Source organism: Streptomyces sp. NPDC051664, from assembly GCF_044453545.1.
Taxonomy (GTDB): Bacteria; Actinomycetota; Actinomycetes; order Streptomycetales; family Streptomycetaceae; genus Streptomyces.
Map to the genome: position 1 here is coordinate 20,754 of NZ_JBITCU010000023.1, position 56,551 is coordinate 77,304.

The window sequence follows — 56,551 nt, forward strand, 5'->3', positions numbered from 1 at the left end:
CACCCCACCCCCCCCCGCCCCCCCCCGGGGGCCCCCCCCCCCGCGGCCCCCCCCCCGCCGCCCCCCCCCCCCGCCCCCCCCCCCCCCCCCCCCCCCCCCCCCCCGTCGGTGCCGATCGGTACCGTGCGGGGGCTGTGCCGCCGACCCAAGGTCGAGGTGGCCACGGAGTTGTGCACCGTGAAGGCGATGGTGCCGGGCAGGTAGCGGTCCTCGGACCACTCCACCGGCACTCCGGCCGGGTCGGTGGTGCGGCGCCTCTCGCGCAGCAGCACCTGCCCGACCGGGCAGTCCAGGAGTCGGGCGTCGTCCGCGTCGGCCCACGTGAGGTCGATGGTGTGGTCGGCGTCGGTGAAAAGCACCCCTTGCATGACGAGGGCTTCGGTGTGCGAGACGGTGTCAGGCGGCAGTTCGGCCACCAGGGCGCCCACCCTGGCCGGGTAGATCGACCGTTCGACCATGACCGGCTCTCCCGACAAGGTCCGCAGGCGCAGCACCAGATATACCTCCGCCCCTGCCTCCAGGCCCAGTTGCTCTGCATCGAGGGGCTCGGCCGGCCGTCGCACCACGCGATCGACCCGGCCGCCCGGCGTCTCGCCGGTGGAGCGGGCCCAGTTGGTGAAGCTGAGCAGCTCCGAGAAACTCTGTGCCCGCGGGCCACCGAGCACCGTACGCCGCGTTCCGCGCCGCGAGGTGACCAGGCCGTCCGTGCGCAACACGGCCAGCGCGTGCCGGACCGTTCCCCGGGAGACGTTGTAGCGCTCGGCGAGTGTTCCCTCCGGCGGTAGCTTCGAACCGGCGGCGTACTCGCCCGCGATGATCGCCTCGCGTAGTTCGGCGGCGACCCTGCGGTAGCGAAGATCTCTGTCCGGGGTGCCGTGCTCCTCCTGCACCATGTCTCCTGGGCCGCTGCTGTGTCGTGAGGCCTTCTGGCCGAACATCACCAGACCCTACCGGCCACGCCACCCGGCCGAGCGGCCAGGTGGCGCGGCCGCTTCCCTGTCCACCGCGGCCCCGGGGCAGGGGCGTGTCGCGAAGAGTGTGGGCCGGGGACGGGACCGGGTCGGCACTGCGGTCGCCACCTGGTCCCGCCCCGCTTCACACGGTGTGGACGGTTCCCGCGTAACGCTGGGCGAAGCGGGTGCCGGTGCCTGCGGTGACGGTGACGTCGTACCGCCCGTCGTCAGTGGGCCACGTCATCCGGGAGTGGCCGCCCGCACGGACCCAGACGGTCTGCTCATTGCCGGCGAAGTCGTTCGGCGTGATCGTGAAGGCCACCTCGGTGCCGCCGTCGTTGCGCAGGTCCAGTTCGATCGAGGCATCCTTGGACCGTCCGGCGTGCCGCAGTGACGCCCGGACCGACGGAACTGCCACGTCGTCCTGTCCCTCGCGGAGGACGGTGCCCGAGAAACGGCGGACGAAGCCGTCGGCACCGTGCACGGACAAGTCGTAGCGGCCGTCGGTCGCCGTGGCGTCCCACACGTAGGTACGGGACGAGCGCGGTGGGACCGTGAACGGCGTGCCGACGAACGGCAGGGCGATGTTCGGCAGCACGGTGAAGTGGAAGCCGACGCTGCCCTCGTTGGTCATCGTGCAGGTGACCTTGCCGGTGGCCCGGTCGACCGACACATCGGCCCACGGCCGGTACGGCAACGATCGGTGCGGTCGCTTTCCCTTCTCCTGCGCGGGCACGGTCGGCTCGGTGGGCACCTTGACCGCGGGCAGGTTCTTGTTGGCGTCGGCCTTGGCCATGAGCGCGACCGTGTCCGGCAGGACGGGGATGGTGTAGTCGGGCCGGGTGAAGTCGAAGCAGGTGGTGAGATCGCCGCAGACGGTGCGTCGCCACTCGGAGATGTTGGGCTCCTGCACACCGGTGACACGTTCGAGGAAGCGCAGCACCGAGGTGTGGTCGAACACCTGGGAGTTGACCCAGCCGCCGCGCGACCACGGCGACACGGCCCACAGGGGTACCCGGCTGCCCAGGCCCAGTGCCTTGCCGCTCGCGAACTCGTCCTTCGTGCCCGGCTCGGGGAACGGCGGGATCACGTGGTCGAAGTACCCGTCGTTCTCGTCGTACATCAACAGGAAGACGGTGTGCTCCCACACATCCGGATTGGCGAAGAGCGACTGCAGGGCCGTGTTCACCCAGTGGGCGCCGTAGTCGGGGCTGGCATCAGGGTGCTCGCAGAACAGGTAGGGCGCCACAAGCCAGGAGACCGTGGGCAGGGTGCCGTCCTTGCAGTGCTTGTCGAAGGCGGTCAGGTCGAACTTCGTCATCGCGTTGATATAACGCGGGTCGTCCTTGGGGAAGGCATGGAACTGCTTGAAGTACGACAGCGCGTTGTCGTCGTAGTCGCCGTACCGGTCGTCGGTGCCGTCCGGATTGTGGTAGACGCGCCAGCTGACGCCGGCCTCCTCCAGCCGCTCGGCGTACGTCGTCCAGTCCGCCACCGGATTGCCCGTGACCACCGAGTTGTCGGTGAACGGGCCGGTGGTGCCGTCGGTGCCGGGTCCGGCGGTGCCGGACCAGAGGTAGAGGCGGTTGGGGTCGGTGGGCCCGTTCAGCGAGCAGAAGTAGCCGTCGCAGACCGTGAAGGCATCGGCCAGCGCGTACTGGTACGGGATGTCCTCGCGGTTGAAGTAGCCCATCGTCCGCTCACCCTTGGCCGCGACCCACTTGTCCATGGCGCCGCCGTCGACGGCGGTGTGGCCGGTCTCCCAGTCGTGCGGCAGACCGCCCGCGTTCTGCGCGTTGTACTTGGTGGTGTCCATCCGGAAGGGAAGCAGGTGGCCATCGGCGCGTCCGCGGTGCGGCTGACGGAAGACCGAGTCGCCGTTGGGGAAGGCGAGCGCCTGGCGGTCGTCGACGCCCCGCACGCCGCTCAGCGTGCCGAAGTAGTGGTCGAAGCTGCGGTTCTCCTGCATCAGGACGACGACGTGCTTGACGTCCTTGATGCTTCCGTGCCGGTTGTGGTTCTCGGAGGCTATGGCCGTGCCGGGGAGTCCGGCCGCGGCCGCTCCGGCTGCTGCGGTGCCGATGAAGGCGCGGCGGCTGATCTCAGTCATGGGGAAAGGAAGTCCTTAGGATCGTTCGGGGTCAGCCGCGGGCGGACAGGGAGAAGGTCACGACGGCCGAAGCGTGGTCGGAGGGCCAGCCGTTGGGGGCGGTGTCCGACACCGGCGCGGGCCACCCGGTGAAGAGGGTGTGCGCCTCGACCACCTTGAGCGGTCCCGTGCACTGGACCTGGTCGATCCGGTCCTGTGGTTCCGCGCTGCCGTCGTCGCGCCGCGGGCGCACGGGGGACCAGGTGTTGCCGGGTGCCTTCGCCGGGTTGGAGTTGTGGTCGCGGAAGGCGTCGGTCAGACCTGCCTTCTCCAGGGCCTCCGTGACGGGCCAGCGGACGCGGCCCACCCCTCCGTGCGCGGGGGACGTCCGGCTCGTCCAGTCGAGGTGGGACGGTGAGGCAAGGCCGGCCGCGAGCACGACGGGGACGTCGGAGGCGATGTCCCGCCGCATTGCGGCCACCAGTGCCTGCACTTGCCGGTAGCGGAGAGTCTGCTTCTCCGCCGCCTCGACCTGCGCGGCGCTGCGGCCGGCCAGTACGGCGTACGGCCCGTACTCGGCGTCGTCCAGTTGGGCCGTCCACAGCCGCACCGTGCGCTTGCCGGGCAGCCGCACGGTCGCGGCGGCGGCGGGCACGGCTGCGGTGGGGGCGACGAGGTCGGCGAGAGGGTAGCGGCTGACGATGCCGAGGCCGTCGTCGGCCTGGTACGCCTGCCAGCCGAGAGCTCGGGCGAGGTCTCGGGCGCCGGTGCCGCCGCTCTCCTGGAGCGCGACGAGGTCGAGGCCCTGGGTGAGTACCAGCCGTACTTGCTTCTCCAGGAATCCGTCGATGTGCGAGCCGGCGTCCCAGAGGTTCAGTGTGGCGACCTTGATCCGCAGGCGGTCCTTGGAGGAGCGCACCGGCACCTGGACGGTGATGGTGTCTCGGCCCGCCGCGCTGTCGGTGACGGACACCACCACGCGGCCCGGCGACTTGGACCGGAAGGACGGCGCCTTGCCGCTGATGGCGCCGTCAGCGGTCACCGAGAGCCACCTGTCCCCGGAGACACGCTGGAACGAGGGGGTGCCCGCGGCGTTGCCCTCCGGCCGGATCCACAGGCCGCCCAGGCTCACCGAGAAGTCTGTGCCCGCTGTCTGCGGGGCGGTTGTGAGGGCGTCCACCACTGCATGCGGCCGCGGAATGACCGGGCGGGGGGTGAAGGTGAACGGATCTGTCCGGGCCAGGATGTCGTACCCGTCCTTGGCCAGCAGATAGGCGGTGTAGGGGCCGCCGTTCAGGCCGGAGGTGTCGAGGGTGACGTCGCCGGAGGCAGCGGGCGTGTACTCCCAGACGAGGGAGCCGCCGTTGCCCGGCCGACGGTCACCGTCGTAGATGCCGACCCAGTTCTGCGGGTGGGGTGCGGCGGTCGCCCAGTGGAAGGTGGCCTGGTCACCCTCGTACAGGGTGGCCGGCGCCTTGAGCACGAGCGAGTCGACGAGCGGCTCGCCGGTGAAGGTGAACGGATCTGTCTGGGCCAGGATGTCGTACCCGTCCTTGGCCAACAGGTAGGCGGTGTAGGGTCCGTCGCTCAGGCCGGAGGTGTTGAGGGTCGCGTTCCCGGAGGCGCCGGGGACGTATGCCCACACGAGCGAGCCGACGCCGCTGGACGGCTTGCGGTCGCTTTTGCAGACGCCGATCCAGTTGGTCGGGTCGGGGGCGTCCGTCGACCAGTTGAAGGTCAGCTTGTCCCCCCGTCGCGGGGGCGTGGTGGAGCTGATCGCGATGGCGTTACCGGATGCGGCGACACCTGGGAGGGGTGACACGGTTCTGGGTCCTCTCCGCCCGAGTACCGCCGTGGCGGCACCCGGGTGAACCAAGTTGTCTAGATAACTTCTCTCCAGCAAGCCGTTCCACAGCGACGAGCACATGAACGACCGGTTGCCTTGGCCCGGTAGACAGACAGACATCTCGCTCGCCACGGCAACGAGCAGGTCACGGCGCCCGTCAGCAGCAGCGGGCTTCTCCCGTCCGTCGTGGAGGCCTCCGAGTCCACCGCGTCCTTCCGCGCGAGCCTGTCGCTCTGCTCACGGGCACCGGGGTGGAGGTCCCGCCGTGCGGCGTCCCCGGGCTGAAGCGCCGGGCGCTTGTCACCGAGGGTTTCCCCGGGTGTCCTCGGCGCGTGGTGTGCGCGCCCTCGCACGGGTCTGGGATGTGGTTGGCGGCGCGTGAAAGGACGCGCGCCGCCAGAACACAAGAACGTCAGGAGTGGTATGTCAGACATCGCCGATAAGCCGCGTCGCAGTGCGAGCCGGGTGAAGCAGGCCGCATGGCGAGGGGCCGCACTCGGGGCCGCCCTCACTTTGGTTGCTCTCGTCCCTCCGGCCGTTGCGAACGCGGGGGCCGCCGACTCGGGTCGGCCCGTCGCCTCCGGCTCCGGCGGAATCGAGTGGACGACAGCGAGTGTGGCGCCCGGCGTCCAGGTCCGCGCCGGAGTTCTTCGGAACGCCGGCGCCGCCGCGGTATGGACGGTCACCGTGCAGGCGCCTGCTGTCAACCGCCTGACGGGCGCGGCCACATGGGCCCCGCTCGGTGACAGGGCCTGGGCCGACTCCACCGCCGGGCGCCTGCGCGAAGCCGGGTTCGAACCGCGCCTGGAACAGGTGCTGTGGGACGAGTACGCCGACACCCCGCGTGGCACGATGGGTTGGCAGGTCAGGGTCGGCCGGTATGCCACCCAGGACCAGGCGGGCACCACGAACTCGGCCGTGTCGGCTGCCGGGTTCCGTACGTCCGTCGAATGGACCGGCTACGACGGCCGGCAGGCGGCCGACGCGGAGAACATTCACGTCGCCGTTCTGGACCCGGCGCGTCTTCGCGGGACGATCGCGGTCAGCGACGGCGGCAACGTGGCCGACCGGGAGAAGACCTCGGCGGTGGCCGCCCGACTCGGTTCACTGATCGGCGTCAACGGCGGCTTCTTCATCACGTCGGACTCCGACGGCGTCCAGGGTACGGTGGCCGGCCTGTCCGCCGTGCACGGCAGGCTCGAATCGATGGCGGTCGGTTCCCGTGCCGCGCTGATCCTGGGCGACGGGGGTCGGCGGCCGCGGATCGCCGACCTGTCCACCACTGTCACCGTACGGGCAGGAGCGGCAACGTACGGGGTGCAGGGAATCAACCGGGTGCCGGGCAAGGTCCGCAACTGCGGCCGCCCCGGTGCCGCCCCCACCGACCAGCCCCGCCACGACACCACGTGCACCCTGGCGGACGACCTCGTGAAGTTCACCCCCGCGTTCCGCGCTCCGCTCCCCACGGGCCCGGGCGTCCAGACGGTCCTCGACAAGCACGGCACCGTGGTCTCCACAGGTGGCCGTGGTGGTGTCGCGCCGGAGCACGGTTCGGTCCTGCAGGGCACCGGGGCAGCCGGGAACTGGCTCACAGATCACGCGCGCGTCGGCAAGCGGCTGTCGCTGCGTGAGATCGTCCGGGACTCCTCGGGGCGGCAGGTCAGGCTCGGTCCCGATGACAGCATCGTCAGTGCGGCTCCCACCCTCGTCGAGGACAGCCGCATCCACATCGATGCCGCCACCGAAGGCACGCTCGACCCGCAGGACCTGTCGTTCGGATTCGCCTGGTCCAACGTTCGCCAGCCCCGTACCCTGGCCGGCATCGACGGGCGGGGACGGCTGCTGCTGGTCACGGTGGACGGGCGGCAGCCGGGAGTGAGCGAGGGCTTCACGCTGGGCGAGGCCGCGCGCTTCATGCGGTCGCTGGGCGCGGTGCAGGCTCTCAACCTCGACGGAGGCGGGTCCTCCGCGATGGCGGTAAAGGGCTCCCTCGTCAACGTCACCTCGGACGCCACGGGTGAACGCGCCGTCGGCGACACGATTCAGGTCCTGCCGGGGCGCCGTACCTCCTGACGCCGGCGGATCATCGGAGGCGGCGACCCGCCCGGCAGCCGTGCCGGAGCGTGTCTCCTGGGCCGCCGCCCCCGGGCTCGGGCTCCGGTCAGGCCGCCTCCATGCCTGCGGCCCCGCAACGGGGCGATGCCTCGCGCCCCGTACGGACCGTCTGCGATCGCGCCCACCGGATTCGTTCGCGAGGCTGGGCTGAGCCGAGTCCGTACGTACGTCCCCAGGAGCAGGCATGCAGCAGGACAAGCACCCTTCCTACCGTCCCGTCGTCTTCCGCGACCGCTCCGCGGGCTACGCCTTCCTGACCCGGTCCACCGCGTCCAGCGACCAGACCATCGACTGGGACGACGGCAACACCTACCCCGTCATCGACGTGGAGATCTCCGCCGAGAGCCACCCCTTCTTCACGGGCAAGGCGCGGGTCGTCGACACCGAGGGGCAGGTCGCGAAGTTCGAGCGGCGGTACGGGGAGGAGGGGAGCAAGGACGCTTCCTGACCCACCACCGCTCGGAGCCCCCGTATGCCCTTCGGGCGTGTCGGGGGGACTCCGGCCATCGCACCTCTTGACCCTGCGGCCACGAGGTACGGCCGGCGCAAGGCTCCTGGATCGTACGAACGCCACCGAACTCGGCCGAGCCGCGCCGCCGGTCCGGCCCATCGCCGCGGGTGGCACCTACCGGACCAGATCCGGGCCGGGGCGCAACCGTCACCGTGGCCGTGGACGGCGTCGAGGTCCTCACCGCCACCGTGTCGCGCACGGCGGAACCGCTGTCGGGCTCATTGCGACCGGTGGCGCGGCCGTCTTCCAGGACGTCAGGGCCCGCACCCCGCAGACATACAACACGGACACCTACCGGACCGTGTACCGCCGTGAACCTCGACTCGAACCTGAGGACGGCCCGGCTGTTCCGCAAGGACGACGGTCGGACGACCGTACTCGCCGAAGTGCCCCTCCTGATCCGCACCGGGGTGCCCCTTCCGCTGCGTCTGTGGGTCCGCGGCGGGCGCATCGAGACGTTCATGGACGGCCGTCCGGTCATCGATGTGACCGACACCCGCTATGCACACGGCAGGATCGGGCTCAAGGTGTTCGGAGGCCGCACCGCCTACCAGGGCACTTTCGTTCGCGCACCCTAGGAGATCCCACCCTCATGCTCGACAGACTCGACCTGCTGGTCATCGGTGAATGCGTCGCCGACATCGTCCGGCTGCCGGGTGCGGCCGATCAGGTCCACCCGGGCGGCAGCCCGGCCAATGTCGCGTACGGTCTGGCCCGGCTCGGGCGCAGCGCCACCCTGCTCACCCAACTCGGCCCGGACGACAACGGGCGGCTGATCAGGGACCATCTGGCCACCGCCGGGGTCGAGGTCCGCACGGACGGTGCCACGGCGCCCACCCCGTCCGCCGCCGTGACCCTGGACGGCGCCGGCCGGGCCGCGTACATCTTCGCGATCACCTGGACGCTGGACCCGGTCTCCCTGGACCGGCCGCCGCACCATGTGCACACGGGTTCCATCGCCTCGGTGATGGACCCTGGCAACGCGACAGTCCTGGGTGCGGTCGAGTCACTGCGGGCGGGCGCGACGGTCAGCTACGACCCCAATGTGCGCCCCGAGTTGATGGGGGACCACGATGCAGCTGTGCGCAAGGTCGAGCGCTGTGTCGCACTCAGCGATGTGGTCAAAGCCAGTGACGAGGACCTGGAGTGGTTGTATCCGGGCCACGAGCCGGAGCAGGTTGCCGAGCGGTGGCGCGCCACCGGCCCGGCCGTTGTCCTCGTCACCCGAGGGGGCGACGGCGCGCTGGCCGTGTTCCCGGGCGGACACGTGACGGTCGACGCCCTTCCCACCGACGTCGTCGACACGGTGGGGGCGGGCGACGCCTTCATGTCGGGCACGCTGCACGCGCTCGCCTCGCGAGGGCTGCTCGGCGCGGGCGGCCGGGAGCGGCTGCGTTCGCTGGACCGGGACACCGTGACCGGTGTCCTGCGCCACGCGGCGGCCTCGGCCGCTGTGACCGTCGCACGGGCGGGCGCCAACCCGCCGGACGAGGCGGAGTTGGCAGAGGCGCTCACCCGCTTCTGAACAGGGTCCCGACATGACGGTGCCACCGCCCCCCCCGCGGGAACGGTGGCACCGTCATGTCCTGCCCTCAGCGAGGGTCACCCGACCGGGATGGCCCGGGGGAGCGCCGAGTCGACGGTGTTGCCGTGCCGGTCCTCGGCCGTCACACGGAGGCCCAGGAAGCCGCCCTTCACCAGCGCCGAGTGCGGCGCGAGGAATCGGTACTCGCCTTCGTGGGTACGGAGGACCAGGACCTGCTTCCAGGTCACGCCGTTGTCGGCGGTGACCCAGGCGCGGACCTTGCGCAGGCCGTCCGCCACGCCCGTGACATCGGCCTTCACCAGGAGCGGCAGACCGGCCCGTGCCTGGTTCAGGTTGTTCAGCGGAGCGTCGAACGACACATTGAGCAACTTCACCGGGGTCGCCGTGTCACCCGTGCCACCTGCGGTGAAGGTCCACTTCGAGCTTGCCTCGCCGCCCATCGGGAAGATCCCGGCGGAGGTGAAGGAACGGCTCAGCTCGTAGGAAGCCTTGTCGGCGTCCGTGAATGTCTTGTCGATCAACGAGCCCTGGTCGGCGACCAGGGCGCCGTTGCGGTACAGCCGCGTCGTCGCCTGGAAGCGCTGCGGGAAATTGAAGTCGGAGAACTCGCCGACGAGCCCCTTCGGGTCGACGTTGTCGTCGAGCTTCAGCTGGAGCCGGGCGCCCGTGGCCTGTCCCGAAGCGCCGGCCGAGAACGGTCCGGTGAACCAGGTGTCATGAGTCGAGCTGCCCGGCTCGTAGGTGAACTGGCGTGGTTCGTAGTCCATTTCCACGCCGCTCCGGTGACGGTAGGTGAACCGCAGCCACGTCCTGTCCTCGGCCTGGATGTACTCCGTGCGCTCCCGGGGGACGGTCAGGTAGGACGGTGACGACACATTGAGGCCGTTGAGCCCGGTCCCGTAGACGCTGCTCCCCTCCTGGTAGCGGAGCTTCTCGTTCATGCCCCTGTACGTCATGCGGACCTTGGCGAACCTCTTGACCTCGCCGCGCGTCAGCCGTCGTTCCGGGTTGTCGCTGACATCGTCCTGGGCGTAGGCCGCGTCGTAGAGGGTGGAGGTGTCGCCCACGGTGGTGTCGCTGTCGGCGTCGGCGAGGCGCCAGCGCTCGTTGAACGCGACCTTGCCGAGGTGGGCTTCCGTAGTCGGCGTGATCCACAGTGCGTCGCGCGGGAAGGCTCCGTAGGCGCCGCCGGCCACCATGCTGTGCCGGATGCCGAACTGACCGTCGTCCGTGGTGCGGGTCAGGTTGCCCGCCATGAACTCGGGCCTGGTGTCCTTGCCCTCCATGGACGCGGTCCAACGGCGGGCCTTGCGGGCATCGAAGACGATCTCGTTCGATCCGGCCTTCAGGTCGGCGCTGACGATCGCGATCTGCGGGACCCCGTCGGTGATCATTCTGATCATCGCCAGACCCATGTAACGGCCCTCGGGCACCCGCAGGTCCCGGGTGCCCTCCGCGCGCACCTCCGCGTTCATCGCCGCGCCGTTGTCGGCGTTGAGGAGGGAGATCTGGGCAGGTGCGGGCTTGCCCGCGCGGTCGAGCGTGGTGACCTTGACGGTCTGCGCGCGGTCGAGCAGGAGTGGGATGCGCAGCGCCTGGCCGCCGCCCGCCGGGTCCGCGGTCAGGGAGCCGCTGTACGTGCCGGTCGGCGTGCCCGCCGTGTCGACGGTCAGCGTGACATCGGTGGACTCACCGGCGCCCAGCATGACGGTGGACGCCGACAGCTTGAGCAGGCCGGCGGGCGGGGTCGAACCCGTGGCGGCCAGCGTGCCCGTGAGGCTCAGGGTCACGGAGGCGTCGCCCGTGTTGGTGAGCTTCACGGTTCGGGTCGCGGTGCCGTCCGAGACGTCCAGGCGGCCGAAGTCCACGGCGCCGGTGTCCGCCACGACGGACTGCTTCAGCGCGGCCGGAAGGTTCACCACACCCGTGCCGACGTCGTACACCGACTGGCTGCTCTGCGGTGCGGTCGCGGTGCCCATCAGCGTGTGCTTCAACTGGTCCGGGGTCCAGTCGGGGTGTTGCTGGGCCAGCAGCGCCGCGGCGCCCGTGATGTGCGGGGCGGCCATTGACGTACCGCTCAGGGCCGTGTAAGCCGGGTCGGCCTGCACCGTGCCGATGTTGGTGCCCGTGGCCCGCGCGGCGACGACGTTGACGCCGGGGGCGGCGATCTCGGGCTTCACCGTGCCGTTGAAGGAAGGGCCACGGCTGGAGAACGAGGCGGTGCCGCCCGCGAAGTCCACCGCGGCGACCGACAGCGCGTGCGGGGCGATGGACGGGGCCGACACGGTGCTGACATTCGGACCGTTGTTGCCCGCCGACACCACGAACAGCGTGCCGGACGAGGTGGCCAGCGCTTCGAGGGACTGGGTGACCGGGTCCTGGCCGTTCGTCGGACCGCTGCCCAGCGACATGTTGACGACCTTCGCGCCCTGCGCGACGGCCCACTCCATGCCGGCGATGACCGACGAGTCCGAACCGGAGCCGTCGTCACCGAGCACCTTGCCGACTATCAGGTCGGCATCCGGCGCGACACCCGAGCGTATCCCCGGCGCGCCCGCACCGCTGCCTGCCACGGTCGCCGCGACGTGGGTGCCGTGGCCGACCTTGTCGAGGGTGTTCCCGCTGCCGGAGAAGTCCTTTGTCTCACTGATCCGGCCCGCGAGGTCGGCGTGCGTCTGGTCGACGCCGGTGTCCAGGACGGCGACCTTGACGCCCTTGCCGGTGCGGCCGGACTGCCAGGCGCTGTCCGCGCCGATCTGGGTGAGGTTGCGGTCCAGTGCGTCGGCGTGCACCTTGCCGTCCAGCCAGATGCCGGCGACGCCGTTCAACGCGCCCTTGGTGTCGAGCGCTTCACCGACCTCGTCCGCGTCGTCCTTGTCCAGGACCGCCGTGCTGGCCTTCAGCGCGTGGAAGTCCCGCTTGGCAGGGAGCAGTCCGTCGCTGGAGAGCGCCTCGGGGCGGGCCGCGCCGGTCCGGCGCACGATCAGCGGCAGCGAGTCGACGTGGGAGTCGTCGTAGCCGTCGCGGATCAGACCGTCGACGTTGAACAGCTGCGGGTCGAGCAGGGAGCCGACCTTGCCGATCACGTCGGTCGGGTAGAAGTATGCGTCGCCGTCGATGTCCGTACGGGCGAGCATCGTGCCGGGGGTCGAATCGGCGGCGGGCACCGCGCTGTACGACTTCTTGCCGTCCGTGGTGGTGACGGTGACCCGGTCACCGGTGATCAGGGTGACCGTGCGACTCGACGTGGTGCCGAACGTGGAGGCGGCCGGCTCCGATGCGGGCCCGGCGGCGGCCGACGGCACGACCGCGGGCGAGCACAGGGCGGCGACGGTGATCGCCGCCACAAGTCTGGCGCGGGCAAGGGGTCTCATGAGGACTCCGGCTTCTGGAAGGGGGACGGATGCGGCATGCCCGGCGCGGGAGGCGGCGGCAGCTTGATGCGGTACGCGCTCTGCTCGCCGGTCTCCTCGTCGGTGAGCAGAGTGGAGCCGGTCAGCCGGCACCAACCGCGGAGCGACGAGCGGACCCGAGGATTGGCACTGTGCAGTTCCAGCACGCTGCCTACCGGCAGCTCGCGGCAGCGCCGTTCCAGCAGGTCGAGGATGCGTTCCCAAGGTTCGCCGCCCGCGTCGACGACGGCACGGACCGAGTCGTCCGGAACCGACGCGTCGGACGACGCGGGGGACGAGGCAGCACACATGGGTATTTCTTCCTCGGCAGGGAGAGCACGGGGCACGCACACCCCGGGGTTCCGGGGTCGACCAGGACCGTAGGGAAGCCCCGTTACCCGCGAATTACCGCTGCTACGACATGGTCGGCGGCTGCGCGGCCCGGGCGGCGGCGAGTTCCTCCGTCAGCCTGCGCATGCCATCGAGTACCTGCGGGTCACGCGCCAGAGACACCGCGTCGGCGCACTCGCGCAGCGCCGTATCCGCCTGCGCCAGCCGACCGCAGCGCAGTTCGACCTCGGCGAGCCCCATCAGCGCGTACGGCAACACCCACGACGTACCGAGCGAACGGGCCAGCCGGACCGCGGCGTTGGCGAGCGCCGTCGCCCGCTGATGATTGCCCACGAGGAGTTCGGCACCCGCCAGGTTGCTCTGGTCGAAGGCGAGCACCGTGGGGTCACCGGTGCGGCGGGCGACCGACACGGCACGCCGGGCACAGTCCCGTGCGGCCTCCGACCTGCCTTCCTCGCGGGCCAGTTCACCCACCACGGACAGTGCGCTGGAGAGCAGCGCGGCGTCTCCGGTCCGCTCGGCCGTCCGCAGTGCCTCCTCGGCCGCCTCGCGGCTCTCGCGTACCTGCCCGGAGACCAGCAGAGAGGCGGCACGGATCGTGAACAGCCGGGACAGCAACGGATCACGGCCCGCGTCGGGCAGCCGCGCCGTCTCCTGCTCGGCGCGGCGCAGGGCGGACACCGTCTCTTCGAATTGTCCGGCGTAGAAGCTGAGTGCACCGATGGCGAGGTGCAGCCCGGCTCGGTCGACCACCGGTGACCGCCTCGGCGCCGGTGCCGCACGGAGTACTGCGAGACCTTCGAGCGGGCGACCGGCCCGGCCGAGCACCTCGGCCAGGGAAACCGCGGCCCGCAGTGCACCGATGGGATCGGCGGCCGACGCCAGATCCCGCAACGCGCGGCGCAGCACCTCTTCGGCCTCCGGGTAGCGGGCCGCGCGGCGCAGCACCTGGCCCCAGGCCAGCCGCGCATCGGCGGCCCCGGCCCCGTCCAGCGCATCCAGATGGGCCACCAGTTCCCGGTAGTAGTCGCAGGCGCTGTCATTGGCGTACAGGGCGGCCGCCCGGTCGGCGGCGGCCCGCAGGAAGACCGGCGCACGGGCGTCGTCCGACACCGTCAAATGGAAGGCGATGGTGTCGACGGCGTCGGGACGCAGACGCAGCACCGCGTCCGCGTAGGCCCGGTGGAGCCGTCGACGCGCGGCCCGGCTCAGCTGCTCGGCACAGGCCAGGCGCACCAGGGGGTGCCGGAATGCATAGCCGAGGGCGGGCCGGCCGCCCAGGACGACGTCCCGTTCCTCGACGATGCCCGAACCGGCGGCCGCGTCGAGCGCCGCCGTGACCTCGCGGCCGTCCAAGGGTGGGTGCAGACCGGCGGTGGTGACGGCCTCCAGTTCGGCGAGCGACACCGCGGTTCCGCCGGCGAGCGACAGGGCAGCCAGTGTGCGCCGGGCGTCCGCGGGCAGCCGGGCCAGTCGGCCCGCGACCAGCCGGCGGACGCTGTCCGGAACGGCATCGCTGTTCGGTTCGGCGGTGGTGCGCTGCCGCGGTCCCATGCGCTCCAGATCCGCCTCCGGACTGCTGGTGAGTTCGAGGGCGAACAGCGGGTTCCCGAGAGAGAGCTGGAAGATGCGTGAGGCCGTGCGACGGTCCTCGGCGCGCCCGCCGAGCCCGGCCGCCGCCGCGGCGAGACCGGCGCAGTCCGCGCGGCTCAGACGGAGCAGATCGACCTCCACCGCCATCCGCTGCCGCAGGATCGCGTCGAGCACCTGCCGCCGTGCGTCGTTCGGGTCCGGACTGTCGTCGCGGCAGGTGGCGATGAACCGCCACCGTCTGGCCTGCGTGGTCCGCACGAGGTGATGCAGCAGGCTCAGCGAACCCGGGTCGGCGGCGTGCAGATCGTCGAGCACGACGAGGACCGGTCGGGATGCTGCGAGATCGGTGAGGAATCCGGCGACGGCCCGGAACAGCCGGGCGCGCTCCTCCTCCGGGCTCGCCGCGGCAGGCGGACCGCCGCCCAGGGAGGGCAACAGGGCAGCCAGCCCGATGTGTTCGGCGCTCACCCGGGAGCGTTCAGCGGCGCTGCACCCGGCCAGGTGACCGTCGAGCGATTCCGCGAACACCCCGTACGGGGTCTGCCCCTCGGCCTCGTGGCTCGTACCCCACAGCACGCACACACCCTGTGCTGCCGCCCGCCGGGCCGCCTCCGCTACCAGCCGGGTCTTTCCGATGCCCGCCTCACCGCGCACCACGACGAGCGGAGTGTCCCCGTCCGCCGCCGACGTGTGCTGGGCGAGGAGCGCCAGCGGACGTTCACGGCCGAACAGGGGGAGCCGTTCCGGGCGGCGGATCGCGGGTGGCAGCGGCGCGGGGTCCGGAGGGATCCGGGAGAGCGTCGGGGTGCCGAGGGCATCGAGCGCCGCCAGGGCCGTACGGTGCATGGTCTCCAGCTCCGCACCGGGACGCACCCCCAGCTCGTCGGCGAGCGCCTCACGGCAGGCGTGGTACTGGCGAATGGCCTGACGCGGCCGGCCCATGTCGCACCAGATGCGGGCCAGTTGCAGATGCAGGGCCTCGTCGGCGGGGAAGCGGTCCACCGCGTCCCGCAGCACTCCCACGGCTTCGTCGGTGCGGCCGTCGTCCAGCAGCCGTCCGGCGAGGGCCGGGACGAGCTGTTCGCGCAGGACCTCGATACGGCGACGGGGTTCACCGGCCCAATCCGCGTAGCGGTCCTCGGGCAGCAACTCCATCCGAAGCGAACTCAGTGCGGCGCCGAGTGCATCGGCCTCCCCCGCGGCGAGCGCGGTGCGCGCGATCTTCTCCACCTCGTCGGCATCGACCCGTACCCGGTCCGTGGCCAGAAACAGCAGATCGCCCTCCGCCACCAGGTAGGAGGACGGAACGCGGGGAGCCAGCTCCGGCTCCAGTGCGCGGCGTGCGGCGTGCAGGGTGACCCGGAGATTGCGTACCGCAGTATCCATCGGGGCGTCCGGCCACAGCAGGTCCATCACTTCCTCGCGGTGGCGACGCAGACCCGGAGCCACCGCGAGCAGCTTCACCAGGGTCTGCGCGGTGCTGCGCCGCCACCTGCGCGGGATCTCAACCCCGTCGTCACGTACGGCCGCGAACCCTCCGAGGAGGTGCAGGGACAGCCGAGGAGCGCGCGGGGGTTCGGCGGGTCCTGTCATGGCGCACACCTTCAACGGTCAACGGTCGCTGCACGACCGGTGTGTACCGGCTTGCCGTTACTGAGGCGTTACTGCGAACCCGACCGAGTTGATGACCTGGTTCCGAACACCCGTGAAGCCCGCGAGTCCGACGCGGACCGTGCCGGGCAAGGGAGGGAATGCGGTGTTCGAAGCGGGCCGCCCTCGGCGAGCGCCAGGGCCTTGAGCAGCCGCCGCGCACTCGGCCGGGACCACCGCTCGGCCGGGAGCTCGTCGCCGCCGCACTCCAGCCGGAATCCGCCGAGCACGCGGATGGTGACGTCTTCCACCGTTGACGGGGCCACCGGAGTCCCTCCGTGCGCCGGACCATGACGTCGGTGCACGGTAGGAAGCCCGCATCACCCGGTCATTACCCGTGCGCCTGCCCGTGCGGTGCAGGGAGCAGATGCGGTGTGCTGTCGTCGTCGAGGAACTCCACGACCGCGAGGGCGAAGAGCGCCGCGACGGCGATCCATACGGTGACCATCGCCGTCGGCCGGTCCCACACGATCAGCACAACGGCGGCCACCACGACGACCGTCCAGTTCAGCGGGTCCTTCGCTCGGTGCACCCAGGCGCCGACCGGACCGCCGGTGATCCCGGCCGCGTCGCGTACGGCGCCGATGCCGCCGTTCCACATGGCCTTGACCCGGGTGGCGGCGCGACCCTCGCCGGAGAGCCAGGCGGCGAGAGCCACCACCACGCCCAGTGTGATCACCATCCGGATCCCGGCGCGGAGGTAGCCGACCAAGGCATCGAAAATCGAACCGGCCGCCGACTGCGACACCGACGCCGGGAGGCTGTCCAGGTAGAACGCCCGGAACACCCACAACGCCACGCCGAGCACCGCGGCGCCCACCGCGACCGCGAGGGCCGCGGTGACCAGTGCGCGGCGTCGGCGCACGGCGAGCAGCACCCCCCCGGCGGCGAGTACGAGGGTCAGCAACGGCAGCCAGAAACCGACGATCTGCAGCAGCCGGAACCCCTTCTTGGCCTTGCCGATCGCATCGGACGTCAGCACGGTGAAGTCGGTATGGATCTCGGGGATCTTCGCGGCGATCGTCAGCCCGTGGTCGACCAGGAGCTGCTTCACCCGGTCGATCACCGGGGCGAGATCGATGACGACCGTGTCGTCGGTGAGTTTCACGGCCCCGCCTCCGCTGCCGGTCAGTGCCTTGACGGCCGCCGCGTGGGCGTCCCGGTTGAGGGCGACCCACACCTTCTCGAAGGCGTCGGACGTCACGAACTTCTCCACCGTCCCGTGCACGAAGTTCGAGACACCGGTGGTGATCGGGCCGCTCAGCCGCCCCAGCGCCTTGTCGACGACCGGTCGGTCCGCGGGGGCCACCTGTTCGAGGAGGGCGTGGACGTCCAGATGCGTCATCACGGCATCGGTGACCCGGTTCGACACCGCTGCCTGCACATCGGGATCGGAGGCGAGGGGCTTCACCATCGCCACATAACGGTCGGTGTCACCGATGTCGTTCTTGGCCCAGGCGGCGACGATGCCGAGTGGGGTGAGGACGGCCGCGACGAGGATCAGCAGCACGGCGAAGAACGAACCGATCCGGGGCCGGGACCGCGCCGGAGCTCGCGCCTCCAGTTGCGCCATCCGTGCGCGCAGCCCTTCCAGCTCGGCACGGGAGGCGGAGGAATCCAAGTGATCGGGGTCCGGTGTGGCCATGACCCAAGGGGATGCCCTGCGCGTCCGCACGGCGCGGCGGGTTGCTGCGAAAGGAGGAACCTGGGGGGCTTGCGGGGGTGCGCCGTTCACGACTCCAGGCCTCACGCGCCCCCATTCGGCCCAGTAAGCGCATCCTCGGCGGGGCAACTGCCGTTCGACAGCCGGCAGGCGTGATCGAGCACGGAATCGGAGCAGTGAGTGGCGAAGGGATACGTACGCGACGGCGGCGTGCAGCCGGATACGGAGCGGGACACGGAACGGCTCACCGGTTTGTCCGCCCGGCCCTTGACCGTGCCCGGCCAGGGTCCCGGACCGGCCCCCGTACGGACCGCCGTTCTCGAAGCCGTCGCGGGGTGGGTGCCGGGGGAACCGGTGGGCAATGACGCGTTGCCCGCCGCCTGGGGCGTGGACGACGCCTGGGTACGCGCCCGCACCGGCATCGTCAGCCGTCACCGGGCCGGGAGGGGACTGGCCACCGGGGATGTCGCCTTCGAAGCCGCCCGGCGACTGGTCGGCGACGGCGGTTCGACCGCCGCAGGGCCGGTGGACGCACTCGTGCTCGCGACCGCCACCCCGGACCATCCCTGTCCCGGCACGGCCCCCGCCCTCGCTGCCCGGCTCGGTCTGGGAACGGTCCCGGCATTCGATATCGGGGCCGCTTGCAGCGGCTTCGTCTACGGGCTCGCCGTCTGCCGCGGACTCGTGGCCGCCGGTCTCCACGACCGGGTGCTGCTGGTGGGCGCCGATGTGTACTCGGCCTGGCTGGACCCGGCCGACCGGTCGGCGGGCGTGGTGTTCGGCGACGGGGCCGGGGCGGCACTCGTGGGGGCCGGGCAGGCGGGGAACCCCGGTGAACTGCTCGCCTTCGACCTGGGCAGCGACGGCACCGGGTACGACCTGATCACCGTGCCCGGGGGCGGCGCGCGGTCCCGCTCGACTCCGGAGCAGGCCGCCGAGGGCGACGAGTTCTTCCGTATGCAAGGACCTGCCGTGTACCAGCATGCCGTCGAGCGGATGACGGGATCCTGCCGGGCGCTGCTGGCCAAGGTGGGATGGGACGCCGCCGACGTCGACCACTTCGTACCGCATCAGGCCAACGCGCGGATTCTGCGGGCGGTGTCCGCCCGCGTCGGCATCGACGCGCGGCGCTGTGTCACGCACCTGGAACGGGTGGGGAACACAGGTGCCGCATCGATTCCGCTGGCGCTCGCCGACGCCGCCTCCGAGGGCCGGTTCCGAGCCGGCGACCAGATGCTGATCACCGCCTTCGGAGGCGGTCTGACCTGGGGGTCCGCCGCTCTTCGCTGGCCGGGAACCCGCACGAACGACGCACGGTGCGCGACGGAGGGAACAGAACATGACGCAGGCTGACATGGGGGTCGCGGTGACGGGAGTGGGGCTGGTGACCCCCGCCGGCGCCGATGAACACACCTTCTGGGAGGGGCTGTGCGCGGGACGCTCCATGGCGCGGCGCTGCGACGAACTGGCAGGACTGCCGGTCGACTTCGCCTGCCCGGTCGACGGGATCGACCTGGACCTGGCGGTGGGCGGCCGATCGGTATGGCGGATGGGACGGTTCGTGAAACTGGCCCTGATCGCCGCCCGGCAGGCCGTGGCGGACGCCGGACTCTCCCCGGAGACCTGGGACGGATCCAGGGTCGGAGTGGTGGTCGGCGTCGGCGTCGGCGGCGTGTCCCTGCTCGTCGACAACGTTCGCAAAATGGACGACGCCGGACCGGAGGCGGTCTCTCCGCTGCTGGTGCCGATGATGATCCCGAACGCGGCGGCCGGCGAGGTCGCGATCGAGCTCCGCGCTCAGGGCCCCAGCCTCGCACCCGCCACCGCCTGCGCCTCCGGGTCCACCGCGATCGCTGTCGCCCGCGACCTGCTGACCAGCGGCCGGTGCGACACCGTGGTGGCGGGCGGGGCGGAGTCCGTGCTGACCCCCCTGGTGGTGGCGGCCTTCGCGAAGATGGGGGCGCTCTCCACCCGGACAAGCGATCCGGCGGGCGCGTCGCGGCCGTTCGCCGCGGACCGGGACGGGTTCGTCCTCGGCGAGGGCGCCGCCATGCTCGTACTGGAGCGGACCGCCGACGCCCGTGCCCGCGGCGGCCGGCTGCGTGCGCTGCTGACCGGCGCGGGTGCCAGTACGGACGCACGCCACCCCACAGCTCCCGCACCCGACGGCTGCGGTGCGCAACAGGCGGTGGAGGCGGCGCTGTACGAGGCGGGCTGGACCCCCCGCGATGTCGACCACATCAACGCGCACGGCACGTCCACCCCGCTGAACGATGCGATGGAGACCGAGCTCGTCTCCCGGCTCTTCCCGCACCGTCCTTCCCTCACCGCCGCGAAGGGGGTGATCGGGCACACCCTCGCAGCTGCCGGTGCGATCGAGGCGGTGGCGACCGTATTGACGTTGGAACATGGCATCGTTCCGCCGATCGCCAACCTGGACGCGCTGCCGGACGGGTGGGACCTCGACTGCGTGACCAAGGAGCCGCGCCGGCAGGACGTCCGGCGGGCCGTCAGTCACTCCTTCGGCTTCGGCGGACACAACGTCGCGCTGGCCTTCGAGCGTGCCTGACCGGTTGTCCCGCCTGTGCAACGGACGGCGAGGAAGTGTGTCCTCGCCGTTCAATGGTCGTTCTGGTATTCATGACCGCAACGATCGACAGCATCGCCACCGAGTCCACCGCGGACCTTCTCAAAGGTGTGCTCTTCGGGGGTAACTTCCGCCAGGAGCACGGCTCATGGCGTCAACTGATCTCCACGGAAGCGTTCCGCCGTCCCGTCGACCGCACACCCGACGAGCGCCTCACCCTCGCGTACGAACGGCTGAGGATCCTCAACAGCACCCTCGACAGCGCCGCCGGAACGGCCGCCGACCTGCGCGCCCTCGCCGCCCTGCACGAGTGGATCGGCCCGGTGGACCCGGCACTCACCACCGTCGCGGGCATCCACTACAACCTCTTTCTCGGCAGCCTCCTCGACCATGACGGCGACACCCGTCGCGATCTTTCGGACTTCCTCCGACTGCGGCGCATCGGCACCTTCCTCTGTACGGAGGTGGCGCACGGCAATGATGCGGTGGCCGTCGAGACGACCGCGACGTACGACCGCGCACGCGACGGATTCGTCCTGCACACCCCGCACGCCGGGGCACAGAAGTTCATGTCCAACGCCAGCCCGGCCGGCGGCCCCAAGACCGGACTGGTCGCGGCACGCCTGCTGGCCGACGGCACCGACCACGGGGTGTTTCTCTTTCTGGTGCCCCTCACCGACGAGGTGCGGCCGCTGCCCGGGGTGCGGGTCCGCAGGCTCCCGGCACGCCTGGGCAGCCCGGTCGACCACTGTCTGACCTCCTTCGACCAGGTCTTCGTGGCACGCGAGGCGCTGCTCGGCGGCGAGCACGGACGGATCGGCGACAACGGGGAGTTCAGCAGCGCCATGGGCAACCGCAGGCGTCGCTTCCTCACCTCGATCGGGCGCGTCACGGTCGGCAAGATCTCCATGAGCGCCTGCGCGGTCGGCGCCGCGCGCGCGACGCTGGCCGTCGCGGTCCGCTACGGCGGCCACCGGTACATCTCCGGTCCGCGCGCAACGCAGCCGGTGCCGGTGATCGCCCACCGCAGCCACCACGGGCCGCTGGCCGAGGCCATGGCCACTGTCTTCGCGATGAGCCTGTTGCACCGCAGAGCCCTCGACCGGTGGGAGGCACAGGCCGGCACGGCGACGGGGCGGGCCGAGGCGGAGCGGCTGGTCGCCGTGGCGAAGGGGTGGATCACCTGGCGGGCGCGCGCGGTCATCGTCGAGTGCCGTGAACGGTGCGGAGCGCAGGCGTTGTTGGAGAACAACGGAATGGCCGACCTCCTAGCCGGTGCGGAGGGCGTGATCACCGCCGAGGGAGACAACCTGGCCATCCACGCCAAGGCCGCCGCCGAAATGTTGTTCGCCGCTCCGCAGACCCCACAGGACTGCACTCCCGATGCCGCGCCCGGAGATCTGGCCGACCCCCGGTTCCTCGGGCGGCTGCACGCGCATGTGGAGGACCTCTGGTTCGCCCGGGCCAGGGCGCGGATGAGCGGCGCCCGGAAAGACGGTCCGCTGGACCGGTGGAACGCGGCGTCCGGGCCGGCGCTGCGCGGCGTCGAGGCCCACGCCCACCGGCAGGCGGCCGAGGCGTACGCGGACGCGGTCGCCGGACTGCCCGAGGGGCCCGCACGGGATCGACTCGCGGAACTGCAGCGGCTGTTCACCCTGCGGTGGGTGGACCGCAACAGCGGCGATCTGCTCGCCGCAGGTCGTCTGACCATCGACCAGGTCACCGCCCTGCCGGATGCCGTCGAGGGACTCATCGCGGACGTCGCCACGCATCTGCCCACCCTGATCGAATCCTTCGCGCTGCCGGAGGAGGTGCTCGCACACTGGCCCATCGCGGGCGCCGACTACGCCGACGCGTACGACGACCCGGAGGCGGCGTGGCAGACCGCCGCCGGGACCGAGGGGGAGCGGTGACGGCCCCGCGGGCCGCCGGGCGGGCGCGCCGGGTACGGGAGGCCGCGGCGGCCCTCGGTGTGCGGGCCGTGCTGCTGGCGTACTGGGGCACCACATCCCTTCTCGCCCGGCGCTGTGCGAACGCGCGTACGGGCGTAGGCGAATCGGTTCGCCGCAAGGCGTAACTGGAGGAACGTCATCCCGTTACTTCGGCGTCGGGACGGTGCATTCACCCGGCCCGACGCACCTGCACCACAGACCGAAGAGGAAGATCATGAGCGCGATTCATCCCAAGATCACCGACATCCTCATCGGCACCTTCAGGGTGCCCGCCGCCGAGATTCACCCGGACTCCACCATGGACAGCCTGGAGATGGACTCGCTCGCCGTCGCCGAGTTCGCCGTCATCGTCAAGGAGAAGCTGGGCGTCGACGCCGGCTCCGACAAGCTCTACAAGGACGCCACCCTGGCCGACATCACCCGGTTCCTCGACGAGACGGTCGGCGGCGTGGCGGCGGCGAGCGGCGAGGCAGCGATGAGCAACCCCCGATGAACAGGCCCGCCGTCGTCGTCACCGGCCTGGGGATGATCACCCCGGCCGGCAACGACACCGAAACCACCTGGAACGGGGTCTGCTCCGGGATCTCGCCCGCCCGCACCGTCCCCGAACTCGAAGGGTGCGAGATCGACTTCGCGTGCACGGTCTCCGGCATCGATCTGGACGAGGCGGTCGGCGGCCGGACGGCGTTCCGGATGGGGAAGTACGTCAAGTTCGCCGTCCTCGCGGCACGGGAGGCGGTCGCCGACGCCGGACTCGACCCGGCCGACTGGGACGGCAGCCGGGTGGCCGTCGTCGTCGGCACCAGCAGCGGAGGGTCCGCCGGCCTGACCGAACAGGCCGTCGCACTCGACCGGCGCGGGCCGGAGGCCACCTCCCCGTCCGGCATCCTGCTCACCATCCCGAACATGCCCGCGGCCGAGATCGCCATCCGGATGCGGGCAACAGGTCCCAGCCTGGCGCCGTGCACCGCCTGTTCGTCCGGGGTCACCGCGCTCTCCGTGGCCCGGGACCTGCTGGTCACCGACCAGTGCGACATCGCGATCGCCGGCGCCACCGAGTCCATCGTCTTCCCGGTCGCCATGACCGGCTTCGCCCGGTCCGGCGCCGCCGCCCGCAGGGACGGCGACCCGGCCCGTCTCTGCCGGCCGTTCGCGGCCGATCGTGCCGGACTCGTCATGGGTGAGGGCGCCGCCCTCATGGTGCTGGAACGGGCGGACGACGCCCAGGCCCGGGGCGCGGCGCCGCGAGCACTGCTCGCAGGTGCGGGGGCCACCACCGACGCCCACCATCCCACCAGCCCGCATCCGTCCGGCGCCGTCGCCCGGGCTGCCGTCGAGGCGGCGCTGCGCGACGCGGGCTGGCGGGCCGAGGACGTCGAACACGTCAACGCGCACGGCACGTCGACACCGTTGGGCGATGCCACCGAAGCCGCCCTGATCGGCCGGGTCTATCCGCACCGGCCGCCCGTCACGGCTCCCAAGGGCGTGCTGGGCCACTGCATGGGGGCAGCCGGAGCCATCGAGGCCGGGCTGACGATCCTCACGCTTCAGCACGGAGTCGTACCACCGATCGCCAATCTGGACGCCCCGGCAGCCGAGTTCGACATCGACTGCGTCACCAAGGCGCCTCTCCTGCAACCGGTCCGCCGCGCAGTCAGCCATTCCTTCGGGTTCGGCGGCCACAACGCCGTGATCGCCCTCCAGCACCCGTAGACCTTGCGGTACCGGCGGCTCGCCAAGCAGAACCGGCGGAAGACGTCGTCGAACGCGACGTCGTGACCGGCGCGGTCCTGCGGCATCGCCGGGGCTGCTCCGGCGGCTTGTTGCTGTTCGCCCGACGGTGGAGCGCCTCCCGGTCGTGGCTGACAGCTTCAGAGCCGGACGCCCTGGTGCGCGGCGTCCCTCGCGCGTGACCGAAGCGGGCCGGCCGCACCCGGCACGGTGCGGGTCCGTCCTCGCCTCGCGGGTACACCGCACGCGCCAGGTCACCGCGCCTGTCCTCCGAGCTTCCCGGTGAGGTCGTAGTGCCGGTAGAGCTCCTCCTCCTCGGCCACGGAGAGATGCGCGTCCGCGGCCACCCTGGGGGCTTGCTTGACGCTGTCCTTCGGATGCTTGATGTGCAGGTCGGAGCCCACCTTGCGGGCCCCGTGGAGCGGCACGAAACTCTCCTTCATGCCGAACAGGCCGGTTCTCACCGTGATCCAGTCCGGCCGACCGGTGTCGTCGTCGACATACACCCGCCCCACGCTGCCCACCCTCTCGCCCGCGGTGTCGTACACCGTCAGGCCGTCGAGCTCTCCGGGATCCGTGAAACCGTCAGGGGCTGCCATGACCGATTCTCCTCGCCCGGGCGCGTCCGTGGGCGGGCCCACCGGGGAAGGCGCGTCCGGACTCCATCGCGCCTCACCCGAATGGACGGTGCAACCTCTCGGCCCGGCACGGCTGTCCGCTGCGTCCCCGGGAGCGCAGCGCGACACCGGTGGGGCCCCCGCCCGCGGACTGGGCCGTTCGGGTGAGACCTCGTAAGGCCGCGCGGGTCCGTGACATTCGGACACACGCACCGGGCAGACCTCGCTCGCCGGCTCAGGTACGCATGGTCCGCGCGGGCGGAGCGATCTCGATGAGGGCGGCCGTGCCCGCCACCGGTCTGCGAAGGCGTCCGTCTCCGCGTCGATCTCCCCATGGTGCCTGCACGCGGAACAGCCGCCCGTCCGCCCAACCATCCTTCGTTCCCGGCGTGTTGAACGTAGGATCGGCATCCCGCCATCGGCCGCCCCGAACGGCTGCGTCAGCCGCCGGTCCGGAGCCGACGACCGTCAGGAGAGGCCCGTTGAACATCTCGCCGATACCGGGGCAGGCCACCGCGCACCGCATGGATCCGGCCGGTGGGTGTCCGCACGCCGACAATGCCCGGCTGCTGGCCCGGGGCGCCGTGGCGTCCGTCGTGCTGCCGGGCGATGTGCCGGGGGTGGCGGTGCTCGGGCACGACGCCCTGAAGGAGTTCCTCGCCCACCCCGATGTCGCAAAGGACGCACGCCACTTCACCGCGCTGGCCGAAGGGCGGATCCCCGACGGCTGGCCGCTGCGGACGTTCGCCACCGTGCAGGGCATGACCACCGCCGATGATGCGGACCACCGGCGGCTGCGTGGGCTGGTGAGCAAGGCGTTCACCGCCCGGCGGGTGGAAGCGCTCCGGCCGCGCATCGAGACTCTCACCGCAGAGCTGCTCGACCGGCTCGACGCGGCGGCCGAGGAGGGGGACGGGACGGTGGACCTGCGCGCCGGGTTCGCGATGCCCCTGCCGATGGGCGTCATCTGCGAGCTCCTCGGCGTCGACGGCCGGTACCAGGACCGCCTGCACCATCTGTCGAACCAGATCGTCGCCACCGACATCGGGCCCGTCGAAGCCATGGCCGCCAACCGGGAGCTGGTGGAACTGCTCAGCACTGTCGCCGCGGCCCGCGCCGAGCAGCCCGGCGACGACCTCACCAGCGCGCTGATCGCCACCCGCGACGACGGCGGAGACCGGCTCGGCCGGCACGAACTCATCGGCACCCTGCTCCTGATGATCATCGCCGGTCACGAGACCACGCTGAACCTCGTCACCAATGCCGTACGCGCGCTGTGCACCCACCGGGACCAGCTCGACCTGATCACCACGGGCCGGGCGGGATGGGCCGACGTGGTGGAGGAGACACTGCGCTGGGACAGCCCGGTCAGCTACTTCCCGTTCCGCTATCCGACCCGCGACCTGACCCTCGACGGGACCGTCATCCCACAGGGCACCCCCGTACTCGCCGGATACTCGGCCGCCGGACGCGACACGTCCGTGCACGGCCCCGACGCCGACCGCTTCGACGTCACCCGGCCGGCCAGGACATCGGCGGCCCGCCACCTCTCCCTCGGCCACGGGCCGCACTACTGCCTGGGAGCGCCGCTCGCCCGGATGGAGGCGACGATCGCGCTGGAGCAGCTGTTCCGCCGCTTCCCGGGGCTGGACGTCACCGTGCCCGACGAGAAGCTGGTGCGCCATGCCAGCTTTGTCGGCAACAGCGTGCGGACACTGCCGGTACGGCTCCGCCCGGACACGGGCCCCGCCGCGGGCTGAGGCCGGACACCGCACGCAGCGCTGCGGCCTGCGCCCCATATGATCGACGGGCTGTTGCCGACCGTCGTCTTCTGTGCCACCGGGAGTGCACCATTCGTTCCGTAGTCGTCCGCCCGCCCGGACAGCCTGTCGAGCTGCTGGCCCGGCAGGAGGACGGCCTCGCCCTGCACCACCTCGTCTGGCGGCTCGGACCCGGCTGGCGGGCGTGCAGCAGTGCCATGCTCGGCGGCGGCATCGGTCCGCGCGCATGGATCCTCAACGCGCAGGTTCCCGGCGGCTATCCACGGCTCGACCCCGATGCCCACCTCGCCGAGATCGCTGCCGCAGAGGCCCTTGCCGGCCCCGGCGCCGCACTGATGACGGCGGCCGATGTCAGCGCGTACACGGTCGCTGTCGACGAGGGCGTGACCGCCACCGTGACCAGCGGCCTCGGTGTACGGGGCTGGGCCGCCGACCCGGCTGCGGGCACCGACGGACCACCGCCACCGGGCACGGTCAATATCGTCGTCACGGTCCCTGTGGCTCTGTCCGACGCCGCACTGGTCAACGCGGTCGCGACCGCCACCGAGGCGAAGGTCCAGGCGCTCCTGGACGCAGGACTCGACTGCTCCGGCACCCCCACGGACGCCGTGTGCGTCGCCGCACCCGAGCCCGGACCGGGGGCCGCGGCGCAGCCGTTCGCGGGCCCGCGCTCGCGGTGGGGATCGCGACTCGCCAGAGCAGTGCACGGTGCCGTGCTCGACGGCGCATTGCGGCAACCTTGACCTCTCACCGCCCCGCGCCGGCGCGGGGCGCGGCCGACGAAGGGACCACGCTCTCATGACGTCCACACCTGTCCACGTCACCCGCAAGCGGCCGACCGTGGCCGTCCTCGGTACCGGGATCATGGGATCAGGGATGGCGCGGAGCCTGCTCCGGGCGGGACTCGGCGTCCGCGCCTGGAACCGGACGCAGTCCAAGGCGGCTCCTCTCGCCGCCGACGGCGCCACAGTCACCGAAACGGCGGAGGAAGCCGTACGGGGCGCGGATGTCATCGTGACCATGCTCAACGACGGCCTGTCCGTCGCCGCCGCGCTCACCGCTGCCGCGTCGGGCGTGCACGGCGGTCAGATCCTGCTGCAGAGCTCCACCGTCGGACTCGACGCCACCGCTGATCTCGCCCAACGTGCGGCGGACTTGGGACTCGTCTATCTCGACGCCCCGGTCGCCGGAACCAAGCAGCCCGCGGAACAGGGCGCGTTGACGGTCCTCGTCTCCGGCCCGTCCGCCGTCCGGCCGTCGGTGGACCCGGTGCTGGATGCGATCGGGCAGCGCACGGTCTGGGTCGGCGAGGCACCCGGTGAGGCCTCGCGACTGAAGCTCGTGGTCAACACCTGGGTGATCAACATGGTGGGCAGCATCGCCGAATGCCTCAATCTTGCCGAGGGACTGGACATCGACCCGCAGTCGTTCCTCGACGTGATGAAGGGCGGCCCGCTGGACTCCGCCTACCTCCAGGGCAAGTCCGCGGCGGTTCTCTCCGGCGACCTCACCCCCAGCTTCGCCCTGTCCACCGCGCTCAAGGACACCCGCCTCATCCTCGAGGCCGCCGGACGGTCCGGGGTGATCCTGGACCTGGTCGCCGCGTCGGCCGACCGGTTCGAGCGCGCGGAGGCGGCCGGCCACGGCGGCGAGGACATGATCGCCACCTACTACGCGGGCCGTCCGGCGGAGCAGGCCGGCGACTGACCGTCGACGACCGCGGCGGGAATCGGGGCCACGCGCTCCGTGGCCCCGCCGAACGCGAGGAACGTGGTGCGTGAGGCGAGCAGCCACACCCCGTCGACCCTGCGGAACGTGTCCTCGTAGTGCCCGACGTTGGCGGGCAGCCGGGGCGACGGCAGGCTGTCGCTCCTGCCGTCGATCCGATAGGTCGCGAAGTACGTCGTCGACGACGCGGTCGTCGCCGAGTCCACCGTGACGAGGATGTTCGTACACATCCGCCGTGACAGCCGGTCTGCCGGCCGGCCGCCGAAATAGTCACGCAACGCCTCGCGCCCCTCGATGCGACGTTCGCCGCCGGGCCATTCCCATGTGCCGTCGGTGGTGAACAGCTCGGCGACCGTGTCCGGTTCCCCGAGGTCGAGCCGGCGGACGAACTCGATGACGAGACGTTCGCAGGCCCGCTCGGCGAGCATCAGTTCCAACTGGTCAAGGGACGCGCGGGAGTTGTTCGGCATCCCGAAGTCCTATCAGTCCCGGTCGCGGCCGTGCCAGAGCATTTCCGCCGACCGCGGTGCCCGTCAGACGACGTGTACGCCGTGCCGTACGACCGCGTCGAAGAGATAGCCCTGCGTGTTGTGGGCCGCGACGTCCGGCTGCGAACGGCCCGTCCGGTCCGTCGCCCGCGCCAGCAGGACCGCCGGACCCCGCTGCTTCGGCAGCCAGTCGGCCGACCAGCGGACCCAGCTTCCGCTGCGGGGCTCGTCGCGGAGCCGGGCGCGTCGCCACCGGGCGCCGCCGTCGGTGCTGACCTCGACGGTACGCACCGGGGCCCCGCCCGACCGTGAGTACCTGGCGCCGATGCGCGGGCACCGACGCGCCGGGTGCCAGTTCGAACGCGCTCTTCAGCGTCTGCCGGGTCAGCGGCGCGCTGCCCTCCGGCGGGTACGCGGGGCCGAACAGCCGGTAGAGACCGGTGTTCCACGGGGAGAGCAGGGGTTCTGCACTCACCTCGATGTCGCCGACCCACTTGATGTTCGCGATGCCGACCCAGGACGGCACGATCAGCCGAACCGGGCACCCGTGGTCGGACGGCAGCGGCTCGCCGTTCATCTCGTACGCGAGAACCACATCGTCCAGCGCCTTCGCGACGGGCAACGGCCGCCGCACCCGTCCCAGGTTCGTCCCGTCGCTGACGACCTCGTTGTCGAGCCCGCGCGGCAACACGTCGACTGCGTTCCTGCCGATGCCCGCCCGCCGCAGTACATCCGCCAGCCGTGCCCCGCGCCAGCGGGCCGTACCGATCGCGCCCAGGGTCCATGCGGTGCCGCTGACCCGCTGGTTCTGCTGCGTTGAGTAAAAGCTGCGGGCGTTCCCCGCGCATTCGACGAACGCGGTGCGGGTGACGGACGGCAGGGCGCGAAGCTGGTCGTACGTGAAGTCCACGGCCGGGCCCGTCAGTCCGCTGCCCCATACGGTGAGCCGCCAGCCGGCTGCGTCGATCCTTGGTGTGACGGTGTGGTTGCGTACGAAGAAGCGGTCGGCCGGAGTGAGCAGGCCGGTGGGCCGCAGCGCCGCGAAGTTGGTCTCGGCATTGGTGCCGCGCACGGTGAAGAGCTCGGGTGGCAGCGGCTTCACGATTCCGGGGGCGGGTGAGTCGGCCGCCTGGGCGGGAGTCGCTGCAACAAGACCGGTCACCGATGCGGCGGCCACGAACCTCAGCAGATCACGGCGCTCGATCCCGGCGGACCGGGCGACCCCGCGCGCCCACTGGCGCAGTCGCATCCGGTCGTACGCGGCCTCGGACGGCGGAACGGATCTCATGAACACTCCAGGGTGGGGAGACAACAACTGGGCCGGCACAGCGTCGGGATGCAGCGGGGCAGAATGTCGCACGGCGGGTATCTCAGGGCGACGCCCGGCCGTCGGTGGATCCCGGGAGCAACTCCCGTACCAGAGCGCCCACCTGGCCCGTCTCGATCAGGAAGCCGTCGTGTCCGTAGGGCGACTCCACGATTCTGAGCCGGTCCGCGCCGGGCAGCAGCGCCGCCAACTCCGCCTGCTGCGCGAGCGGGTAGAGGCGGTCGGAGTCGACGCCCGCGACCAGGGCGGGCATCCGGGCACGGCGCAGTGTCTGTGCGATACCACCGCGGCCGCGGCCGACGTCGTGCCCGTTCATTGCCGTGGTGAGTGTCACGTAACTGCCCGCGTCGAAGCGTTGCACCAGCTTGGCCGCGTGATGGTCGAGATATGACTCCACCTGGTAGCGCCCGCCTCGCGCCGGGTCCTCGCCGGCCTGGGGCTGCCTGCCGAACCGGGCACCGAGCTCCGGCTCGCTGCGGTAGGTGACATGGGCGATCCGCCGGGCCAGTCCGAGGCCATGGTGCGGACCGTTGCCCGGTGACGCCGCGTGGTAGTGACCACCTCGCCATCCGGGGTCGGTGCGGATCGCCGAGATCTGTACGGCCCCCCAGGCGATCTGTTCCGCCGACGCGGCCGCCGGAGCGGCCAGCACGAGCAACGATCCGGTGCGATCCGGCCGGCTCACCGCCCATTCGAGCGCCCGCATGCCGCCCATCGATCCGCCGATCACCGCCGCCCACCGTCCGATACCGAGCTCGTCGGCCAACTCGGCCTCGGCCGTGACCTGATCACGGACCGTCAGGTCGGGGAAGTCGCCGCCCCAGTGGGCGCCGCCCGGACGCCGTGACGAAGGGCCGGTGCTGCCCTGACAGCCACCCAGAACATTCGGGGCGACGACGAACCAGCGGTCGGTGTCCAGCGCTCTTCCCGGACCGATCAGCGCATCCCACCAGCCCGTTGTCGGATGTCCAGGACCGGCAGGACCGGCCACATGGCTGTCACCGGTCAGCGCATGCAGCACCAGCACCGCGTTGGCGCCGTCCGTAGCCAGGCTTCCCCAGGTCTCGTACGCCAGCCGCACACCCGGCAGCGAGCCGCCGGACTCCAGCGCCGCCGGTCGCCCCAGCGTCACCCAGCTGCGGCGGCCCGGCGGATCCCCCTCCTGCCAGCCTCCGGTGGCCGGCGGGAGGGGGAGTGCGAGGGGCGAAGTGGCCGTCCCGTTCAGGACGCAGCCTTCGCGGCGCGGAACCCTGCCTCCAGATCGGCCTTGAGATCGTCCACGTTCTCCAGGCCCACCGAGAGCCGCACCAGCCCGGCGGTCGCACCGGTGGCCGCCAGCTGTTCCTCGGTCAGCTGGCTGTGCGTGGTCGACGCCGGATGAATGATCAGACTCCTTACGTCACCGATGTTGGCGAGATGGCTGAACAGCTCGACCGCGTCCACGAACCGCTTGCCCGCCTCCACCCCGTCCCGCAGTTCGAAGGCGAGCACAGCTCCGGTGCCCCGTGGCAGATAGCGCCGCCCCGCCTCGTACCACTTGCTCGATTTCAGCCCCGCGTAGTGCACGGCGGACACCTCGTCGCGCCGCTCCAGCCACTCGGCCAGTGCCAGGGCGTTGGACGTGTGCCGCTCCAGCCGAAGACTGAGCGTCTCCACGCCCTGCAGCAGCAGGAACGCCGAGTGCGGGGAGAGCGCGGGTCCGAAGTCGCGCAGCAGCTGGACCCGGAGCTTCACCGCGAAGGCGCTCGGCCCCAGATCGGGCCAGTAGCGCAGCCCGTGGTAGCTGGGGTCGGGCGAGCTGAAGTCGGGGAAGCGCTCGGCGTGGGCGCCGAAGTCGAACGTGCCGCCGTCCACCACCACACCGCCGATGGTGGTGCCGTGGCCGCCGAGGAACTTCGTCGCCGAGTGGATCACGACATCCGCGCCGTGCTCGATCGGGCGCAGCAGATACGGGGTGGGCACGGTGTTGTCGACGATCAGTGGCAGTCCGGCCGCGTGCGCGGCATCGGCCACCGCCCGGATGTCGAGGACGTCGCCGCGCGGGTTGCCCAACGTCTCCGCGAACAGTGCCTTGGTGTTCGGGCGGATTGCTGCCGTCCAGGCGTCGATGTCGTCGGGGTCGTCGACGAACGACACCTCGATCCCGAACCGGGGGAGCGTGTGGCGCAGCAGGTTGTACGTGCCGCCGTAGAGCGAGGTGGAGGAGACGATGTGGTCCCCGGCGCCGGCCAGCGTCAGGATGGCGAGGGTCTCGGCGGCCTGCCCGGAGGCCAGTGCGACAGCTGCAACTCCCCCTTCCAGGGCGGCGATCCGCTGTTCCAGGACGTCCTGGGTGGGGTTGTGGATGCGCGTGTAGATGTTGCCGGGTTCCGCGAGGGAGAACAGATCGGCCGCATGCCGGGTGTCGCGGAAGACGAACGACGAGGTCTGGTAGATCGGCACCGCACGTGCGCCGGTCGTCGGGTCGGGGACGGCGCCGGAGTGGATCTGCTTTGTCTCGAAGGACCACGCGGATTGCGTGGCCGCATCCTGGTGGTCGTGGTCCTCGGGGGTGTGTCCTGCGGTGACGGAGTCGATGGGCTGGCTCATGACGTTCCTCGCACGGTAGATCTGTGGCGGAAGTACGGTGAGGGGCAGGGGGTGACGCACTGGCTACGGACCGTAGAGCGCGTCGCACGGGTGCGGAAGCTTGCCTCCGGCATGGCCATGAGGCTGCAATTTCCCTGCAACAGAAGGTAGTTGACGGCGTTGCGTTGTGGTCAGGTCAGGCGGCCGTGGAGGCGCCGGACGGGATCCCGAAGGCCGGGGCCGGTACGGTGTCGGGGCTGATCAGGACGGACGGGCGGCCGTCCGTGCCGATCGGGACATCGCCGTCGACGGTGACCCGGCGCAGTTTGCGGTCGTGGGTGTCGGAGTCGTCCACGCCGTAGTGCTGGGTGGCGCGGTTGTCCCAGATGGCCACATCGCCCGTCTGCCACTGCCAGCGCACGGTGTTCTCCGGACGCTCGATGTGGGACTGGAACAGATCGATCAGGGCCCGGGAGTCGCGGCCGGTGAGCCCGGCGATCCGCTGGACGAAGTTGCCGAGGAGCAGCACCCGTTCGCCGGTCTCGGGGTGGACACGCACCACCGGGTGCTCGGTGAGGAACTTCGTCGAGGTGAATACCTCCCGGTACTGGGCGAGCGCCTCGGGCAGGGCGTTCGGGCGCAGGGCCGCGTAGTCGTAGTCGTTGGAGTGGATCGCCCGGAGGCTGTCGGCGAGGGCGCGCAGCGGCTCGGGCAACTCGGCATAGACGGCTGCCGTGTTGGACCACAGGGTGTTGCCGCCGTACGGCGGAATGGTCACGGCCCGCAGGATGGAGAATGCCGGGTAGGCGGGCACGAAGGTGACGTCGGTGTGCCACTGGTTGGCCCGGCCACCGTGGTCGGAGTCGATGCCGAGCGCGTAGCGGCCGTCGGCGGACGGGACGGTCGGGTGGGCGACCGGGGTACCGAGGAGCCGTCCGAACGCCTCGTGACTCTCCCCGTCCAGGTGGTCCTGGCCACGGAAGAAGATCACCTTGTGCTCAAGTGCCGCAGCGCGCACGGCTGCCACGACGGCGGGTTCGAGATCGCCGCCGAGTCGGACGCCGGACACGACGGCTCCGATGCGCCCGCCGATCTTCTGGACGGTGACGGTGACGGGGGCGGCGGCGACGGTGGTGTCGTGGGTCGGGTCGACAACGGGTGCGGAGGTCATGGCGGAGCCCTTTCCATACGGAAATGGTGTGTCTGGGAGTGACGGGCGAACGCGGGCACGGCCGTGCGTCGGGGGTGCCCGGATGGGAGTCGGAGTCGACGCAGCGGCAACGTCCGTGCGTGTGTCAGCTGTTCAGCGGAGCTGGTCGCAGCGGAGAGCGCGGCTACACGCCGCGGACGCTACGCGTCCCAGATCGACGTGGCGCCGCGAGACGAGAGTCGAAGTCGCGGACATGTCGCGAGCGTGTCAGCGGCTCCGGAGGCCGTCAACTCCGGCTGCGCTGTCCGCGGAGAGGCGACAGGGTCCGGAGCAGTCGGCGGTCACCCCACTGCTCTGCAGCCACCCACATGGCCTCTGACCTGCGCAGTCATCTCCATTCGCAGGAGGTGCGCGGAGACCGGCGGTCATGCGACGGCGGGGGCCCGGGCGCCCGCCTGATTTCATCAGGCCGCAACGTGGGGGAGGGGGCGGCGACAGGAGCCGCGCAGAACCGCCCCACCGGTACGGGGGAGCCCGGTGGGGCGGTCGGCACCAGCCTGCCACAGGCGGCGACCGAATGGGGCCCGACCGGCACGTGCCCGTGGGCAGTTGAGTGGAAATCGATCCCGGACCGGATGGTGGGCGCCGTCAGGCGCGCGAGTATCCGGCAAGGGTGTGCGTGACGGCGAGGGAGTCCTGCGCCGCGTGGTGGCTGCGGTGCCCCGAGAAGCGGGCCGCGTCTCCAGTCTCCGGCGGCTGAGGGACGTCGTCCACCATCGGCGTCGCCTGGCCTGACATGACCGGTATGCACTCCACCGGGTCCGCGCCGTGCGAGCTGACCAGGCTCCGTGCGTGCGGGTGCAGTCGGGTCCGGTGGATCTCGATACGGCCCAGCTCATGGCCGGCGAACAGCAGATCGACCGTGGACGGCGGCCGAACGGGGCCGATCGGTGCGTACCCGGCCCGACCCGGATTCATTGCGACCCTGTGAACAGTCCATCACCCGGGAATACATGCATGCCGCACGGAGCTCTTGCAGCTGTAGCCGGTAGCGGCTGCCGAGGTGGCCGATGCCATGAACCGGAGCGAGGGAGCTCATGCCGAAGGCGTACGTATTCACCCGCAGCGGCGGACCGGAGGTGGAAGCCTTCGTCGAGCAGGAGACGCCCACCCCCGGGCCCGGGGAGCTGCTCGTCGTAGTCCGTGCCGCCGGGGTCAACCCGGTCGACTGGAAACTGCGCAACGGATACACCAGGCCCGGCAGCGCAGCGCCGCAATATCCCGCCGTGTTCGGCAGCGAAGCGGCCGGGGTGGTCGAGCAGGTCGGTCCCGGTGTCGAAGGGTTCGAAGTCGGGGACGCGGTCTTCGGCAATCCGCTGACCGGTGGTTACGCCGAGTACACCCTGCTGCCCGTCGCGGTCACCGCGCACAAGCCGGAGGGCCTGTCGTTCACCGACGCGGCCGCGCTGCCGGTCGCGGCGGCCACCGCGTACGACGGCATTCGCCAGCTGGACGCCGCGCCCGGATCGACCCTGCTGATCAACGGCGCCGGGGGCGGCGTCGGTGTGGCCGCGGTCCAGCTCGCACGCCACTTCGGGGTCCGGGCCATCGGGACGTCGAGCGAAGCCAAGAAGGACTTCGTCGAGTCGCTCGGCGCCGTGCACGTAGCGTCGGGACCCGGCGTCGTCGACCGCGTGCGGGCAGTGGCCCCGGACGGGGTCGACGCGGTCTACGACCTGGTCGGCGGTGACGCCCTGCGGGCCGTCGCGGAGCTGTTGACCGACCGGAAGCGGCTGATCAGTGCAGGGGGCAAGCCGCTCGCCGTGGAACTCGGCGGGGCAGCTGTCGTCCGGGCCCGTACCGCCGCCGTCCTCGACGAAGTGGCCCGCCTCGCCGTCAGCGGTGCCTTCAGGACGTACGTGACGCAGACCTACCCGCTCGCCGAAGCTGCCGCGGCGCTGCGCGCAGTGGAGAGCGGACACACCCGCGGCAAGATCGTGATCGAGGTGGCCGCCGCATGAGCGCCGCGCACCCCACCGTCCCCGGGGCGCACCCGCTGGACAATCCGGCCCGGGCCTCGCTGACCGGACCGCACGCCCATTTCGCGGAGCGCTTGGGCCGCATTCTGCGGTATCCGACCGACGTCTCACCCTGGCTCGCGCTGCCGGACCTCCCGGATGCGGAGGACTGGGCCGACGTCGCTGCACTCGCCGGCCCCGGCGCGTCCGTCACCCTCACCGCGCTGCGCGAGCCGCCGCCCGGCGACTGGGAGGTCACCTTCCGCGCGGAGGGCGTCCAGCTCGTCGACGACGGGGTGGCAGCGGCCCCGGATCCGGAGGCCGTCCGCCTCGGTCCGGCCGATGTGCCGGAGATGCTCGACCTGGTCGCACGGACCCGGCCCGGACCGTTCCTGCCGCGCACCGTCGAGCTCGGCACCTACCTGGGTATCCGCCGCGACGGGGCCCTCGTCGCCATGGCCGGGGAACGGCTGCACCCGACCGGCTGGAGCGAGATCAGCGGCGTCTGCACGGACGAAACCGTGCGCGGCCAGGGGCTCGCCACCCGGCTCGTCCTCGCCGTCGCACACGAGATCAGGGAGCGCGGCGAAACGCCGTTCCTGCACGCGTCGGCGACGAACACCAACGCCATCAGGCTCTACGAATCGCTGGGCTACCGGCTCCGGCGCCGGACATCGTTCCTCTCCGTCGTCGTACCGCCGAACCTGCCGGTGTCCGACCGCATCCGCGGCGCGGACGACGCGCGGGCGGAGGCGTTGCGCTGACGTCGAGCCGCCTCTCCTGCAGTCCCGGTTCCTGCAGCTGCAGCCCGGCTCCGGAAGTCTTTCGGGCCGAAGGAAGGGACCTTCGGCCCGGGACTTTCGGACCGAATGCCGTCGGTCCGCCCCGTCCCGGGACTTTCGGCACGGCCCATGAGGCCGTAAGCCTCGTGTGCCGAACGCCGGATTCCGGGTGCACTGGAAAGCGAGTGCCGGAACCCTCCGGCGCCTGCAGGAGGAGGCAGTGCAGTGACGATCGGGCTCCAGCGCTCTGCAGCCGTACGCAGTGCGGCGCTGCCGGTGACCGACACAGGGGAAGCCGAGGCCTCCGCGGCCCGGGTCGGGAGCGCGGCGTTGTTCGGCGGCCTGGCTCTGCTGACCGCTGTGATCCTCGTCCTCGACGTGATGACCGGCAACGACCTGCGCATCGTGCCTCTGCTGGTTGTCGTGCCCGCATTTGTCTCGGTCTTCGGCACCATCCGGCAGACGGTGGGCGTCGCCACCTGGGTCATGGCCGTCGTCGTCACTTCCCGGCTGGTGTCCGGCGGGTCGTTCTGGGATCTTGTCAGCGGCGTCGTCTTCACGGTGCTGGCCTGTGGCCTGGGCGTCGGGTCCTGTGTGCTGCGGATTCGTCACGCCACCGAGATCGCCAGACTGCGCACCGCGGCGGTCGCTCTCCAGCGTCAGATCCTGCGCCCGCTGCCCGTCCTGACCGGCCATGTCGTCGTCCACGGGGTCTACGCCCCGATCGAGGAGGACCGGCTGGTCGGCGGCGACATCTACGAGGTCGTCGAGTCACCGTACGGAACACGGGTGATCATCGGCGATGTCCAGGGCAAGGGGATCGCGGCCATCGGAGCGGGGTTCGCCGCACTCGGCGCGTTCCGGGAAGCGGCCATCCGCGAGCCCACCCTGACCGGGGTGGCGGACGCCTTGGAGGACGCGGTCGTCCGCCACAACACCTTCTCCGCCCAGACCGGTGAGACCGAACGTTTCGTCACCGCCCTGATCCTCGGCATCGACGACGGCGACCGGGTGCAGGCTGTGAACTGCGGCCATCTGCCGCCCAGGCTGCTGCATGACGGCGCGGCCGCCCCGGTGCCGCTCCGGCAGACATCCGTCCCGCTGGGTATGGCCGAGCTCAGCAGCGAGCCGCGGGTGGCGGAACAGCTCGACTTCCCGTCCGGCGCGACGCTCCTGGTCTTCACCGACGGAGTGACCGAGGCCCGCAACGCTGTCGGCACCTTCTACCCGCTGGACACCCGGCTCGGCCGCTGGGCAGGGAGCGGGGCGCGCGAGGTGCTGGACGCCCTCCATGCGGACCTCGACGCCTTCACCGGCGGCGTACGACGCGACGACATCGCGGTGCTCGCGCTGCGCAGGGCGCCGGCCGGGAGCCGCAGCCCCGTACTGGCCGGCGAGGGCGCGCGGGGTGCCGCGCAGGCATTCGGCGAACGATAGACAACCGGCCTCCCCTCGTCCCCATCCGGGTGGTCGCCACCGATCTCGGTGGGGTCTTCCACTCCCGTTGATGCAGAGGAACGAGCTCGCCGCCGGCGTTCTGAGCCACCGTGAGGCGTCCACAGATCCGTCCCGGCTCAGAGCACTGGAGCGGCGGCGAACTCCACTTCGGACGCGGGCAGCACGCGAATGTTCCGTCCGGGGAAGTCGATGTGCCGGTAGATCTCGTTGTGGTGCGCGATCGACTGCCCCGGCAGGACGTAGTCGCCGGAGTCGGGGCGGACGGACGTGGTGTGCCCGTCGGCGACCAGCACCACGTCGTACCGGTGGCTCAGCGCCTGCCGCGCCGTGGTGTCCACGCAGATCTCGGTCGCGAACCCGGTGACGACCACCTCGGTGACTCCCAGCGCCTCGAGGGTCTTGTCGAGGCCGGTGTCCAGGAAGCTGTCCGCGCTGGTCTTGTGGACGACCGCCTCGTCGGCGGCGGGCTCGAGTTCGGGCACGATCTGCCAGCCCTCGGTGCCGGCCTCCATCCCGTTGCCCCGGTGCTGAATCGTCACGATCGGCACGCCGGCGGCTCCGGCGCGTTCGCGAAGCCCGGCGATCACGGCGACGGTCTCCGCGGCCCGGTACGCGATGGCCACCAAGGTGTTCTGCATGTCGATCACGAGGAGCGCGGAGGCGTGCGGCATGGGCCCACGGTAGCGGCCTCCTCCAGGCAACGAGGTGATCCCGGAGAAACGGCCCACGTGGACCCGCCCCGGTGCGTCCGGCCGTCAGCGGGATGCCGGCGGGGCCGTGCGTATTCGTATCAGCGCGGCGCCGAGCCCCAGCCAGACGGCGGCGAACAGCCATCCGGCCACCACATCCGTCGCCCAGTGCACTCCGAGCAGAACCCGGCTCATTCCGACGGCTGCGGCCCAGCAGCCGAGCAGGACGGCTACGGCGCCGGTGCTTCTGCCGGAGGCGGCGCCACGGGCCCGGCGCAGCCGTGCCCGGTGACCGATCGCCGCCACCAGCAGACCCGCCATCAGCGCGGATGTCGTCGCGTGCCCGGACGGGAATGCGAAGCCCGAGGCGTGCGTCGCCCAGTCGCCCACCGCCGGGCGGGGGCGCCCGATCGCTTCCATCAGGCCGAAGCGCAGTGCCTGCCCGAGCAGCAGGAAGGTCAGGGCGCCTGCCGCGTACGCCAGGCGGTGGCGTATGTCCCGGCCGGCTGTCAGCCCGGCGGCCACGGCGGCGGCGTACGGGAACACGCCGGTACCCGTCGCCGTGACAACCCCGGCCACGGTGACGAGAGCGGCGGGCCGATGGTGCAGGGACCAGGTGTGTGCGGCCCGGTCGATCGGCAGGACGGACCCGTGCCGGGCTGTGAGGACCACCGCCGTCAGGCCCAGGAGTCCGACGACCCCGATCAGTACGGCCCCGAGCGCCGTACGGATGCGGGGTGCGACCGGGCCCTCGGCGAAACGGGTCTGCTCCATGGCTGAGGTCTCCCCGGTCACCGCGCCGCCACCAGCGGACGCAGCCGGCTGCCGCGCAGCCGTGCGACGGCCGGAGCGCAGCGCCGGGCGGCGACCGTCAGCGGCAGGGCCACGAGTGCGCCGGTGACCAGCCCGATGAGCACATCGTGCGGATAGTGCACACCGATCCAGACCCGTGACACCGCCATCAGCAGAGCCGCAGGGACGGCGACCGCACCGAGCCGACGGTCGGTCAGCAGGATCGCGATCGTTGCGGCTGCCGCGATGGCGGCGTGGTTGCTGGGGAAGGACCAGTCGCCGAGCGGCGGGCATACCTCCACGGTGACTGCATGCAGGGTCCGGCACGGCCGCTGTTCGTGGACGGCGAGCTTCAGCAGATCGTTGGCCCCGTAGGCGGCCACCACGATCAGGGGCGCACAGAGTGCCACGGCCGCGCGGGCCGGGTCCCAGGAGCGGGACCGCCACCAGACTGCGAGCATCAGCAGGGCGTAGAGCCCGAGACCGTAGTCCGACCAGGCGTGGATCGTGGAGTCCAGCGCGGCGGGGGAGCGCCGGGCGAGCTCGGTGATCGAGGTGTATAGGCCACCGTCGAGCGAGGTGGCGGCCGAGGCGAGCAGCATCAGCTCCGGTCTCCTTCGACGGCCCGCCGGCTGCGCGAGCGCAGCAGCTCGGCAGCGAGGGGGATGAGGGAGACGACGACCACGACGGCGACGATCGGCAGGAGATAGTGGTCGACATTGGGCACCGATGACCCCAGCCCGTAGCCCGCGAGCACCAGCCCGACCGTCCAGATCGCTCCGCCGACGATCTGCCAGAGCGTGAACTGCCTGGCCGGCACGTTGAGCGCCCCGGCCAGAGGGTTGAGCACCGTACGCACCACGGGGACGAAGCGGGCCAGCACGATCGCCCGCGCATGGCCGTATCTGTCGAGCAGCTCCTCCGCGCGGTTCGCGCCCTCGTGCAGCCTCTTGGCCCGGCTCCGGGCCAGCAGAGCGCGGCCGCCGCGGCGCCCGATCCAGTAGCCGGTCTGTGCGCCGAGCAGCGCGCCGATCACGGAAGCGATGAGCACCTGGGACAGGGCGAGATGGACCGGGCCGTCTGTGCCGGGCACGCTGAGCAGTCCCGCGGTGAACAGCAGGGAGTCGCCGGGGAGGAAGAAGCCGACGAGCAGCCCTGTCTCGGCGAACAGCACGGCCGCGATGCCGAGTACGCCGAAGGCGGCGAGCAGTGACCCCGCGTCCAGCAGGTTCACCGCTTGCGGCGCGGCCACCAGTGAGGATACGGACACGGCGGAAGGCCTCCCATAATGGTGAGCGGGCGGTCCGGCGGGACGCCCGACTGACTACAGTGATGTAGACGGTCTACATCACTGTAGACGCCCGAAGCGGGAGGAGAGTTCCCATGTCCCAGGCGCAGGGGATATCGAGCGGGGATCCGGACCCGCTCGGGCCCGGTGAGACAAGCCCTCGACCGCACGGCGGGCCGGGCCCGGAGTCCGGTGCGGCGCCGAGTGCGGAGCGACGGCCGGCCGGGGAGCTGGAATCCACCGTCCTGGCGGCCCTCTGGGCGGCCGACGCCCCGCTCTCCCCCGGTCAGGTGCAGGGCGCCCTCGGCGCACCCCTGGCCCGCACCACCGTCACCACGATCCTGACCAGGCTGTACGAGAAGGGCACGGTCACCCGCACCCGTTCGGGGCGCGGCTTCGCGTACACCCCCACCGAGGACGCGCCCGGCCTCACCGCCCGCCGGATGCACAGCGAACTGCAGAAGGAGGAGGACCGCAGCACCGTGCTGGCCCGATTCGTCTCGCAGCTCACCGACGAGGACGAGCAGCTGCTCAGGGAGCTGCTCGACGGAGACGCCCGATGATCTACGCCGTGTGGGTTCCGCTGCTGATGCCGTTCGTCGCGGTCCCCGCGGCCCGCCGCCTGGCGGATGCCCTGTCACCCGTGCGCGCCGTGCGGCTGCTCGCCTCGACGGCCGTCGGCCTCGCTCTGTTCAGCACGCTCGCCCTGCTGCTGCTCGTGGTGCCCGGCGCGACCCGGCTCTCCGCCGTGGCCGCGGTCGGCGAACTCGTGAAGCCGCTCGCCGACGCCGCACCCGACGTGACCGTCCCGCTCGCGGCCGCCGCAGTCGCCCTGCTGGCCGGGTGCACCGTCGCAGTCGTCCGTACCGCCCGCCGCCACTGGGCGGAGCTGCATCGCGCAGCCGTGCCGGCCGACGGCTCGGACGGTGAACTGGCTGTTGTGCGCGACAGCCGCCCCGACGCCTATGCGCTGCCCGGACTCCCGGGCAGTCCCGGCCGGATCGTCGTCACCACCGGAATGCTGCGTGCCCTGGACCCCGCCGAACGCGACGCCCTCCTCGCACACGAGCGCGCCCACCTCGCGGGTCGCCACCACCTCTTCCTCGCCGCAGCCGAACTGGCCGCCCTCTGCCACCCCGCGCTGCGCTCCCTGCGCGCACCCATGGGCTACGCGCTGGAGCGCTGCGCCGACGAGGCGGCGGCCGCGGCGGTCGGCGACCGGCGGGTCGCGGCGCGCGCGATCGGCCGAGCCGCGCTCGCCGCACGCACTGCCGAAGGAGCCGAGGGCCGTCCCCGCGTGGCGCTCGCCGCAACGGCGGGGCCGGTACCGCGCCGGGTCGAGGCGCTGCTCGGCCGGGCGACTAGCCGACCGTGTGTCGGCCGTGCGGCCGCGGCGGCACTGCTGGCGTGCCTGGCCCTGTCCGGAGCGGCCGCGCTCGACGCGACACATGATCTGCACAGCAGCATCGAGGTGGCGCAGGGCGAGAGCCCGCAGCGCTGAGACCGCACGGCGCGGGTGCCTTTCCTGCGAGCGCCGACCGTTGTGGCCGGGGCAATTGCTCGCCGACTGCTGGGGAGACTGCGAGGGCCGGCCGGCCGTGCACGGCACCGTTCCATATCAGGCACGTTCCCTCGTAGGAGGGCTCGGACATCGAAACCACGGCCGGCCCGAGGTGCGCGGCCAGCGGCGCGGCGCAGCTGTGGCCGTGGGCCCCTGAGCCACCCGGAGGGGCCGCATCATGAAGCAGCGTCCGCCGTCTTGGGGCGGCCGAGGAATGCGTTGGACGCGCGCGCGAAAATTTTCGCGTACTGGAAGAGGAAGCCGTGCCCGGAGTCCGGGTAGATCGCCAGCTCGGCGTTGGGGAGCAGCTGGGACATGATGAATGAATTGACTGTGGGAATCATGACGTCGTCGTGGCCATTGGCGACGAGTACCGGAAGGGTGAGAAGCCCCAACTCTCCGTAGGCGGCGTCACCGCCGGTCGACGACCAGTGTGCGATAGCTTCGATCTGTCGTTCGTAAGACTCCCGCGGCACCTCCGGCTCGCGGTTCGGACGCTGATGCGTGCGCTCCCACACTTCCCTGGCGGCGCTCAGTCCGGTGGTGGACTGGGTGAAGAACAACGCACGCAGTACGGCCCAGTCCATCTGCGGCGCTGACCTCAGGGGCGCGACCTGGGGCTTCGAAGGCAGAATGCCCTCGCCGGCGCCCGGGCCGGTTCCCGCCAGTACCAGCCGTCTGACCAGCTCGGGATGCGCCAGGGTCAGGCGCTGGGCGATGTATCCACCCAGCGAGAAGCCGAGCACGTCGACAGGTGTGTCGACAACCGTCGCGATGAAGGCTGCCGCAGTCGCCGCCATCTCCGTGACGGTGCTGGGTGTTTGACCGCCAGACCTTCCGATGCCTGCGTTGTCGAACAGGATCACGGGTCGTGCCTCGGTCAGGGCATCGACGAACAACGGATCCCAGTCGTCCATCGTGCCGCGGAACCGGCTCAGCAGGACAAGGGGAACGCCGTCTGCTGGGCCGAGACTGCGAAAAGCGAGGTGAGTGCCGCTCACTGCGGCGAACTGGTCCGGAGCGACGACGGAGGGAGAGCTCATGGTGGTGGTGTCCTGTTCGGGAGGTGATGAATGGACTCTCCGCCGAGCAGCCTGCCGGTGCACGGGGTAGTCGGAATTCCCGTACTACTCGCACGAGAATCGATCGTGAATTCAGAAATGCCGGATCCGTGTCAGGAGCTGAACCAGGAACGCTGCGCCCCGGGAATGAGTCTGCATTCCGAACCCATCATGGGACGCCGAGCAAATCGAGTTCGGGCCGGCATGGGGTAACGACGGGGGCTGTGTTCCGCCTGCTCGGCCGGTCACGCCGGCGGTGCCGCCGCTGCATCCTGTGCGCGCCACCCGGCAGGGTGCTCCGCTGCCCGCAATCGCTCCGCGACCTGTACGGCAGCTCCCCGCATCGCGACGACGAGTTGGGGTTCGTGCTGGGTGAAGCGGCGCATGGGAGCGCTGATGCTGAGGGAGGCAATCACCTCTCCGTGGGGACCGCGAATGCCCGTTGCGGCGCATCCGACGTCCTGGACGGCCTCGCCGTGGTCCAAAGAGACCCCGTTACGTCGGATGTCCTCCAACTGCCGCATCAGGTCATCGACGTCAACCAGCGCGCGAGTGGTCCGACTGCGCAGTGGCCGTGCACGCAACTGCTGCTCCGTCGCTGCCGGTGGGCGGTCGGCGAGCAGGAGCCGGCCGGAGGCAAAGTCATGAGCCTCGTACCGGGCACCCAAGCGTGGCCCGATCACCGACAAGGGTTCGTCACCCACGGCCTTGTCGATGAACATCACGCAGTCACGCAGGAAGACGCCCAGACAGATGGTTTCCCCGAGTCGACGGACGTAAGCCTCCATGACGGGGCGTGCCGCAGGGATCAGGGCGGAGGACGAACGTTGCACTTCCCCCAGTTCAAATGCCCGCCATCCCAGTTCGTACCGGCCGCGACGCCGAACCTGCAGCAGCCCCATCTCCGTGAGCCCGGTGAGCAGAGAGTGAGCGGTGGACCGAGGAATGCCCAGTGAGGCGGCTACTTCGCTCACTCCCCACTCCGGCGCCGCGGCAGTGAAAAGATCCAGCAATCGACCGATTTTTGCGAGCGTCGACATGCCACGCTCCTCCGTGTCAGGCACTGATTGGCCGGCCCCGGCGGATGCGTCGCGCCGGAGCCGCCGCCATTCTCGATCCGTCGAGCCGGACGAGCCGCCGTTCTCAGTCCGTCCGGTCACCGACGAATGCGTCGCAGGAGATCGGCGGGGACGGTGCGCACCTCCCTCCCATGAGGATCGCACGTGTGCATCGGAGCGGCGGAACATTGCATCGGCCTGCCGGTGTCGATGCCCGAGCCGGAACAGTACCGGCGTGCGCGTCTCGGGCCACCTCCTGGGAAACACGCGCCCGGATCCCGGTTCGCGCCACGACGGCTGCGCACCGTGAGAGCGGATCCGGCATTTCTGAATTCGCGATCCATTCTCGTGCGCGCAGTACGGAAATTCCGACTGCACCGTGCACCTGCGGGCCGCTCGGCGGAGAGTTCATTCATCACCTCCCGAAAAGGACACCACCATGACCCCCATCACCGACGTGTCCACCCGGCTCGCAAGCGACGGCGCCGTCCGCATCACCCCCTCGTGGCGGTCCTGGGACGGTGCCCAAGGCGGGTACGTGGCAGCCCTCGCCCTCACTGCCATGCGGGACGACCTGACCGGAAGGACGGGGGAACACCCCCCGGTCCGCACCCTCGGCGCACACTTCCTGGCCCCCGTGGACGAACGTCCGCTGCGCTTCACGGCCACCGCCCTGCGCGAAGGCCGCCGCACATCGATGTCCTCGGTCACCGCGGTGCAGGACGGTGCGACGGTGCTGACCGGCTCGGCCGTGTTCGGACGGGGAGGAGCCGGTCCCGCTTACGGCGATCTGACCGCACCTGCCGTGCCGGGCCCCGGCGCGTGCCCGCCGCTCACCCTGCCGCGCGACCTGGCAGCCTTCGCCGCCCACCTGGACATTCGCCCGGCCACCGATGCCCGCCCGCTCGGCGGCGGAGAACGGGCCGAACTCCTTGCCTGGATGCGCTTCATCGACCGCAGGTCGCTGGACGCGGAGAGGCTGGTGGTCCTCGCTGATGCCCTGCCGCCCGCGCTGTTCGCTCTGTGGACCGCTCCTCGCCCGGTGCCGACCGCGGAGATGACCGTTCATTTCACGGACGCTCTGGACGTCGCACCAGCCGAGGGGTGGGCTCTGGTCCGGATCCGTACCGAGCACGCCGGCAGCGGCTGGGTCATCGACGACAGTGCCATCTGGTCCACCGCCGGGCGGCTGCTCGCCCTCGCCCGCCAGGCACGCGCCGTACGCAATGGCGCCCGGGACGCGCACGCGGACTGACCGGGAACCGCCCCCCGCGCCACCCCCACACGCCGTCGTCACCACCGTGAAGCCCATCAGCACCGCAGGCCGGACGATCGCGCCCGACTGACCATGAAGGACGTCTCCAAGGCGTACGGAGACCGAACCGTTCTCGACCGGGTGTCGCTCACCGTCCGCCCCGGCGACCGCGTGGGCGTGATCGGTGAGAACGGCTCCGGGAAGTCCACCCTGCTCCGGCTGATGGCCGGGGCCGAGAAGCCGGACACCGGCGACGTCACCGTCCGGTTCCACGCCGGCATCGGCCATCTCTCCCAGACCCCCGCGCTCGGCGCCGCCCACACCGTGCAGGACGCCGTCGACGCGGCACTCGCAGAACTGCGTGAACTGGAACAGCGGATCCGCACCGCGGAAGCCGCGCTGGCCAGGTCCGAGACCCCGGCCGAGGCCGAACTCGCTGCATACGGCGATCTGTTGACAGCTTATGAGGATCGCGACGGCTACCGGGCCGATGTCCGGGCCGACGCCGCGCTGCACGGGCTCGGGATCGGCCACCTCAGCCGTGACCGCTCCCTCGGCACCCTGTCCGGCGGCGAACAGTCCAGGCTCGCACTCGCCTGCGTGCTGGCCTCCGCCCCCGAACTGCTGCTGCTCGACGAGCCCACCAACCACCTCGACCTCCATGCCACCAACTGGCTGGAGGACCACCTGCGCGCCCACCGCGGAACCCTCGTCGTCATCACCCACGACCGGGCCTTCCTGGAGCGCACCACCACCGTGATCCTGGAGGTCGACCGGGATCTGCGCAGCGTCGTCCGCTACGGGGGCGGCTGGGACGGCTACCGCAGCGGGAAGGCCGCCGGCCGCCGCTGCTGTGCCCAGGACCACCAGGCATGGCTGCACGAGCTGACCCGTACCCAGGAACTCGCCGACGCGGTGGGCCGACGGCTGGCCGGCACCGGAAAGGACCCCCACGAGGGCTGGGGCAAGCACCGCCGCTCGCACGAGGCCAAGCTGTCCGGACAGGTCGCTGCGGCCAGAACCCGACTGGACGAGCTGCGGCGGTCACCCGTGCCCGCCCCGCCCCGACCGCTGCGCTTCACCGCCGAACCGACCGTGGCGGCGGACGGCGAACCGCACCAGGGACCGCTCGCCGAACTCGACTCCATCATGGTCGGCGACCGGCTCGACCTGCCCGCCTGGCAGGTGACTCCGGGACAGCGACTGCTGGTCACCGGCCCCAACGGCGCCGGGAGGACCACTCTGCTGCGGGTCCTGGCCGGAGACCTCCGCCCCGACAGCGGCACGGTCCGACGTCGGGCCAGGATCGGCTACCTCCCGCAGGAACTTCCCGCCAGGCCGACCCGCCGTACGCTCCTCGCGACCTTCGCCGCCGGGCGTCCCGGCCACCCCGAAACCTGGTCGGAACACCTGCTCGCCCTGGGCCTGTTCCGGCCGGAGGACCTGATGGTGCCCGTCGCCGCCCTCTCCGTCGGTCAGCAACGACGGCTCGCCATCGCCCGGCTGGTCACCCGCCCGGCCGATCTGCTGGTGCTGGACGAGCCGACGAACCACATCGCGCTCGACCTGGTGGAGGAACTGGAGGCTGCACTGGCGCAGTACACGGGAGCGGTGGTCGTGGTGTCCCACGACCGCGGCTTCCGCAGCAGGTTCGCCGGCGACGGACTGGAGCTCCGTGCCGGACGACCGGTCGCCGGGACCCGCACGTAGAGTTCGAGCGGCACGACCGACGCGAGACGAGCCCCCGGAGCAGCTGCTGTGAGAGTGATCATTTTCGGCGCCACCGGGATGGTGGGCCAAGGCGTACTGCGGGTCTGCCTGCTCGACGACCGGGTCGAGAGCGTCCTGATCGTCGGCCGTACGCCGACAGGCGTGCGGCACCCCAAGGTCCGTGAGGTCGTCCACCGCGACTTCACGGACTTCTCCGAGATCGACGCCGAACTCACCGGCCTCGACGCGTGCTTCTTCTGCCTCGGCGTCACCTCGGCCGGTCTGAGCGAGGAGGAGTACTCCCGCATCACGTACACGTACACCCTGGCCGCCGCGCGGGCGGTCGCCGCCCTCAACCCGGGGCTGACCTTCACCTACGTGTCCGGGGAAGGCACGGACACGAGCGAGAAGGGCCGCACCGCGTGGGCGCGGGTCAAGGGGCGCACCGAGAACGAGCTCCTGGCGATGGACTTCCACGCGTACATGTTCCGGCCGGGCTACATCCAGCCGCTGCACGGCGCGACGTCGAAGACCGCCTTGTACCGCTGGATGTACCGCGGTGTCTCCTGGCTGTACCCGGTGCTCCGGCGGATCGTGCCGAACCATGTGACGACCACCGACAACATGGGGCGCGCCATGATCGCCGCCGTCGGCCGGCAAGGCTCCGGCGAACACATCCTGCACAGCCAGGAGATCAACCGCGCGGCCGGCGCATAGCCTCTCGGCGTCCGTCCCGGACGTGTTCCGCCAGCCGTTCGACGAAGACCCGCTGGCCCGCGACGAGACGTTCCGCCGCCTCATCCGGCGTGCACCAGGCGAACCGGTCGATCTCCGGGAACTCCTTCTGCACGCCGGACCCTCGGGGCCACTCCATGGTGAACGTCCCGGGCTCGGCACGCGCCGGATCGACATCGGCCTCCATCGCCCACACGACCACCGACTTGCCACCGGTCTGACGGGACTCACCGAGCGGCACCCACACACCGTCCGGTGCCGGATGGCCGAACTCCTCCTCGAACTCCCGACGGGCAGCGGCCTCGGGTTCCTCATCGGGGCCGTACTCGCCCTTGGGGACCGACCACGCCGCCGCCTCGCGCCTCGCCCAGAACGGGCCGCCCATGTGCCCGATGAACACCTCGAACCCGGCGCCCCCGTCCGTGGACCGGAACAGCAGAAGACCCGCACTGCGCTTCTGAGACGACATACCGTCAAGTCTCCCCAATGATCACGTGTGTCATCGAGTCGCCGCACCCTGTTTCCCCCGAGGTTCCCGAGGCCCCCTGGTGCGGGGCGGTACGCGCGGCCATGCTGTCCGCCGACAGCGCTTACTGCCCGCCCAACCACCGCCATTCCAGGAGGATCTGTGGGACCTGGCATAGTCGGCAGAGCAACGCGACCCCTCGTACTGCTTGCGACGGTGTCCGCGATGACGGTGGGAGCCATTGCCCCCGCCGTCGCCGATTCGACCCCCGACCCCCGTCCCCGTAACTCCGCCGAGGTCCTCAGACCCGTCGCGCCACCGGCCGCGAGCAACGCCGTCGGAACGCCCCGATCCGTCGTGGACGGCGACGGCATCGAGACGGCCCGTACATCCCGCCCGATCGCCCCCGGCATCCGCCTCAGCTCCTACGACCGGCTCGAGTCGGACAAGTGGCTGCGGGTCGACTCCCTCTCCGTCGACCTCGACGGCAGCGGCGCACAGGCCGACTACCTCTCCACCGGCAAGGTGTCCGACCGGCGTACGGTCTCCGAGCTTGCCGCCGGACACGACGCGGGCCCCGGCCGCCGGACCGTCGCCGCGATCAACGCCGACTTCTTCGACATCAACCAGACCGGTGCTCCCGAGGGCGTCGGTATCAAGGACGGCGCGACCGTCCAGTCCCCGGCCCCCGGAGTCGACCGGGCCGTCGGCATCGGCCCCGACAGCGCGGGCCGCATCCTGAACCTGTACTTCGAGGGCACGCTCACCGTGCCGTCCGGGCAGCAGCAGCTCGCCGCGTACAACGCCGCCAATGTGCCGGCCGGGGGAGTGGGCGCGTACACCTCGGCCTGGGGAACCGCCGACCGCGCACTGACCGTGGACAACGCGACACCGGTCGCCGAGGCGGTGGTACGGGACGGCAAGGTCGTGTCCGTGTCCCCCACCCCCGGCTCGGGAGCCGTCCCCGACGACACCACGATCCTCGTCGGCCGCGAGGCCGGAGCCGACGCGATCAAGGCGCTCCAGCCCGGCGACCCCGTGTCGCTGACCTACCGGGCACGCACCGACGGCGGCCCCGTACCGCGCACCGCGGTCGGCGGCCGGGAACTCCTCGTCGTCGACGGCGTCGCCCAGAACCACGACGGCGAGGGCAACAACACCGCCGCGCCCCGCACCGCCGTCGGCTTCTCCCAGGACGGCCGCACGATGCAGATCCTCACCATCGACGGCCGGCAGGCCGACAGCGGTGGCGTCACTCTCACCGAACTCGGCCTGATGATGCGGCGCGCCGGCTCGTACAGCGCACTGAACCTGGACGGCGGCGGCTCCTCCACCCTCGTCGCGCGCCGGCCCGGCAGCGACGCGCTCCAGGTGGAGAACAGCCCCTCCGACGGCACCGAACGCACCGTACCCAACGGTCTCGCACTCACCGCCCCCGACGGCAGCGGCCGCCTCGACGGCTTCTGGGTCGACACCCGCACACCGGCCGGTTCCGCACCGGGAGTGGACCCGGTCAAGGGCGGCCACCCCGAGCGGGTCTTCCCCGGGCTCACCCGGCGCCTGACCGCGACCGGATACGACGAGACGTACGGCCCCGCCACCGGCACCCCACGCTGGCGCACCACCCGTGGCGACACCGGAACGGTCGACGGCAACGGCCTCTTCACCGCGCGCCACAGCGGCACCACGGACGTCCGCGCCGAACGCGGAACCGCCCACGGCAGCACCACGCTGACCGTCCTCGACAAGCTGGCCCGGATCGAGCCGACCACCCGGCGGGTGGGCCTCGCGGACGCCGAAGCCATCGGCACCTTCGGCATCGTCGGACTCGACCCGCACGGCACCAGCGCCCCCGTCGAACCGCGCGACGTCACCCTCGACTACGACCACGCCCTCTTCGACGTCCGCGACGACAGCCAGGGCAACTTCACCGTCATCTCACGCACCGGCAACGGCGCCGGGCAGATCAAGGCGACCGTCGCGGGCACCACCACCGCCCTCGCGGTCAGCGTCGGTCTCACCGAGCAGGCCGTCTCCGACTTCGACGACGCCGGATCCTGGAAGTTCAGCCAGGCCCGGGCGAGCGGTTCCCTCTCCGCCACCCCGGACGGCCACACCGGTACCGGTCTGAGGCTCAGCTACGACTTCACCCAGTCGACCGCGACGCGCGCCGCCTACGCCGCGCCGCCCCAGCAGGTCACCGTGCCCGGCCAGCCCCAGTCGTTCAAGCTCTGGATCAAGGGCGACGGCAAGGGCGCGTGGCCGACACTGCACCTGAAGGACGCCGCGGGCTCCGACCAGTTGCTCCGCGGGCCCTACGTCACCTGGACCGGCTGGCGGCAGGTCACCTTCGCCGTACCGGCGGGCGCGGCCACGCCGCTCAGCGTGTACCGCTTCTACCTCGCCGAGACGGCGGCCGCCCAGCAGTACACCGGTGAGATCGTCGTCGACGACCTCACCGCCCAGGTGCCGCCCACCGTCGACCTGCCCGAACAAGCGGCTCCCGTCGACCCGTTGGTCGATCCGGCGGCGGTCACCGAACACCGGGACTGGCAGTTCGCGGTCATGTCCGACGCCCAGTTCGTCGCCCGCGACCCGGACAGCGCAATCGTCGCCCAGGCCCGGCGCACCCTGCGCGAGATCAAGGCCGCGCACTCCGACTTCCTGGTCATCAACGGTGACCTCGTCGACGAGGGATCACCCGCGGACCTCGCCTTCGCCCACCAGATCCTGACCGAAGAACTCGGCGACTCGCTGCCCTGGTACTACGTGCCCGGCAACCACGAGGTGATGGGCGGGAAGATCGACAACTTCATCACCGAATTCGGTCCCGCCCAGCGGACGTTCGACCACAAGGGCACCCGCGTCATCACACTCGACACCTCCGGCCTCACGCTGCGCGGAGGCGGCTTCGCTCAGATCAAGGAACTGCGCGCCCAGCTCGACGCGGCAGCCGAGGACCGCGACATCGACTCGGTGATGCTGATCGAACACGTACCGCCGCGCGACCCGACCGTACAGAAGGGCAGCCAGTTGGGAGACCGCAAGGAGGCGGCACTGGTCGAACAGTGGCTTGCCGACTTCCGACGTACGACGGGCAAGGGAGCCGCGTTCATCGGCAGCCATGTCGGGGTCTTCCATGCCTCGCACGTCGACGGGGTGCCCTATTTGATCAACGGCAACTCCGGCAAGGCGCCGGCCGGCCCGGCGGACGAGGGCGGCTTCACCGGCTGGTCCCTCGTCGGCGCGGATCACGTCTCGCGCGGCGAACAGGCCGCCGCTCGGCAGAAGCCGTGGCAGGGCGCGCCCGACTGGGTCTCCGTTCAGACCAGGGCGCATGTCGACGCGCTGGCCCTCGACGCCCCGTCCGTCCTCGCTGCCGGGAACACCGCGAAGGTCACGGCGACCGTCACCCAGGGCGCCCGCAGCGTTCCGGTCGCGTTCCCGCTGGCCGCCGACTGGACCGGGTCCCCGAACGTCCGTATCGGCGACCGGGACGGCGCCCGCCAGCGGCACGCGGCGGTCTTCGACCCGGTCACCGGCACGCTCACGGCGCTCCGGCCGGGCACGGTCACCCTCGCGGTGACGGTCAACGGCACGACGCAGCGGACGCAGATCCACATCGCCGCGGCGGCCGCCGCTTCGGCGGCCTGACCAACGGCCCCGTCCGCAACCCACGTGTGGACATACAGGTCCCGCACCCGGCCCTCCGCGGAGAGCCGGGTGCGGGACCGCTGCTTGCACCGTGCCTTCACACCTTGCGGTAGGAGTACGCCTCCGACGCCGCGGCCTCCACCGCAGCCAGATCGCCGCCCGCCGACGCGGTCACCAGTGCCGCCACCGCGCCCTCGATGAACGGTGCGTCCACCAGGCGTGCCCCGTCAGGCAGTTCGTCGCCCTCGGCCAGCATCGACTTGACCGTGAGCACCGCGCTGCCGAGATCGACCAGCACGGCGATCCCCACGCCGCCGTCGACGGAACGGGCGGCTTCGGCGATCAGCTCCGCACTGGTGCCGAGCCCACCCGTCTGCGTGCCACCGGCCGCGGCCACCGGCGCCGTCGCACCGCCGGCCGCCAGCCCCCTGGCCAGCTCGGCGACCGCCTCGGCGACCGGCCCGCTGTGCGAGACCAGCACGATCCCGACCTGCTTCTCCCCGCTCATGCGTCGCCCCCGTTCTCCGCGCCTGCGCCGTTCGTCCCGGCAAGTGCGGCGATCAGCAGTGCCGAGGACGTCGCCCCCGGATCCTGGTGCCCGATGCTGCGCTCACCGAGATAGCTCGCCCTGCCCTTGCGGGCCTGCATCGGTACGGTGGCGGCGGCGCCCGCCTCCGCCGCGTCCCGGGCCGCTCCGGGCGACGTCCCGAGCGCCGCGGCCCCCGGCAGCAGCGCGTCGAGCATGGTCTTGTCCCCGGGCTGCGCCCCGCCCAGCTGGGCGACGGCCGCGACACCCACGACGAACGCCTCGGCCAGCTGCTCCTCCGTCACCGCGGGCGCATCGCCCAGCGCCTTACCCGTACGCCGCAGCAGCGTCCCGTACAACGGACCCGAAGCCCCGCCGACCGTCGAGATCAACTGCCGTCCCGCAAGCATCAGTACGGCCCCCGGCGTCTGCGGGGACTCCTTCTCCAGCACCGCGGTCACCGCGGCGAATCCGCGCTGCATATTGCTGCCGTGATCGGCGTCCCCGATCGCCGAGTCGAGTTCGGTGAGGTGATCCGCCTCGCGATCAACCGCGGCTGCGGCTGCGGCCATCCAACGGCGGAAGAAGTCGGCGTCCAGCACAAGAGCTCCTTGTCCCTGAAACATCGTCATGCGTGTACGGGCGGACGTTCTCAGCGGCCCCAGCGGAGGGCGGGTGTCTCCACCGGCGCGTCCCAGAGCCGCAGCAGCTCCTCGTCGAGCTGGCACAGCGTCACCGAACATCCCGCCATGTCGAGAGAGGTCACGTAGTTCCCCACGAGCGTACGAGCCACGGAGACATGCCGCTCGGACAGCACTCGCTGCACCTCGGCATTGAACCCGTACAGCTCCAGCAGGGGCGTCGCCCCCATCCCGTTGACCAGCACGAGCACCGGACAGGTCGGCTGCAGATCGTCCAGCACCGCGTGCACCGCGAAGTCGGCGATCTCCCGCGACGTCATCATCGGACGTCGTTCCCGCCCCGGCTCACCGTGGATCCCGATCCCCAGCTCCAGCTCGCCGGGCGGCAGATCGAAGGTGGGGGAGCCCTTGGCGGGCGTGGTGACGGAACTGAGCGCCACCCCGAAGCTCCGCGACGCCTCGTTCACCTGCCGGGCGATGGCCTCCACCCGCTCCAATGGGGCACCCTCTTCGGCGGCCGCCCCCGCGATCTTCTCGACGAACAGTGTCGCACCCGTCCCGCGCCGCCCCGCCGTGAACAGACTGTCCGTCACCGCCACGTCGTCATTGACGAGCACCTTGGCGACCTGCACGCCCTCGTCCTCGGCGAGTTCGGCGGCCATCTCGAAGTTCAGCACATCACCGGTGTAGTTCTTGACGACGAACAACACCCCGGCGCCGCTGTCGACCGCGGCGGCGGCGCGCACCATCTGGTCAGGAACGGGAGAGGTGAACACTTCACCGGGACAGGCGGCGGAGAGCATCCCCGGCCCGACGAACCCGGCATGCAACGGCTCATGCCCGGACCCGCCCCCGGAGACGAGCGCCACCTTTCCGGCCACGGGAGCGTCGCGCCGCATGACGACACGGTTGTCGACATCCACGGTCAGTTCGGGGTGAGCGGCGGCCATACCGCGCAATGCGTCCGCAACGACGGTCTCCGGGACGTTGATCAGCATCCTCATGGGTACCTCCTGATGAGATTTGCAGGCGAGCTGCTGAGCAGGGTTTTTGCAGGTCAGGGCATGTGGTGCGAATCGTTGACCTTGGCGGTTCACGGCGGCGAAGGGCGGTTCTGTGCGGTGTTGATGCATTGTCAGGTGAGATGGCGTTGAGCGCGAGTTGCGAGTGCACATTTACGTGCCATTATCAACGGGCGGATGAGGCTACGCACGGGTCTCGACAGCGTCATCCTGGGCACGGTGGAGGTGAACGTACTTCTCGAGCCACCCGGCACAAGCCGGCCCGCGACGTGTGCCACGGCAAGCGCGGTTCCATCCACCAGGCGCGCCGGGACGGCATCGAAGACGAGCTCGGCTCGCTGGGCCCGGTCCTGAACGCTGTGGTGCTCGGAACGCGCGGTACATCGCCGCCGCCGTCGCACAGCTCCGCGCCGAGAGCCAAGAGATCCGGGATGAGGGCATCGCCCGGCTGTCTCCGCTCAGTCGCAGGCACCTCAACGTCCTGGGCGACACCCCCGGGGTCTGGACACGGGTGGTTGTCGCGCTCGTCGACCTGCAAGACCGCCCATCATCGGACGCCACAGCCCTGCTTGAGAGGTCGTCATGAATGACAGCGAGGAGCACAAGCCCAGCGCGCCTGTACTGGCCTCGGACGCCGAGCGCGACCGCGTCGAGGCGCGGCTGCAACACCACTACGCGGTTGGCCGACCGACACTGCCCGAACTCGAAGAACGTGTAGTCGTGGCCTACGAAGCGCGCACCCGCGAGCAACTCGATGCCCTCGTGAGGGACCTGCCGGGCGGGGTGGAAGAGCCCGAGCGACCCGCTGATGTGATCGACTCCCGCCTGCTGATCATTCTGCTGTGCTGCTCACCACCCGCAGCGCTCGTCTACTGGCTCGTCTCCCAACGTGCGGCGCGGCGAAGAGGCTCACGGCTGCGTGCCCTGGAGAACGGCAACGAGACGTGACCGACCCGGAGGTAATGCCGGAGACGTGAACCCCTCTTGGGTGGGCCTGGGCTTGCCCACGGGGTCTGACCTGCGGGTATCGCCCGTGGGCAAGCCTCCTTCCGCTAAGTGCTGACGAATTGGAGGTGTCGGCGTCAGGTTCTGGATATCTGGTGGGCCCGGGGTGGCGTGTCCCGCTCGTGGCAGGACGTGTATGGGTCCGGTCGGTGCCGTCACCCCCACGGCACCGCGTGCACCCTTGGATGCACCTATGCAAAGGCCTCTGGCGCAATGGTCCGAGCTGGGCGGTCCTCTGTCGGTGAGGGCGTCGTCGTTCCCCTGCCGAGACACCGTCGGCCTCTCGGCAGGGGAACGGCCGCCTGGCCCTCCTCGCGCTCCTGCGTACCCCTGTTCCCGTATGGCTACGGCCAGGTGACGTGTAGCGCTCGGTCGGCCGGCCCCGTCAGCTCTTGGTGGGGCGCAGCTCGATCTCGTTTCGGTGGGTCGCGATGATGCGTGGCAAGGGCAGGCCACTTCTCGTGTCCAGGTGCACAAGGGTCGCTTCGACCTCGGCAGGCCCGGGTGTCACCAGGGCTCCCTGCGCGGGCTTGTCCTGGTTCACCCACATGTGTTGGACGCCGTCGCACGTCGCTGCCGTGCCGCCGATGCCGTGCCGCACTTCGCCGGTGCGCACCGTGGAGGACACGAAGACCGGCCCGGAGCCCGACAGCGGCGAACAGCGATAGGTGCCGGAGAGGGTGACAGTTCCGTCCGTCGAGACCGTCCCGGTCGGGGCGGCGGACAGTGCTTGGACATCAGCGGCACCGACCGGACCCGTGGCCGCTGTCAGAAGAGCGCCGCCAACAGCCACGGCACCGGCGGCAACAAGACTTCCTCGCACTTGCTGATCTCCTTCATCGTAAGAACCTTCCTTCAGCTCGACGAGATGCCTCGGGAGCGGAAAACGACGACCAGAGCGGTTGCAGCGCGGCTACACCACCTGGCCGTAGGTATACGAGAACAGGGCGAAGCGGTCCGGCACGCCAGACACCTGCATCGGCGTGCTGCCCACCAGCCGAACAGCGGCACAAGGGACGCAGGTTCTGACCGGCCGGGATTTCTGGACATCGTGGATTGCTCCAGGCGGGCACCCGCGGACGTGCCGCCACCGAGTATCCGGGGCACCCACCAAGGCTGAGCCGGGATCAATCCGGACGCATCGCCGCCGGATTGCTCAACCTGCGCAGACCCACGCGCACGCGGGCCCGTA

Annotated in this window: 48 protein-coding genes and 3 pseudogenes; 25 read left to right on the plus strand and 26 right to left on the minus strand. The window is 71.1% G+C overall.

Going from position 1 to position 56,551, the window contains the following annotated elements; genetic code table 11:
• The 3 genes from ACIA8E_RS30520 to ACIA8E_RS30530 form a co-directional block, all read right to left on the minus strand.
• Positions 1-938, minus strand: a 938-nt coding sequence (locus tag ACIA8E_RS30520) for a GntR family transcriptional regulator (protein WP_399302809.1), incomplete at its 3' end; no start/stop codon positions are given.
• Between the two features lie 157 nt (positions 939-1,095).
• The gene (locus tag ACIA8E_RS30525; RefSeq protein ID WP_399302811.1) at positions 1,096-3,063 is read right to left on the minus strand and encodes a phosphocholine-specific phospholipase C; all 1,968 of its coding nucleotides are present in this window, start codon (positions 3,061-3,063) and stop codon (positions 1,096-1,098) included.
• 31 nt (positions 3,064-3,094) lie between these two features.
• Positions 3,095-4,864: a hypothetical protein gene (locus tag ACIA8E_RS30530; RefSeq protein WP_399302813.1), complete on the minus strand. Its 1,770-nt coding sequence runs from the start codon at positions 4,862-4,864 to the stop codon at positions 3,095-3,097.
• Positions 4,865-5,311: 447 nt separating this feature from the next.
• On the opposite strand from ACIA8E_RS30530, the gene ACIA8E_RS30535 reads away from it, so the two are divergent.
• The 4 genes from ACIA8E_RS30535 (at position 5,312) to ACIA8E_RS30550 (ending at position 9,039) form a co-directional block, all read left to right on the plus strand.
• Complete coding sequence (locus ACIA8E_RS30535) at positions 5,312-6,961, plus strand: phosphodiester glycosidase family protein (RefSeq protein WP_399302815.1); 1,650 nt, start codon at positions 5,312-5,314, stop codon at positions 6,959-6,961.
• Between the two features lie 226 nt (positions 6,962-7,187).
• Entirely contained in the window at positions 7,188-7,451 is a 264-nt protein-coding gene (locus ACIA8E_RS30540) for a type B 50S ribosomal protein L31 (RefSeq protein WP_354387710.1), read from the plus strand.
• A 374-nt stretch (positions 7,452-7,825) separates the two neighbouring features.
• Entirely contained in the window at positions 7,826-8,092 is a 267-nt protein-coding gene (locus ACIA8E_RS30545; protein ID WP_399302818.1) for a hypothetical protein, read from the plus strand.
• A gap of 14 nt (positions 8,093-8,106) precedes the next feature.
• Positions 8,107-9,039, plus strand: a complete 933-nt coding sequence (locus ACIA8E_RS30550; RefSeq protein ID WP_399302820.1) for a carbohydrate kinase — start codon at positions 8,107-8,109, stop codon at positions 9,037-9,039.
• A 77-nt stretch (positions 9,040-9,116) separates the two neighbouring features.
• Here ACIA8E_RS30550 and ACIA8E_RS30555 read toward each other — a convergent pair whose 3' ends face one another.
• The 3 genes from ACIA8E_RS30555 to ACIA8E_RS30565 all read right to left on the minus strand — a co-directional run bounded on the left by ACIA8E_RS30555 (position 9,117) and on the right by ACIA8E_RS30565 (position 15,989).
• Positions 9,117-12,434 (minus strand): S8 family peptidase, encoded by a 3,318-nt coding sequence (locus ACIA8E_RS30555; protein WP_399302822.1) that lies wholly within the window; start codon positions 12,432-12,434, stop codon positions 9,117-9,119.
• Complete coding sequence (locus ACIA8E_RS30560) at positions 12,431-12,763, minus strand: sulfurtransferase TusA family protein (protein ID WP_399302824.1); 333 nt, start codon at positions 12,761-12,763, stop codon at positions 12,431-12,433. Before ACIA8E_RS30560 ends, ACIA8E_RS30555 begins: the two co-directional genes overlap by 4 nt.
• 103 nt (positions 12,764-12,866) lie before the next feature.
• Positions 12,867-15,989 carry an ATP-binding protein gene (locus tag ACIA8E_RS30565; RefSeq protein ID WP_399302826.1) on the minus strand — a complete coding sequence of 1,041 codons (3,123 nt, stop codon included), beginning with the start codon at positions 15,987-15,989 and terminating at the stop codon, positions 12,867-12,869.
• A 158-nt stretch (positions 15,990-16,147) separates the two neighbouring features.
• Between ACIA8E_RS30565 and ACIA8E_RS30570 the strand changes: the two genes are divergently transcribed.
• The gene (locus ACIA8E_RS30570; protein ID WP_399302828.1) at positions 16,148-16,303 is read left to right on the plus strand and encodes a hypothetical protein; all 156 of its coding nucleotides are present in this window, start codon (positions 16,148-16,150) and stop codon (positions 16,301-16,303) included.
• 74 nt (positions 16,304-16,377) lie between these two features.
• On the opposite strand, the gene ACIA8E_RS30575 is transcribed toward ACIA8E_RS30570, so the two are convergent.
• On the minus strand, positions 16,378-17,691 hold the full coding sequence (locus ACIA8E_RS30575; RefSeq protein ID WP_399302830.1) for a hypothetical protein: 1,314 nt from the start codon (positions 17,689-17,691) through the stop codon (positions 16,378-16,380).
• 285 nt (positions 17,692-17,976) lie between these two features.
• Between ACIA8E_RS30575 and ACIA8E_RS30580 the strand changes: the two genes are divergently transcribed.
• The 6 genes from ACIA8E_RS30580 (at position 17,977) to ACIA8E_RS30605 (ending at position 23,961) form a co-directional block, all read left to right on the plus strand.
• Entirely contained in the window at positions 17,977-19,062 is a 1,086-nt protein-coding gene (locus tag ACIA8E_RS30580; RefSeq protein WP_399302944.1) for a beta-ketoacyl-ACP synthase 3, read from the plus strand.
• Positions 19,049-20,278: a beta-ketoacyl-[acyl-carrier-protein] synthase family protein gene (locus ACIA8E_RS30585; RefSeq protein ID WP_399302832.1), complete on the plus strand. Its 1,230-nt coding sequence runs from the start codon at positions 19,049-19,051 to the stop codon at positions 20,276-20,278. Before ACIA8E_RS30580 ends, ACIA8E_RS30585 begins: the two co-directional genes overlap by 14 nt.
• Positions 20,279-20,349: 71 nt before the next feature.
• Complete coding sequence (locus ACIA8E_RS30590) at positions 20,350-22,209, plus strand: acyl-CoA dehydrogenase (RefSeq protein ID WP_399302834.1); 1,860 nt, start codon at positions 20,350-20,352, stop codon at positions 22,207-22,209.
• Positions 22,206-22,373 carry a hypothetical protein gene (locus ACIA8E_RS30595; RefSeq protein WP_399302836.1) on the plus strand — a complete coding sequence of 56 codons (168 nt, stop codon included), beginning with the start codon at positions 22,206-22,208 and terminating at the stop codon, positions 22,371-22,373. The genes ACIA8E_RS30590 and ACIA8E_RS30595 overlap by 4 nt, the downstream gene beginning before the upstream one ends.
• A gap of 89 nt (positions 22,374-22,462) precedes the next feature.
• On the plus strand, positions 22,463-22,741 hold the full coding sequence (locus ACIA8E_RS30600) for an acyl carrier protein (RefSeq protein WP_399302838.1): 279 nt from the start codon (positions 22,463-22,465) through the stop codon (positions 22,739-22,741).
• Complete coding sequence (locus ACIA8E_RS30605; RefSeq protein WP_399302840.1) at positions 22,738-23,961, plus strand: beta-ketoacyl-[acyl-carrier-protein] synthase family protein; 1,224 nt, start codon at positions 22,738-22,740, stop codon at positions 23,959-23,961. The genes ACIA8E_RS30600 and ACIA8E_RS30605 overlap by 4 nt, the downstream gene beginning before the upstream one ends.
• Before the next feature lie 287 nt (positions 23,962-24,248).
• On the opposite strand, the pseudogene ACIA8E_RS30610 reads toward ACIA8E_RS30605, so the two are convergent.
• A pseudogene (locus ACIA8E_RS30610) lies at positions 24,249-24,578 on the minus strand (PRC-barrel domain-containing protein); the annotation flags it as partial.
• A gap of 542 nt (positions 24,579-25,120) precedes the next feature.
• Between ACIA8E_RS30610 and ACIA8E_RS30615 the strand changes: the two are divergent.
• From ACIA8E_RS30615 to ACIA8E_RS30625, 3 genes are all read left to right on the plus strand, one after another.
• Positions 25,121-26,356, plus strand: coding sequence for a cytochrome P450 (locus ACIA8E_RS30615; protein WP_399302945.1), 1,236 nt, complete (start codon positions 25,121-25,123; stop codon positions 26,354-26,356).
• Positions 26,357-26,574: 218 nt separating this feature from the next.
• Positions 26,575-27,120, plus strand: a complete 546-nt coding sequence (locus ACIA8E_RS30620; protein WP_399302842.1) for an adenosylcobinamide amidohydrolase — start codon at positions 26,575-26,577, stop codon at positions 27,118-27,120.
• Positions 27,121-27,175: 55 nt separating this feature from the next.
• Positions 27,176-28,084, plus strand: a complete 909-nt coding sequence (locus tag ACIA8E_RS30625; RefSeq protein WP_399302844.1) for an NAD(P)-dependent oxidoreductase — start codon at positions 27,176-27,178, stop codon at positions 28,082-28,084.
• On the opposite strand, the gene ACIA8E_RS30630 is transcribed toward ACIA8E_RS30625, so the two are convergent.
• From ACIA8E_RS30630 to ACIA8E_RS30660, 7 genes and pseudogenes are all read right to left on the minus strand, one after another.
• Positions 28,048-28,575: a nuclear transport factor 2 family protein gene (locus ACIA8E_RS30630; protein WP_399302846.1), complete on the minus strand. Its 528-nt coding sequence runs from the start codon at positions 28,573-28,575 to the stop codon at positions 28,048-28,050. The genes ACIA8E_RS30625 and ACIA8E_RS30630 overlap by 37 nt on opposite strands.
• Before the next feature lie 63 nt (positions 28,576-28,638).
• Positions 28,639-29,881, minus strand: a pseudogene (locus ACIA8E_RS30635) (sulfite oxidase).
• 82 nt (positions 29,882-29,963) lie between these two features.
• On the minus strand, positions 29,964-31,145 hold the full coding sequence (locus tag ACIA8E_RS30640; RefSeq protein ID WP_399302947.1) for a homoserine O-acetyltransferase: 1,182 nt from the start codon (positions 31,143-31,145) through the stop codon (positions 29,964-29,966).
• Positions 31,142-32,509: a bifunctional o-acetylhomoserine/o-acetylserine sulfhydrylase gene (locus tag ACIA8E_RS30645; RefSeq protein ID WP_399302848.1), complete on the minus strand. Its 1,368-nt coding sequence runs from the start codon at positions 32,507-32,509 to the stop codon at positions 31,142-31,144. Before ACIA8E_RS30645 ends, ACIA8E_RS30640 begins: the two co-directional genes overlap by 4 nt.
• A gap of 175 nt (positions 32,510-32,684) precedes the next feature.
• Positions 32,685-33,659 carry a TauD/TfdA dioxygenase family protein gene (locus ACIA8E_RS30650; protein WP_399302850.1) on the minus strand — a complete coding sequence of 325 codons (975 nt, stop codon included), beginning with the start codon at positions 33,657-33,659 and terminating at the stop codon, positions 32,685-32,687.
• A 132-nt stretch (positions 33,660-33,791) separates the two neighbouring features.
• Positions 33,792-33,893 (minus strand): putative leader peptide, encoded by a 102-nt coding sequence (locus ACIA8E_RS30655; RefSeq protein WP_354006158.1) that lies wholly within the window; start codon positions 33,891-33,893, stop codon positions 33,792-33,794.
• A 393-nt stretch (positions 33,894-34,286) separates the two neighbouring features.
• A complete protein-coding gene (locus ACIA8E_RS30660) occupies positions 34,287-34,616 on the minus strand; it encodes a hypothetical protein (RefSeq protein WP_399302852.1) in 330 nt (109 codons plus the stop codon).
• 119 nt (positions 34,617-34,735) lie between these two features.
• On the opposite strand from ACIA8E_RS30660, the gene ACIA8E_RS30665 reads away from it, so the two are divergent.
• The 3 genes from ACIA8E_RS30665 (at position 34,736) to ACIA8E_RS30675 (ending at position 37,875) form a co-directional block, all read left to right on the plus strand.
• The gene (locus tag ACIA8E_RS30665; RefSeq protein WP_399302854.1) at positions 34,736-35,659 is read left to right on the plus strand and encodes an NADP-dependent oxidoreductase; all 924 of its coding nucleotides are present in this window, start codon (positions 34,736-34,738) and stop codon (positions 35,657-35,659) included.
• Positions 35,656-36,420, plus strand: a complete 765-nt coding sequence (locus tag ACIA8E_RS30670; RefSeq protein ID WP_399302856.1) for a GNAT family N-acetyltransferase — start codon at positions 35,656-35,658, stop codon at positions 36,418-36,420. Before ACIA8E_RS30665 ends, ACIA8E_RS30670 begins: the two co-directional genes overlap by 4 nt.
• Before the next feature lie 243 nt (positions 36,421-36,663).
• Complete coding sequence (locus ACIA8E_RS30675; protein ID WP_399302858.1) at positions 36,664-37,875, plus strand: PP2C family protein-serine/threonine phosphatase; 1,212 nt, start codon at positions 36,664-36,666, stop codon at positions 37,873-37,875.
• A gap of 137 nt (positions 37,876-38,012) precedes the next feature.
• Here ACIA8E_RS30675 and ACIA8E_RS30680 read toward each other — a convergent pair whose 3' ends face one another.
• From ACIA8E_RS30680 to ACIA8E_RS30695, 4 genes are all read right to left on the minus strand, one after another.
• Complete coding sequence (locus tag ACIA8E_RS30680; protein ID WP_399302860.1) at positions 38,013-38,567, minus strand: cysteine hydrolase family protein; 555 nt, start codon at positions 38,565-38,567, stop codon at positions 38,013-38,015.
• Between the two features lie 84 nt (positions 38,568-38,651).
• The gene (locus tag ACIA8E_RS30685; protein WP_399302862.1) at positions 38,652-39,359 is read right to left on the minus strand and encodes a phosphatase PAP2 family protein; all 708 of its coding nucleotides are present in this window, start codon (positions 39,357-39,359) and stop codon (positions 38,652-38,654) included.
• Positions 39,360-39,376: 17 nt separating this feature from the next.
• Entirely contained in the window at positions 39,377-39,979 is a 603-nt protein-coding gene (locus ACIA8E_RS30690) for a phosphatase PAP2 family protein (protein WP_399302865.1), read from the minus strand.
• Positions 39,979-40,647, minus strand: a complete 669-nt coding sequence (locus tag ACIA8E_RS30695; protein ID WP_399302867.1) for a DedA family protein — start codon at positions 40,645-40,647, stop codon at positions 39,979-39,981. Before ACIA8E_RS30695 ends, ACIA8E_RS30690 begins: the two co-directional genes overlap by 1 nt.
• Before the next feature lie 248 nt (positions 40,648-40,895).
• Here ACIA8E_RS30695 and ACIA8E_RS30700 point away from each other — a divergent pair, with 248 nt between their 5' ends.
• A complete protein-coding gene (locus ACIA8E_RS30700; RefSeq protein ID WP_399302949.1) occupies positions 40,896-41,228 on the plus strand; it encodes a BlaI/MecI/CopY family transcriptional regulator in 333 nt (110 codons plus the stop codon).
• Complete coding sequence (locus tag ACIA8E_RS30705) at positions 41,225-42,166, plus strand: M56 family metallopeptidase (protein ID WP_399302869.1); 942 nt, start codon at positions 41,225-41,227, stop codon at positions 42,164-42,166. Before ACIA8E_RS30700 ends, ACIA8E_RS30705 begins: the two co-directional genes overlap by 4 nt.
• Positions 42,167-42,402: 236 nt before the next feature.
• Here the strand turns inward: ACIA8E_RS30705 and ACIA8E_RS30710 are convergent, their stop codons facing one another.
• Both ACIA8E_RS30710 and ACIA8E_RS30715 read right to left on the minus strand, forming a co-directional pair.
• The gene (locus ACIA8E_RS30710) at positions 42,403-43,269 is read right to left on the minus strand and encodes an alpha/beta fold hydrolase (protein WP_399302951.1); all 867 of its coding nucleotides are present in this window, start codon (positions 43,267-43,269) and stop codon (positions 42,403-42,405) included.
• A 263-nt stretch (positions 43,270-43,532) separates the two neighbouring features.
• Positions 43,533-44,327, minus strand: coding sequence for an IclR family transcriptional regulator (locus tag ACIA8E_RS30715; RefSeq protein WP_399302871.1), 795 nt, complete (start codon positions 44,325-44,327; stop codon positions 43,533-43,535).
• A 457-nt stretch (positions 44,328-44,784) separates the two neighbouring features.
• Here ACIA8E_RS30715 and ACIA8E_RS30720 point away from each other — a divergent pair, with 457 nt between their 5' ends.
• The 3 genes from ACIA8E_RS30720 to ACIA8E_RS30730 all read left to right on the plus strand — a co-directional run bounded on the left by ACIA8E_RS30720 (position 44,785) and on the right by ACIA8E_RS30730 (position 48,027).
• Entirely contained in the window at positions 44,785-45,600 is an 816-nt protein-coding gene (locus ACIA8E_RS30720) for an acyl-CoA thioesterase (protein WP_399302873.1), read from the plus strand.
• 93 nt (positions 45,601-45,693) lie between these two features.
• Positions 45,694-47,310 (plus strand): ribosomal protection-like ABC-F family protein, encoded by a 1,617-nt coding sequence (gene abc-f / locus ACIA8E_RS30725; RefSeq protein ID WP_399302875.1) that lies wholly within the window; start codon positions 45,694-45,696, stop codon positions 47,308-47,310.
• A gap of 48 nt (positions 47,311-47,358) precedes the next feature.
• Positions 47,359-48,027: an NAD-dependent epimerase/dehydratase family protein gene (locus tag ACIA8E_RS30730; RefSeq protein WP_399302877.1), complete on the plus strand. Its 669-nt coding sequence runs from the start codon at positions 47,359-47,361 to the stop codon at positions 48,025-48,027.
• Here ACIA8E_RS30730 and ACIA8E_RS30735 read toward each other — a convergent pair.
• On the minus strand, positions 48,005-48,514 hold the full coding sequence (locus ACIA8E_RS30735; RefSeq protein ID WP_376509701.1) for an NUDIX domain-containing protein: 510 nt from the start codon (positions 48,512-48,514) through the stop codon (positions 48,005-48,007). The genes ACIA8E_RS30730 and ACIA8E_RS30735 overlap by 23 nt on opposite strands.
• Positions 48,515-48,736: 222 nt before the next feature.
• On the opposite strand from ACIA8E_RS30735, the gene ACIA8E_RS30740 reads away from it, so the two are divergent.
• Positions 48,737-52,165, plus strand: coding sequence for a phosphodiester glycosidase family protein (locus ACIA8E_RS30740; RefSeq protein ID WP_399302879.1), 3,429 nt, complete (start codon positions 48,737-48,739; stop codon positions 52,163-52,165).
• 97 nt (positions 52,166-52,262) lie between these two features.
• Here ACIA8E_RS30740 and ACIA8E_RS30745 read toward each other — a convergent pair whose 3' ends face one another.
• The 3 genes from ACIA8E_RS30745 to dhaK are packed head-to-tail and all read right to left on the minus strand — an operon-like array spanning position 52,263 to position 54,336.
• The gene (locus tag ACIA8E_RS30745; protein ID WP_267006919.1) at positions 52,263-52,673 is read right to left on the minus strand and encodes a PTS-dependent dihydroxyacetone kinase phosphotransferase subunit DhaM; all 411 of its coding nucleotides are present in this window, start codon (positions 52,671-52,673) and stop codon (positions 52,263-52,265) included.
• Positions 52,670-53,293, minus strand: a complete 624-nt coding sequence (gene dhaL / locus ACIA8E_RS30750; RefSeq protein WP_399302953.1) for a dihydroxyacetone kinase subunit DhaL — start codon at positions 53,291-53,293, stop codon at positions 52,670-52,672. Before dhaL ends, ACIA8E_RS30745 begins: the two co-directional genes overlap by 4 nt.
• Positions 53,294-53,343: 50 nt before the next feature.
• Positions 53,344-54,336: a dihydroxyacetone kinase subunit DhaK gene (dhaK, locus tag ACIA8E_RS30755; protein WP_399302882.1), complete on the minus strand. Its 993-nt coding sequence runs from the start codon at positions 54,334-54,336 to the stop codon at positions 53,344-53,346.
• A gap of 251 nt (positions 54,337-54,587) precedes the next feature.
• Between dhaK and ACIA8E_RS30760 the strand changes: the two are divergent.
• Both ACIA8E_RS30760 and ACIA8E_RS30765 read left to right on the plus strand, forming a co-directional pair.
• A pseudogene (locus ACIA8E_RS30760) lies at positions 54,588-54,841 on the plus strand (Tn3 family transposase); the annotation flags it as partial.
• 95 nt (positions 54,842-54,936) lie between these two features.
• Complete coding sequence (locus ACIA8E_RS30765) at positions 54,937-55,302, plus strand: DUF1707 domain-containing protein (RefSeq protein WP_399302884.1); 366 nt, start codon at positions 54,937-54,939, stop codon at positions 55,300-55,302.
• A 442-nt stretch (positions 55,303-55,744) separates the two neighbouring features.
• Here the strand turns inward: ACIA8E_RS30765 and ACIA8E_RS30770 are convergent, their stop codons facing one another.
• Positions 55,745-56,182, minus strand: coding sequence for a DUF6299 family protein (locus tag ACIA8E_RS30770; RefSeq protein ID WP_399302886.1), 438 nt, complete (start codon positions 56,180-56,182; stop codon positions 55,745-55,747).
• Positions 56,183-56,551: the final 369 nt, after the last annotated feature.

Bases quoted from the DNA above. Each gene is read 5' to 3' on its own strand.
- ACIA8E_RS30525 (WP_399302811.1), bottom strand. From the start codon at position 3,063: ATGACTGAGATCAGCCGCCGCGCCTTCATCGGCACCGCAGCAGCCGGA.
- ACIA8E_RS30535 (WP_399302815.1), top strand. From the start codon at position 5,312: ATGTCAGACATCGCCGATAAGCCGCGTCGCAGTGCGAGCCGGGTGAAG.
- ACIA8E_RS30540 (WP_354387710.1), top strand. From the start codon at position 7,188: ATGCAGCAGGACAAGCACCCTTCCTACCGTCCCGTCGTCTTCCGCGAC.
- ACIA8E_RS30550 (WP_399302820.1), top strand. From the start codon at position 8,107: ATGCTCGACAGACTCGACCTGCTGGTCATCGGTGAATGCGTCGCCGAC.
- ACIA8E_RS30555 (WP_399302822.1), bottom strand. From the start codon at position 12,434: ATGAGACCCCTTGCCCGCGCCAGACTTGTGGCGGCGATCACCGTCGCC.
- ACIA8E_RS30560 (WP_399302824.1), bottom strand. From the start codon at position 12,763: ATGTGTGCTGCCTCGTCCCCCGCGTCGTCCGACGCGTCGGTTCCGGAC.
- ACIA8E_RS30565 (WP_399302826.1), bottom strand. From the start codon at position 15,989: ATGACAGGACCCGCCGAACCCCCGCGCGCTCCTCGGCTGTCCCTGCAC.
- ACIA8E_RS30570 (WP_399302828.1), top strand. From the start codon at position 16,148: ATGCGGTGTTCGAAGCGGGCCGCCCTCGGCGAGCGCCAGGGCCTTGAG.
- ACIA8E_RS30575 (WP_399302830.1), bottom strand. From the start codon at position 17,691: ATGGCCACACCGGACCCCGATCACTTGGATTCCTCCGCCTCCCGTGCC.
- ACIA8E_RS30585 (WP_399302832.1), top strand. From the start codon at position 19,049: ATGACGCAGGCTGACATGGGGGTCGCGGTGACGGGAGTGGGGCTGGTG.
- ACIA8E_RS30590 (WP_399302834.1), top strand. From the start codon at position 20,350: ATGACCGCAACGATCGACAGCATCGCCACCGAGTCCACCGCGGACCTT.
- ACIA8E_RS30600 (WP_399302838.1), top strand. From the start codon at position 22,463: ATGAGCGCGATTCATCCCAAGATCACCGACATCCTCATCGGCACCTTC.
- ACIA8E_RS30605 (WP_399302840.1), top strand. From the start codon at position 22,738: ATGAACAGGCCCGCCGTCGTCGTCACCGGCCTGGGGATGATCACCCCG.
- ACIA8E_RS30615 (WP_399302945.1), top strand. From the start codon at position 25,121: ATGGATCCGGCCGGTGGGTGTCCGCACGCCGACAATGCCCGGCTGCTG.
- ACIA8E_RS30620 (WP_399302842.1), top strand. From the start codon at position 26,575: ATGCTCGGCGGCGGCATCGGTCCGCGCGCATGGATCCTCAACGCGCAG.
- ACIA8E_RS30625 (WP_399302844.1), top strand. From the start codon at position 27,176: ATGACGTCCACACCTGTCCACGTCACCCGCAAGCGGCCGACCGTGGCC.
- ACIA8E_RS30630 (WP_399302846.1), bottom strand. From the start codon at position 28,575: ATGCCGAACAACTCCCGCGCGTCCCTTGACCAGTTGGAACTGATGCTC.
- ACIA8E_RS30645 (WP_399302848.1), bottom strand. From the start codon at position 32,509: ATGAGCCAGCCCATCGACTCCGTCACCGCAGGACACACCCCCGAGGAC.
- ACIA8E_RS30650 (WP_399302850.1), bottom strand. From the start codon at position 33,659: ATGACCTCCGCACCCGTTGTCGACCCGACCCACGACACCACCGTCGCC.
- ACIA8E_RS30655 (WP_354006158.1), bottom strand. From the start codon at position 33,893: ATGTCCGCGACTTCGACTCTCGTCTCGCGGCGCCACGTCGATCTGGGA.
- ACIA8E_RS30660 (WP_399302852.1), bottom strand. From the start codon at position 34,616: ATGAATCCGGGTCGGGCCGGGTACGCACCGATCGGCCCCGTTCGGCCG.
- ACIA8E_RS30665 (WP_399302854.1), top strand. From the start codon at position 34,736: ATGCCGAAGGCGTACGTATTCACCCGCAGCGGCGGACCGGAGGTGGAA.
- ACIA8E_RS30670 (WP_399302856.1), top strand. From the start codon at position 35,656: ATGAGCGCCGCGCACCCCACCGTCCCCGGGGCGCACCCGCTGGACAAT.
- ACIA8E_RS30680 (WP_399302860.1), bottom strand. From the start codon at position 38,567: ATGCCGCACGCCTCCGCGCTCCTCGTGATCGACATGCAGAACACCTTG.
- ACIA8E_RS30685 (WP_399302862.1), bottom strand. From the start codon at position 39,359: ATGGAGCAGACCCGTTTCGCCGAGGGCCCGGTCGCACCCCGCATCCGT.
- ACIA8E_RS30690 (WP_399302865.1), bottom strand. From the start codon at position 39,979: ATGCTGCTCGCCTCGGCCGCCACCTCGCTCGACGGTGGCCTATACACC.
- ACIA8E_RS30705 (WP_399302869.1), top strand. From the start codon at position 41,225: ATGATCTACGCCGTGTGGGTTCCGCTGCTGATGCCGTTCGTCGCGGTC.
- ACIA8E_RS30710 (WP_399302951.1), bottom strand. From the start codon at position 43,269: ATGAGCTCTCCCTCCGTCGTCGCTCCGGACCAGTTCGCCGCAGTGAGC.
- ACIA8E_RS30715 (WP_399302871.1), bottom strand. From the start codon at position 44,327: ATGTCGACGCTCGCAAAAATCGGTCGATTGCTGGATCTTTTCACTGCC.
- ACIA8E_RS30720 (WP_399302873.1), top strand. From the start codon at position 44,785: ATGACCCCCATCACCGACGTGTCCACCCGGCTCGCAAGCGACGGCGCC.
- abc-f (WP_399302875.1), top strand. From the start codon at position 45,694: ATGAAGGACGTCTCCAAGGCGTACGGAGACCGAACCGTTCTCGACCGG.
- ACIA8E_RS30735 (WP_376509701.1), bottom strand. From the start codon at position 48,514: ATGTCGTCTCAGAAGCGCAGTGCGGGTCTTCTGCTGTTCCGGTCCACG.
- ACIA8E_RS30740 (WP_399302879.1), top strand. From the start codon at position 48,737: ATGACGGTGGGAGCCATTGCCCCCGCCGTCGCCGATTCGACCCCCGAC.
- ACIA8E_RS30745 (WP_267006919.1), bottom strand. From the start codon at position 52,673: ATGAGCGGGGAGAAGCAGGTCGGGATCGTGCTGGTCTCGCACAGCGGG.
- dhaK (WP_399302882.1), bottom strand. From the start codon at position 54,336: ATGAGGATGCTGATCAACGTCCCGGAGACCGTCGTTGCGGACGCATTG.
- ACIA8E_RS30765 (WP_399302884.1), top strand. From the start codon at position 54,937: ATGAATGACAGCGAGGAGCACAAGCCCAGCGCGCCTGTACTGGCCTCG.